We start from the raw sequence: 57,536 nt of genomic DNA on the forward strand, positions 1-57,536 counted from the left end.
GCCGCCACCGACCGCGCCGCCACCGACCGCGCCGCCACCGCCCGCGCTGCCATCCGGAGACGGGTGCCGGGCGCAGACGGCGTCCTCCGGATGGAAGGGGGGTCCTCCGGATGGGGGACCGGGGGGTCCAACTGCCGACGACCAGCTGACGCATGCCCCCCGAACCGCGTGCCCCCGAAGCTTGAGGCATCCCACGAGAGAGGGGGCCGACAGTGCCGGCGATCACCGCACGCGGACTCCGTAAGAGCTACTCCGGCCGAACCGTTGTCGACGGCATCGACCTCGACGTCGAAGAGGGCGAGATCTTCGCCGTCCTCGGCCACAACGGCGCCGGCAAGACCACCACCGTCGAGATGATCACCGGCGTGCGTCACCGTGACGCCGGATCGATCAGCGTCCTCGGCCTCGACCCCGACCGCGACGGCGAGAAGCTGTCGCACCTCGTCGGCGTGCAGCTGCAGGACTCGCAGCTGCCGGACAAGATGCGTGTCGCCGAGGCCATCGAGCTGTTCTCCTCCTTCTACCGCAACCCGGCCGACGGCAATGCGCTCCTCGAGCGCCTGCACCTCACCGAGGCCCGCAACCGCCCGTTCGCGAAGCTGTCCGGCGGCCAGAAGCAGCGCCTGGCGATCGCGCTCGCGCTGGTCGGACGCCCCCGCGTCGCGGTGCTCGACGAGCTGACGACGGGCCTGGACCCGAAGGCCCGCCGCGAGACCTGGGGCCTGATCTCGGGTCTGCGCGACGACGGCGTCACGGTCATCCTCGTCACGCACTTCATGGAGGAGGCCGAGTTCCTCGCCGACCGCCTCGCACTGTTCGAGAACGGGCGGATCGTCACCGTCGACACCCCGGCCGGCCTGATCAACGAGCGCACCGACGGCCGACAGGAGATCAAGTTCCGCCTCGACGAGGACCCGAAAACCGTCATGGACGATTTCCGCGCCCTCGCCGACGTCCGCACCGTCCAGGTGCAAGGGCAGAACGTCATCATCACCGGCACCGGCGACGTCATCCTCGCGGTCACCGCCCACATCGCCCGCAACGGCCTCACGGCCCGCGACCTGCGTGTCCACCAAGCCACCCTCGACGACGCCGTGCTGACCTCCGGGAGCAACTCGTGATCACGACCCTGATCAAGACCGAGACCCGCCTGATGCTGCGGGAACCGATCCTGCTGCTCTGGACCACCGCGCTGCCGATCATCGCGTTCACGATCCTGGCCGTGGTGCCCGGCACCAGCCGCCCCACCGACACCCTCGACGGACTCAGCTACGCCCAGCTCTACCTCGGCGTCATCGCGCTGATCGCGCTGTCCTTGCTGACGACGATGAGCCTGCCGGCGGTGCTCAGCAGCTACCGCGAACGCGGCATCCTCAAGCGCCTCTCGGTCACCCCGATGCGACCATGGCGGCTGCTGGCCACGCAGATCGGGATCAACCTCACGATCGTCCTCCTCACCGTGGCCATCATGCTCGTCGTCGCCACCGTGACGTTCGACGACGGGTTCCCCGGCAGCATTCCGGGCTGGATCGTCACGTTCCTGCTGGCGTCCGGCGCGATGCTCGGCCTGGCCGCGCTGGTCGCCGCGCTCGCACCGTCGTCGAAGGTCGCCAGCGCGATCACCACGATCCTGTTCTTTCCGCTGATGTTCTTCGCCGGCCTGTGGATCCCGCTGCAGTCGATGCCCGGCTGGCTGCGCACGATCTCCGAGCTCACGCCGCTGGGCGCCGCGAGCCAGGCCCTGGCCGACTCGATCGACGGTGACTTCCCGGCCGTGAAGTCGCTGCTCGTCCTCGCCGCGTACGCCGTGGTGTTGATCGGACTAGCGGTCCGTTCGTTCCGCTGGGAATGATTGACGACAACGCACAGAGGAGGCAGCCGTGAGTGCGCTCGGAATGGATTCGGTGAGCGAGCCCAGTCTTCGCCGCTGGATGCCGTTGGCGCTGCTCGCGGCTGCCACCGCGATCGCCGTCGCCGATACGCACCTCACCGAGAGCGGCCGGAGCAACCTGCCGCTCATGTTCGGTGTCGCTGCCCTCACCGCGGCGTGGAGCTGGTTGTGCCACCCGAGCGTGCGCAACGTCCCGATCCTGTATTTCGTGGTGCGGATCGCCCTCACCGCGGTGCTCGTCGGGATCAACCCCTGGTACGGCGTGTACGCCTGGTATGGGTACGTCGAAGCGCCGAACTACCTTCCCGACCGGCTGGTCTACCCGGCCACCGCGGTCGTCGCGATGATCGCGTCCGCCAGCTACATCGGCGGCTACCCCACCACGCCGGTGCTGGTCGTCGTGTGGCTGGTGCTGAGTGCCGGCTCGTTCGCCCTGGTGTGGTACCTGAGTCGAGCGGTCATCAAGTCCCGCGAGCAGGAGATCGAGCGGGCACGCATGCTCGAGGAGCTCACGGTCACCAACCAGCGCCTGGAAGAGACCCTCGCCGAGAACCGCGGCCTGCAGACACAGCTGGTCAGCCAGGCCCGCGAGGCAGGCGTCATGGACGAGCGGGCCCGCCTGGCCGGCGAGATCCACGACACGCTCGCGCAGGCGCTGACCGGCATCATCCGGCAGCTCGAGGCCGCCGACCGGGGCGGCGAACTGGCGGACGGCGCGCGCCCGCACCTCAAACTGGCCGACGAGCTCGCCCGGGAAGGGCTCGCGGAAGCCCGCCGGTCCCTCCGCGCGTTACGCCCCGGCCAGCTGGAAGGATCAACACTTCCCAAAGCCATTTCCGACGTCGCTGAGCGCGCCGGTCTGCCGGTGGAGGTCGACGTAGCGGGGGCAGTTCGGGTGCTCCCGCCGGACCAGGAGGTCGTTCTGCTGCGCACGGTGCAGGAAGCGCTGGTCAACGTGACCAAACACGCGAAGGCCACCCGCATCGGGGTGACGCTGACGTATTTCGAGGACGCCGTGACACTGGACGTCCGGGACGACGGCGTCGGGTTCGACCCGGACACGGTGGGCATGCGCGCCGACGGCACCGGCCTGGGCCTCACCGCCATGCGCGAGCGGCTGGCCCGGGTGGACGGGGCACTGGTCGTGGAGAGCGCCCCCGGCGACGGCACGGCACTGGTGGCCACGGTGCCGGTGGTCGCCTCGTGATCCGGCTCCTGCTCGCCGACGACCACCCCGTGGTGCGCGACGGCCTGCGCGGCATGTTCGACAGCGTCGAGGACATGGAGGTCGTCGGCGAGGCGTCCGATGGGGAACAGGCCGTGCTGCAGGCGATCGCCGTGCGGCCGGACGTCGTCGTGATGGACCTGCGGATGCCGGGCGGCGGCGGGGTCGACGCCATCCGCGAGCTGCGTCGCCGAGGCGTCGCCGCTCGCGTCCTGGTGCTGACGACGTTCGACGAGGACGCCGACGTGCTCGACGCCGTGGCCGCAGGCGCCACCGGTTACCTGCTCAAAGACGCTCCGGGCGACGAACTGCTCCGTGCCGTGCGCAGCGCCCACCGCGGTGAGGCCGTGCTGTCGCCGGCGGTGGCCAGCCGGTTGATGACCCGGGCCGCGTCACCGGCCCCGGCGACGCCCGGCCTGAGCAAGCGGGAACTCGAGGTGCTGCGGTTGGTGGCAGCGGGTGCGACCAACCGTGAGGCCGCCAAGACGCTGTTCATCTCCGAGACGACGGTGAAGACGCACCTGCTGCACCTGTTCGAGAAGCTCGGCGTGCGCGACCGCGCGTCCGCAGTGGACGCCGCCCACCGCGCCGGCCTGTTGAGCTAGGTCCGGCGGAGCGGACGGAATTCCCACGAAAACTGACCTTTTCGGTCGGTTGCCCTTGCCGGGGGTGCGCGAGGCAGCACGCTGACGGGTATGACGCTCGCCCTGGGGTCTCCGAAGACGCTGCTGCACCGCTGGCCGACGCTGCTCGCCATCGCGGTCGCGGCGGTCTCGCTCTCCGACGGTGCCGCGGAACCCGGGGTGGGCGTGGCGCTGGTGGTGGCCGCGGCAGGCTACGTCGTGATCGCCGCGTTCGACCGCCCGGCGCTGACCTGGCCGATGGTCGTGGTGCTGTTCGGGGGTGTGGTCGCGCTCCGGGCGTTCGAGGTGCCCGAGGTTCCGGTGCTGGTCGTGATCGCGGCGGTGGGGGCCGTGGTCGTGCTGGTGCGGCGGCAGTCGCGGATGCACGTGTTGCAGGTTCCGGTGGGGCTGCTGGGGCTGACGGTTTTCGCGGTCGCGCTGGAGGTACCGACGTCGGTCGGTGCGGTGGTGGCGGCGCTCGGCCTGCTCGGTCACGCGGCCTGGGACGCCGTGCTGTGGCGGCGCGGGACCGTGATCGCGCGGTCGTTCGCCGAGTGGTGCGGGGTGTTCGACGCGTTGGTCGCGGTGGGGTTGATCGTGCTCGTGGCCGCCGGCCCGTGGTGACGGGCCGGCGGCGTGGGGTCAGATCGGGGTGATCAGGGTGCCGGTGTCGACGAAGGAGCGGAGGTTGGCGAGGGTGAGGTCGGCCATTGCCGCCCGGGTCGCGACCGTCGCGCTGCCGACGTGCGGCAGCAGCACCACGTCGTCGCGATCGAGCAGTTCCACCGGCACGTGCGGCTCGTCGTCGAACACGTCCAGCCCCGCACCCCCGAGCCGCCCGGCCGAGAGCAGCGAAACCAGCGCCTCCTGGTCGACGACACTGCCCCGCGCGACGTTGACCAGCACCCCGTCCGGGCCGAGCGCCTCGAGCACCTCCCGGCTGACCAGCCCGCGAGTCCCCTCGCCGCCGGCCGTGGACACGATCAGCACGTCGACGTCGGCCGCCAGCCGCACCAGCGACGGTTCGTACCGGTACGAGGATCCCGACACCTCGTGCCGGTTGTGGTACGCGATCGGGCACCCGAACGCCTCCAACCGGGTGGCGATCGCGGTACCGATCCGGCCCAGCCCCACGATGCCGACCCGCGACCCGCTCGCTCGCCGCTGCAGCGGATAGGGTCCGTCAGCGGCCCACCGCCCCGCGCGCACGTACCTGTCGCTCGCGCTGAACCCTCGCAGGACGTCGATCATCAGACCGACAGCGGTGTCGGCGACGCAGTCGTTCAGCACGTCCGGTGTGTTGCTCATGACGATGCCGCGAGCCCGTGCGGTTTCCACGTCGGTGCCGTCGTACCCGGCCCCGAAGTGCACGATCGCGCGCAGCCCGGGCAACGCGTCGAGCAACGCGGTACCGACACCAGCATGCCCGCCGGTCACCACCACCCGCACCGACTCCGCATACGACGCCAGCCGCTCCGGATCGTGCACGACCGCCCCGTACTCCCGCGCCAGCGTCTCGGCGACAACCGCGTTCAAGGCCCCGACTTGCAGAACAGAAGTCACAGCCTCATCGTGTCATCGCCGGTCGTTTCGGATCGAACGCCCACCCGGGGATCACGTGCTGCATCGCCGCGGCGTCGTCCCGCCCGCCCAGACCGTGTGAAAGATACAGCTCGTGCGCGGCGGCCAGTCGCTCCCGATCGAGCTCCACACCGAGCCCCGGCGCTGTCGGCACCGCGATCCGGCCGCCCGTGATCGCGAACGGCTCCCGGGTGAGCCGCTGCCCGTCCTGCCAGATCCAGTGCGTGTCGATGGCGGTGATCGCACCGGGTGCGGCGGCCGCCACGTGCGTGAACATCGCCAGTGAGACGTCGAAATGGTTGTTGGAGTGCGAACCCCAGGTCAACCCCCAGGCGTCGCACAGCTGCGCGACCCGTACGCTCCCGGCCATCGTCCAGAAGTGCGGATCGGCGAGCGGAATGTCGACGGCGCCGAGCGCAACGGCGTGCGCGAGCTGACGCCAGTCGGTGGCGATCATGTTCGTGGCCACGGGCAACCCGGTGGCCCGCCGGAACTCCGCGAGCACCTCACGGCCGGAGTACCCGCCCTCGGCGCCGCACGGGTCCTCGGCATAGGCCAGAACATCGCGTAAACCGCGGCCCAGCCGGATCGCCGACGCCAACGACCAAGCCCCGTTCGGATCGAGTGTGATCCGCGCGTCGGGGAAGCGGCGCGCCAACGCGGTGACGGCCGCTGCTTCCTCGTCGCCGTCGAAGACGCCGCCTTTGAGCTTGAAATCGGTGAAGCCGTACCGCTCGTGGGCGGCCTCGGCGAGCCCCACGACGTCGTCGGGCGTGAGCACCGGCCGGTCGCGCGCGCCGAACCAGCCGGGCTCGTCGGACGCCCGGTACCCCAGCCCGGTCTTCGCGGCGTCGCCGACGTAGAACAGGTACCCGAGCACCGGCACCCAGTCGCGCTGACGCCCCTCACCGAGCAGGTCCGCGACCGGCACGTCCAGATGCTGGCCCAGCAGGTCGAGCAGCGCCGACTCGATCGCGGTGAGCACGTGCACCGTCGTGCGCAGGTCGAACGTCTGCGCACCCCGGCCGCCGGAGTCCCGGTCGGCGAACGTGCGCCGCACCGCGCCGAGCACCGCGTGGTGACGCCCGAGCGGCGCACCGACCACGAGTGGCGTCGCCTCGACCAGCGTCGCGCGGATCGCCTCACCGCCCGGCACTTCGCCGAGCCCCGTGTTCCCGGCGCTGTCGGTCAGCACGACGACCGTCCGCGTGAAGTACGGGGCGTGCGCACCGCTGAGGTTCAGCAGCATGCTGTCCTGCCCCGCAACCGGAACCACTTCCATGCCGACGACAACCGGAACGCCGCTCATCGCTCCACGCTAGACCGACAGCACCGCGTCCCACGCCAGTTCCGTCAGTGGGACGGAGTGCGGTTCCGCACCTCCCGGGACCCGCTCGGAAGCCGGCGGCGCCTCCACAGCACCGCCGGCTCCCGATCTGCGGTCTCCTCTCACGGCGTGATGAGTACGACGATCGGCGCTAGGCGTCGGGCGGGGAGCGAGGTGGGTGGGAGTTGGTGCCTCGCGGGCGGCGACCCGGGCGGAACCGGCCCCGGGGAAACCTCCGAGCCTGCGGCCGTGGCGGCATAGGCTCGGGATCCCCGGCCGGCGGCCCCCAGACGGCGTCCATCAGCTCGTCGAACTCGGCCCGAACCCACTCCGGATCGGACATGACCAGCTCGACGAACGCCGCCCGGTCGACGCTCGCGTCAGCGGGACGCGGGGCCACGGCCCCGGGTCAGGCGTCGATCTGCCGACGTTCCCGCTCCGCGTGCGCGATCGCGATCTTGCGCGGTTTCGCCTGCTCGCGGACCGGAATGCGCAGCGTCAGCACGCCGTCGGCGTAGGACGCGTGAATGCGCTCGGGATCCAGGGTGTCGCCGAGGAACAGCTGGCGGGTGAACACGCCCAGCGGACGCTCCCGGACCTCCATCTCCACGGGCTGTTCACCGCGTGGGCGACGCTCGGCGCGAACGGTCAGCACGTTGCGCTCGACGTCCAGCTCGACGGCCTCGGGGGAGACGCCCGGAAGGTCGAACTCGACGATGAACTCGTCGCCGACGCGGTAGGCGTCCATCGGAACCACCGAGGGCTTGGACCAGGTTCCGGTCGCGCCGCCGAAGAACTGGTCGAGCTGCCGGAACGGGTCAGTGCGCATCAACATGGCGTCCCTCCTCGAACTAGTAGTCCGTCAACGCGCACCTCAGTTATAGCTCGTCATCGAACCGATGACAAGTCAAATGTCATCGTGAAGATGACGAAATGAGTCGCACCCCTGACCGTTACCCCGTCTCCGCTGTCGGAGGGATGTCCGCACCGGAGCAGAGAACGGAAACGGCGTTTGGCACCGGACTACAGATCCTTCCGGTTGTGACGTGTGTCGCCGCGCACGACGTCGGTGCGGTCGATGACGTCGCCGATCGCCCGAGTCAGCTCCGGGTGGCTGTCGGCGAGGGCGTCCCGCGCGATCAGCAGCGGGCCGAGCAGCGCGGCGGAGTCGTCGTCGCCGAGCGTCCGCCGTACCTCCTCGACGCTGCGCTGGGCCGGCTCCGGCAGGTCACGCAGGTCGGCCACCCGGGCGGCGAGCTGCCGCAGCCCAGCCGCGTGCTGCCGCGCCCAGTCGGCGACCGCGCGGTTCTCGGCACGCCGATCGCGCTCGTTCTGCACCCGCCGGTCCCGGGTGTCCCCGGCCTCGTCGGGTCGCGCCGGGCGCAGCCGGAGGTACCGGCGCTCGGCGGCCTGCCGGCTCGCGACGCCCAGAGCCGGCGCCAGGTCGTTCCAGCTGACGCCCGACGCGCGAGCGGCGTCGATGAGCCGGGGTTCCCAGTCGGCCAGCTCCTCGCGCAGCGCACGCAGCATCCGAAGTGCGGAGAGGAGTGTCGCCGCGTCCGCCGTCGCGGTGCCGTCCGGCCGGGGCAGTACACCGTGGACGAGGCGCACCAGGTCGGCCGCCGCGGACTCGGGTATCGCCGTGCTCGAGTAGTACGCCCGGAGCGCGTCGTCATGCTGAGCCGCCATAGCCGTTCCCCTCATGACGTCATCATTTCGATGACACTCTAAAGGGAGGCGGGCGGCCGGGTGTCGGGCCCCAGCCGCCCGCACGAGCCGGCCGCGGCCGGTCGCCGATGGCAAACACGACGTACCCCGTCGAATTCGATTCATGCGTCCACACTGGATTCAATCTGCCCCCACCGGTCACAGGAGCGGCAGGCAGCGCCCGCCGGGCCACCGACGAGGCCCTGCGAACGACAGTCGGGCCGGCAGTCCCGCCGCCGAAGTCCGCCCGCAGCTCGACGGCCGGATCGAGCACCGCCACCAGCGCGTCGAAGTCCCCGGCCCGGGCCGCGCCGAAGAACGCGTCGACGGCCGCCCGCTGACCGGCCGGGTCGGCGTCCGGCCGCGGTCCCGCCTCCCAACCCGCCGACGGGCCCGCGACGCCAGCTGCTTGGTGGCCACGGCGTGGTCTGTCATCACAGCACTCTGACGTGAATGAAGGTGGAGAGGTAACGGAGTCGCTAGCGGAACCCCAGTATGTGGAGTAACAAAACACTCTGTCTCGACCGTTACTACTCATAGTTGAGGGGGCGCGGCATGACGGAGACGTTCTCCATGCACAAAAGCCAGTTCGACCAGCATCGGGAGGAGATTTACACCCGGTCGGGTCCGGCGAGCTACGTCGACAGCGGAGGCGTCGGCACACCCGCGCTGTTCCTGCACGGCGTCGGCACCAGCAGTTACCTGTGGCGGAACGTGTTCGCCGAGCTCGACGGCGACCGTCGGTGCATCGCGATCGACCTGCCGCTGCACGGGCGGACACCCGCCGAGGACAACCAGGACTTCTCGCTGCCGGCGCTCGCCGAGTTCGTCGCGGACTGCTGCGACGCGCTGCGCCTGAAGCGTGTGGACCTGGTCGCGAACGACACCGGTGGCGCGGTGGCCCAGATCTTCGCGGTGCGCCATCCCGAGCGGTTGAACTCGCTCACGTTGACGAACTGCGAAGCGCACGACAACGTCCCACCGACGGCGTTCCTGCCGACGGTGCTGCTGGCCCGGGCCGGAATGCTCGCCCGTACCGGGCCGCGGCTGCTGCGCGACGTGCCACGCGCCCGGTCGATGGTCTACGGCGTGGGCTACCAGGATGTGGAGGTGTTACCGGAGGAGATCGTGCACGCCAACCTGGCGCCGCTGATCGGCACGCTCGACGCCGCGCGCCAGTTCCAGCGGTTCCTCACGTCCCTGCGGGCCCGCGACCTGCTCGCGGTCGAGTCCGACCTCGCCAGGCTGTACGTGCCCACCCAGATCGTCTGGGGCACCGGTGACATCTTCTTCCGGCGCAAGTGGGCCTACTGGCTGCGGGACACGATTGCGGGGGCCTCCCGGGTCGTCGAGATCCCGGGAGGCAAGCTGTTCTTCCCCGATGAGCGCGCCCGCGAGCTCGCCGCGGCGTTACGGCGGCACTGGGCGCGGCCCTAGTTCCGTCGAAGAACGAAAAACAGAACAATTGCGGTGACGACGAGCAGCGCGGCGATGACGGCGAGGGCGATCTTCAGCTTGCTGTACGGGCGCTGACCGGCGACCTCGGCGGTACGGCCGTTGATCAGCACCTGGTACGACTTCCCGGCGTACAGGTACATGCACACCCACACCGGCAGCAGCATCAGCTTGAACATCACGCGTGAATAGCTGGTGTTCACCGAGTGCACGCGCTGCTCGTCGCCGCCGATGTCCCGGCGGCAGTCCTGCTCGATCACCGACGCCATCCGGTTCTGAGCGACGCCCATGCCCTCCTCGGGCTCGACGTCGTAGCGCAGCGTCTGGTGTCCGGCCAAATAGTCGGGCTCGTACGGCTTGGCCTCCGGCAACGGCCACGGCTCCAGCGAATCGAGGTGATCCGGCGGAACCTTCGAGGTGCCGCGCACCAGGACGTCGTCGAAATCGCGGGAGACGTGACCGCTCGCGGGCCACCAGGCGGTCTTGCGGACCTGGCGGGTCTCGGTGCGCTCCCGGCCTTCGCTGTCGGTGACCGTGTAGGTCTCGGTCTCGTAGTAGTACTCGCCGCGCTCACCGGTGTAGTGCGACGACGTGCTGGCGTCGTACGTCCAGTGCGGCAGGTAGGTGCTGCGCACCGTTTCGGCGGTGGTGACCTTCTTCAGCGCGTTGGGCGCGAACCAGCGGCTCGTGACCCAGGCCTGCAGTGCCTCGCGCACGCCGGGCCGGTCGACGGTGAACGGCAGCACCGCCTCCGGCACGACCATGTCGCCGCCGTCCACGGTGGCCACCACTGGCGCACCGCAGAACTGGCACCGGTCGGAGATCGCGTCGGACTCGGTGATCGCCCCGCACCCCGGGCACGTGAATACGTGAGCGGCCAGCGTCGCGATCGGCTTGCGCGGGAGCCGTACGAACTCGTCCCAGGAGTGCTCCTGGACGGCACGGTCCGCAGCGATCTGGATGTGCTGCTCGGCGCCGCAGTACGGGCAGCGCAGCGAGTCGCGACCCGGCGCGAACTCCAACGTCGCCCCGCACGACGTGCAGGGGAACACCCGCTGCGTCGACACGCGCGGGCTGCCCCCGGCCGCGGGCGCCCCGCCCGCGGGCGCGCCGGAGTCGGGCACGCCGGAGTGCGGCGCGCCATCGTTCGGGACGCTCATTGCGGCGGGAGCGGCGGCGGAACGGAGCCCAGCACGGCGGCCAGCTCGGGCACCTGCTCGGCCGGCACCCACTGCGCCATGCCGGTCTTCCACACCAGCGTGCTGCGGGTGAGCGAACCGGACCGCACCTGGGCCGCGAGCGCCGCCTCGTCGTACGGACCGGCCTGCTGGCCGCCGACGCCGAGGTACCACTGTGCCTGGGCAGGAAGGGGAGGAGGGCCGGCGGCCGGGGCCTGTGCGGGCGGGTTCAGTGACTGCGCCATCCGCTGCCCGGCGGCCATTCCGAGGCCGAGACCGAAGCCCTCACCCGCGCCGCCGCCCGGGTTGTTCGCGGCGTCCTCGATCGCGTTCGCGGTCTGGAACTTCGTGTACTGGTCGAGGTCGCCGAGCACGCCCATCTGGGTGCGCTTGTCGAGCGCCTGCTCGACCTCCGGCGGCACCGAGATGTTCTCGATGATGAACTTCGGGATCGTGATGCCGATGCCGGCGAGCTCTTCGCTCAGCACCCCGGCGAGCTTCTGGCCGATCTGCTGCTGGTGCGCGGCCAGGTCGATCATCGGCACCTGGGCGGTCGCGAGCGCGCTGCCCAGGTGGCTGACCGTCAGCTGACGCAGGTACTCGGCCACCTCTTCGGTGCGGAACTGCGGGTCGGTGCCGACCAGTTCGGTGAGCAGCTTCTTCGGGTCGGAGACCCGGACCGCGTACGAGCCGAACGCACGCAGGCGCACGACGCCGAACTCCGGGTCGCGAACCGTGACCGGGTTCTGGGTGCCCCACTTCATGTCCGTGAAGACGCGGGTGTTGACGAAGTACACCTCAGCCTTCCACGGCGAGTTGAACCCGTACTTCCACCCCTTGATCGTGGACAGGATCGGCAGGTTCTGGGTCTCGAGCGTGTACGTGCCCGGGCCGAACGCGTCCGCGATCTGGCCCTCGTTGACGAACACCGCGACCTGCGATTCGCGGACGATGAGCTTCGCGCCCATCTTGATCTCGTTCTGGTACCTCGGGAACCGCCAGACGATCGTGTCGCGGCTGTCGTCCAGCCACTCGATGATGTCGATGAACTCGCCACGGATCTTGTCCATCAGGCCCATCGGAATTCTCCCCACCTTCGGCTTCGCAAGCCCTGTGTAGCAGGCGGGGCCGACAGACCGATAAGCGCTGGGGCCGAAAAGCCCGATTTGGGAGCCGCGAGAGTCAACTATCCATCAGCTCGGCATCGGCGCCTTCGCGAGCCAGCTTCAGCGCGCGGCGCGCAACGAACACGGCGCCTGGTGTTCTGCTTGGCAACTCTTCTGTGTGGCAGAATAGTTCCATGACTGACTACGGGCACGAGTTGGTGTTCGGCACGTTCCTCACGCCGAGCGCGGAGGACCCCGAGCGCGTCGTCGCGCTGGCTCAACTGACCGAGCAGGTCGGGTTCGACTTCGCCACCGTGCAAGACCACCCCTACCAGGCCCGGTTCCTCGACACGTGGACGCTGCTGTCGGTGATCGCCGCGCGCACGACGACGCTGCGGGTCACCGCGAACGTCCTCAACCTGCCGCTGCGGCCGCCGGCGGTCCTGGCCAAGAGTGTCGCGTCGCTCGACCTGCTCACCGGCGGCCGGGTGGAACTGGGGCTCGGCGCGGGTGGGTTCGCCGACGCGATCGCCGCGTACGGCGGCCGCCGGCTCACCCCGGCGCAGAGCGTCGATGCGCTCGAGGAGGCGATCCGGGTGATCCGCGCGGTCTGGGCGCCCAGCGGGTCGATCAAGCTCGACGGCGAGTACTACCCGATCCGCGGTGCGCACGCGGGGCCGGCGCCGGCCCACGACGTCGGGATCTGGCTCGGCGCGTACAAGAAGCGGATGCTGGCGCTGACCGGCCGGGCCGCGGACGGGTGGCTCCCCAGCAGCCCGTACGCCGGGCCGGAGAAGCTGCCGGAGATGAACGCGGTGATCGACGCGGCGGCCGAGGAAGCGGGGCGCGATCCGCGGGCGGTCCGGCGCCTCTACAACATCACGCCGGACTTCACCGCCGACCAGCTGGTCGAGCTCACGCTCGAACACGGCATGAGCGGGTACGTCGTGATGGGCGACGACCCCGAGGTGGTGCGTCGGTTCGCCGCCGAGGTGCTTCCCGCCGTCACAGCGTCAGTCGACGCCGAACGCGCGCGCCGAGCGGCCGGGTCGCCGCCCCCCGATCGCACCACCGCCCGGGGCGCCACGACCGCCCCCGCCGCGGGCAACCCCGCCCACCGCGTGGCCCCCACCGGTCTGGGGATCACGCCCACCCGCGACGACGGCGTGCGCTTGTCCGACGTCCAGATGTGGAACGAAGCGGATCGCCCCACCGGGCCGGCACCCGACCCGGACCGCACCTACACGGCGGCGGAGCGCGCCTCCGGCCAGCACCTGATCGACGTGCACGACCACCTGCGCTCGGAACTGGCGACGGTCCGCGACCTGATCGAACAGGTCGCCGAAGGCCTCACCGCCCCGGGTGCGGCGCGCTCGGCGATCAACGCGATGACGATGCGCCAGAACAACTGGACGCTCGGCACGTACTGCGAGTCCTACTGCCGGGTGGTCACCACGCACCACACGCTCGAGGACACCGCGCTGTTCCCGCGGCTGCGCCGGGCGGACGCCGGGCTCGTGCCGGTCGTCGACCGGCTGGCCGAGGAGCACCTGGTGATCCACGAGGTGCTCGAGCGGGTCGACCGGGCGCTGGTGGGCCTGGTCACCGACGAGAAGGACATCGACCAGGTACGGGCCGAGGTCGACCTGCTCTCGGACACGCTGCTCTCGCACCTGGCGTACGAGGAGCGCGAACTGGTCGAACCGCTCTCGCGACTAAAGATTCTCTGACCACTGCTCGTCGGTGAGCAGGTCCGCCATCCCGGTCGCCTCGAGGACGCGCCGGACGAACTGGTTCGGGCGGCAGAGCACCAGCTGCGCGCCGGAACGCCCGGCCGCCCGCGACGCCGCCTCGAAACACCGCGCGCCGGGTCCACCGATCCAGGACACCTGCAACAGGTCGACGATTACCAGGTCGACGGCGTCGATCCGGGCGGCCGCGACGAGGTGCTCCAGCAGCGGGGGTGCGGTGCCCTCATCGATCGTGCCGGCGAGGTGGAAGAGGCCCCACCGCTTGTCCTCGTCCACCACGCGGGTGACCTCGAGGATGCCGTCCGCCGAGGCCAGCGGCACGAGGACGTCAGTTGAGGGCGGGGCGGGCAGGAGGATGCACTGTTGGTGCTCGACCACTACGTCTCCCTGAGATCGGACACGCGCGTAGAGGGCACTACCAGGACGTCACTATGCGGCGTCTTTAACCCTTTCGCGATCCGCTAGGGACGTAACCACCCAAATCATATCCTCTTGACCCAAGGCCTTGCTGCCCGTGGGTCATCGCGCCAGCTGGTCGACGAGCGCTCCGAACGCGCGCGGCAGGCGGGTCGCGGTAGGGACGATCGCGCGGGAGAGCGCGGGGCGGTTGCGGGCCCAGAGCAGGCCGCCGGTGAGCACGCGGTAACGCCGGGACGCCCGGCGCCAGCGTCGTTCGTAGGCCGCGGGCCGGTCGGCGGTGACGCAGGTGACGAGCTCGGCGGCGCCGGCCCAGGCCACCGCGAGGCCCTCGCCGGTGAGCGCATCGACGTACCCGGCTGCGTCGCCGACCAGCAGGACGCGGCCGTGGACACGGGCGGAGACCCGCTGGCGGAGGGGGCCGGCGCCGCGGACGGAGCCGGCGGGGGTGTGCAGCTTGGCCGCGAGGGCGGGGAAGCGGGCGAGCTGGTCGGCGTACGGACCCCGTGCGGTGGTCAGGACGGCTACGCCCACCAGCCCCGGCGCCACCGGGGTCACGTAAGCCTCGGCACCGGGCGTCCAGTGCACCTCGACGAGGTCCGTCCACGGGGCGATCGCATAGTGCTGCCGGAGTCCGTGCCGGGCCGGTCCGCGTGCCTCGCGCTGGAGGCCGAGCGCGCGCCGGATCGGGGAGTGCAGGCCGTCGGCCGCGGCGAGGTACCGCGCCCGGAACCCCGCGGTGGCCACGCCGTGGGCGTCCTGGGTGACGTCGGCGGCGGCGCGGGGCACGACCTCGATATCCGCTTTCGCCACCGCGTCGGTCAGGCTCTCGTGCAGCGCGGTCCGGCGCACGCCGCGGCCTGCGCCGGTGCGGAAGAGCGCGTCGACGCCGCGGGTGGCGTCGGCATAGTGGATGCCGCGGAAGGGCAGGCCGGGAACCTCGACACCGAGCTCCGACAGGAGCGCGACGGCGCTCGGCATGAGGCCCTCGCCGCACGCCTTGTCGATCGGGAACGCCCGCGGCTCCAGCACGGTGACGCTCAGCCCGCGCCGCGCGGCCAGCAAAGCGGTGACGAGCCCTGCTGGCCCACCCCCCGCGACCAGCAGATCGATCACACCGAGGCCAGGGCTCTGTTCTCGGCGCGGATTCGCACGGTGAGCAGACCCGCGTTGAGCACGGTGAAGATCAGAGCGGTGAGCCACGCCGTGTGCACGAGCGGCAGCGCGAACCCCTCCACCACCACCGCGACGTAGTTCGGGTGCGAGAAGTACCGGTACGGACCACCGGTGACCAGTGGCATCCCCGGCACCACGATGATCTTGGTGTTCCACTGGTGCCCGAGCGTGCGGATGCACCACCAGCGCAGCGCCTGCGCGGCCACCACGAGCACCAGCATCGGCCAGCCCAACCACGGCAGGAACGGCCGGTGGAACGCCTCGGCGAGGCAACCGGCCAGCAGCGCGGTGTGCAGCACCACCATGAACGGGTAGTGGCCCGCCCCGTACTCCTGCCCACCGCGCTCCAGTGCCCAGCGCTTGTTGCGCACGGCGACGACCAGCTCGGCGATGCGTTCGGCACCGACCAGCAGCACCACAATGACGTAAAAAGTCACCACCGCAGCAGCACCATTTCCGCGGAGAATCCCGGTCCCATCGCGATCAGCATGCCGGGTGTGCCGGGCTCCGGTGGGCGATCGACGAGAGTGTCCCGGAGGATGTGCAGCACCGACACCGACGACACGTTGCCGATCCGGCGGAGCGAGTTCCAGCTGGCGCCGAGCGCGCCCTCCGGAAGCTCCAATCCGGACTCGATCGCCTGGAGCACCTTCGGCCCGCCGGGGTGGCAGACCCACGTCGTGATGTCGCTCCGGGTCAGCTCGTGCTCGGCGAGGAACTCGTCCACGCCGAGCCGCAGGTGCTTCTCGGCGAGCGTCGGCACCTCGGTGCCGAGCACGACCTTCAGGCCGCTCGCGCCGATGTCGAAGCCCATCGTGCGCAACGTGTCGGGGTAGAGCGCGCTGCGGGTGGCGAGCACGGTGGGGCCGTTGGTCCGCCGGTTCTCGCCCACGGCGACCACCGCTGCGGCACCGTCGCCGAACAGACCGCTGGCGACGAGGTTGGTCGCTGACCGGTCGTCGTACTGCACGGTCAGCGAGCAGAGTTCGACGTTGACCAGCACGGCGACCTGGTCCGGCCAGGCGCGCACGTAGTCGTGCAGTCGGGAGATGCCGACCGCGCCGGCCGCACAGCCGAGCCCGACGATCGGCGTGCGCTTGACGTCGGGGCGCAGTCCGAGGCGCCCCACGAGGTGCGCGTCGAGCGACGGGATCGCGAGGCCGGTGGAGGTCACCGCGAGCAGCGCGTCGACGTCGTCCACTGTGAGCCCGGCGTCGTCGAGCGCGGCCAGGATCGCGCGTTCGCCGAGGTCGATCGCCCCGGCGAGGAACGCGTCGTTGGCGGCACCGAAGTCCGGTAACGGGTACTGGTCGAGGGGGAGGGCGAGGTGCCTGGTCGCGACGCCGGCGGACTGGTGGACACGCTCGAGGAACCGGCGTTGGTTGTCATCGAGCCCGCACGCCTTCGCGACCGCCTCGGTCAGCTCGGCTTGCGGATATCGGTAGTCGGGCAGGACGCCGTGGACCGCGGCGAGCTGTGTCATTACTCGACCGTAAGCGGTCGACGTCGATACCGCCCGTCAGCAAGGCCCACAGCGTCGACGCACTACTCGACGACGAGTTCCACGGGGATGTTGCCGCGGGTGGCGTTGGAGTAGGGGCACACCTGGTGAGCAGCCTCGACGAGCTCGTGACCGGCGTCGCCCTGCAGTGCCTCGGGCAGCTCCACCCGCAGCGTGACGGCCAGGCCGAAGCCACCGCCGTCGGTCGGGTTGAGGCTCACCTCGGCGGTGACGGCCGCGTCCTTGGCGTCGAGCTTGCGCTGCTGGGCGAGCATGCCGAGCGCGCTGGAGAAGCAGGCCGCGTAGCCGGCGGCGAAGAGCTGCTCCGGGTTGGTGCCGGCGCCGCTGCCGCCCATCTCCTTCGGGAACGCGAGCTGGACGTCGATCTGCCCGTCGTTCGTACGGGTGCGCCCGGCCCGGCCGTTGCCGTCAGCGGTGGCGATTGCGGTGTAGAGCGCTGACATGTCGTCGTCCCTTCGATTGGCTGACAGACAGACCTGTCTGTGCGATCTCTAGACTAGACAGATCTGTCTGGTAACTTCAAGGGGTGCCCTCGATCCCCCTCGAATTGCCCGGCGCGTTCGCGCCTGTTTCCGGCGGGCGCCCGCGTGACCGCATCCTGGCGACGGCGAGCGCGCTGTTCTACACGGTGGGCATCCGGGCGGTCGGCATCGACCGGATCATCGCCGAGGCGGGCGTCGCGAAGGCCACCTTCTACCACCATTTCCCCACCAAGGACGCGCTGGTCTGCGCCTACCTCACCGACCTGCACGACCTGCAGGCGGCGGCGTTCGCCACGCTGACGTCGTCGGTCGATCCGGTGGACACGGTGCTGGTGATGTTCGACGCGCTGGGTGAGTTCACCTGCGGTCCCGGCTTCCGGGGGTGCGCGTTCGTCAACGCCGCGGTGGAGTACCCGGACCCGGTCAGTCCGGTGCGCCAGGTCGTCGCCGAGCACCGCCGGTGGTACGCGGACGCGGTGCGGGACGTGCTGGTGGCGGCGGAGCATCCGACCCCGGACGAGACGGCACGGATGCTGGTGATGCTGCGGGACGGCGTGGTGATCAGTGGCCAGGTGGACGACCCGGCCGAGGTGAAGGCGACGCTGCGGGCGGCGGTCACCGCCCTGGTCTGAGGGTTGCACGGTCCGGGGGCGTATGGCCCTCCGAACCGTGCAACCCCGGGAACTAGCTGGCCGGGGTGGCCGGCTGGGGCGAGACCACCGACGGGTCGGTCGCGGTCTGCGTCGTCGTGGTGGTGGTCGTCGTGGTCGTGGTGGCCGGAGCGTCTGTGGCCGGTGCGTCTGTGGCCGGAGCCTCCGGGACCTCGGCGGTCGCGGCGTCGGTGTCCGGCACCTGCGCCGGGTCCGGGGCACCGGTGACCGTGGTGGCGGTGTCCACGGTGCCGTCCGCGTCGGTGTCGGAGTAGACCGTGTCGAACACACCGTCGTCGTTGGTGTCCACGACCACCGCGTCGACGTCGCCGTCGTAGTCGCTGTCGACCTCGACCGCGTCGAAGTCACCGTCGTCGTCGGTGTCCGCGGCCGTCGCGTCGATCACGCCGTCGCCGTTCTGGTCGACGACCGCGTAGTCGAAGTCGCCGTCGCCGTCACGGTCGTAGAGCGCGGTGTCCGCGACGTGGTCGCCGTCGGTGTCGACGATCGCGTAGTCCACGTTGCCGTCGCCGTTGGTGTCGCTCACGACGACGTCGACGTACCCGTCACCGTCCGTGTCGGCCGCGATCGTCTCGGACGTGCCGTCGTGGTCGAGGTCGAGCACCGCGTAGGCCGTGCCGTCCTCGTTCTGGTGCAGGTAGCCGTCGACCGTTCCGTCGCCGTCGTAGTCCAGCGGCACGTCGTTGTCGGCGATCGTGCTGGTGGGGGCGTCTGCGCCGCTGTCGATCGTGTCGCCGCTGTCGCTCATTGTGCTTCCTGTTCTTGACGAGGGGTGTGAGGCGTTCACTTGCTTGTCGACGACACTAGGGGCGCCACCGGGCGTGGGGATCCCTAGTTCGTGCCAGTGACCGGCACCCGACAGTGCACGGGAAACCGGTGCGGGGCCCACGTGGCGATCGGACTAGCATCGATGCCGACATCCGCACGAACTCGAGGAGTTACCAGTGTCCGCAGCACAAGCCGTCCACGCGCCCGCCCCCGTCGTGGTGCCGGCCGGGACGACGGCCGCGGACGCGCTGGTAGCGGCCGGGATACCGGTGGAGGGCGGGGCGGCCGCCGTCGTCGTCCGCGACGCCGAGGGTCAGCTGCGTGACCTCGAGTGGACCCCCGACGCCGAGGCATCGGTCGAGCCGGTGTTCATGGATTCACCGGACGGCTTGAACGTGCTGCGCCACTCCACCGCGCACGTGCTCGCCCAGGCCGTGCAGGACGTCTTCCCCGGCACCCTGCTGGGCATCGGTCCGCCGATCGAGAACGGCTTCTACTACGACTTCCTGCCGGAGAAGCCGTTCACCCCCGACGACCTGAAGCGCCTCGAAAAGCGCATGCAGGAGATCATCAAGGCGAACCAGCGCTTCCACCGCCGTGCCATCACCGACGACGAGGCGCGCAAGGAGCTCTCGCACGAGCGCTTCAAGCTCGAGCTCATCTCGCTGAAGGGAAACGCCGACGCTGAGGGCGCCGACGTCGAGGTGGGCGCCGGCGCTCTGACCATGTACGACAACCTCGACCGCAAGACCGGTGACCGGGTCTGGACGGACCTGTGCCGCGGCCCGCACCTGCCCACCACCCGCAACATCCCGGCGTTCAGCCTGATGCGCTCGGCGGCGGCCTACTGGCGCGGCAGCGAGAAGAACCCCCAGCTGCAGCGCATCTACGGCACCGCGTGGCCCAGCCGCGACGCGCTCAAGGACTACCTGAACCTGCTCGCCGAGGCCGCCAAGCGCGATCACCGCAAGCTCGGCACCGAGCTGGACCTGTTCAGCTTCCCCGACGAGCTGGGCTCGGGCCTGCCGGTGTTCCACCCCAAGGGTGGCGTCATCCGGCGGGAGATGGAGAACTACTCGCGGCAGCGGCACGAGGAGGCGGGGTACGCGTTCGTCAACACCCCGCACATCACCAAGGGTCACCTGTACGAGATCTCCGGCCACCTCGACTGGTACGCCGACGGCATGTTCCCGCCCATGGAGGTCGAGGGCGCGAACTACTACCTCAAGCCGATGAACTGCCCGATGCACGACCTGATCTTCGCCTCGCGCGGGCGGTCGTACCGCGAGCTGCCGCTGCGCATGTTCGAGTTCGGCACCGTGTACCGGTACGAGAAGTCCGGCGTCATTCACGGCCTCACCCGCGTGCGGGGCATGACCCAGGACGACGCGCACATCTTCTGCACCGAGGAGCAGATCGAGGAGGAGCTGACCTCGCTGCTCCAGTTCGTCCTCGACCTGCTGAAGGACTACGGGCTCGACGACTTCTACCTGGAGCTCTCGACCAAGAACCCGGAGAAGTACATCGGGGCCGACGACGTCTGGGAGCGGGCCACCGAGACCCTGCGCCGGGTCGCGACCGACTCCGGGCTCGAGCTGGTGCCCGACCCGGGTGGTGCGGCGTTCTACGGGCCGAAGATCTCCGTGCAGGCGCGGGACGCAATCGGCCGCACCTGGCAGATGTCGACGATCCAGCTCGACTTCATGCTGCCGGAGAAGTTCGAACTCGAGTACCAGGCCGCGGACGGCACCCGGCAGCGGCCGGTCATGATCCACCGAGCGCTGTTCGGGTCGATCGAGCGGTTCTTCGGTGTGCTGACCGAGCACTACGCCGGGGCGTTCCCCGCATGGCTCGCGCCGGTGCAGGTCGTGGGCATTCCGATCGGTGACAACCACGTGGAGTACCTGGAGCAGTTCACCGCCGGGCTCCGCACGAGCGGCGTCCGGGTCGAGGTCGACTCCTCGTCCGACCGGATGCAGAAGAAGATCCGGAACGCGCAGAAGCAGAAGATTCCGTTCATGGTGATCGCCGGTGACGACGACGTGGCCGCCGGCACCGTCTCGTTCCGCTACCGCGACGGTTCGCAGCGCAACGGCGTCCCGCTCGACGCGGCCGCCGAGCACGTCCTCGACGTCGTGCGCTCCCGCACGAACATCGGCCCGTCGGCGCCCGCCGAGACCGCGATCGCCGAAGGCGTCATCGCGGAGGCCTAGGGCCAGGCGTCGGCTAGTAGGGCGCGGGTCTCCCCGAGGAGTTCGGGGAGCACCTTCGTCTGGCCGACGACCGGCATGAAGTTGGTATCGCCGCCCCACCGGGGCACCACGTGCTGGTGCAGGTGGTCGGCGATGCCGGCGCCCGCCACGGAGCCCTGGTTCATGCCGATGTTGAACCCGTGCGCACCGGACACCTTGCGCACCGCGCGCATGGCGTCCTGGGTGAACGATCCGAGTTCGGCCACCTCGGCCTCGGAGAGGTCGGTGTAGTCCGGCACGTGCCGGTACGGCACGACCATCAGGTGACCGGAGTTGTACGGGTACAGGTTCAACAGGGCGTAAACCGTCGTCCCCCGGACGATGATCAGCCCGTCTTCGTCGGTCAGCGTCGGCATCACGCAGAACGGGCACCCGTCGTCCGGCTGAGTGTCGTTCTTGATGTACGCCATCCGGTGCGGCGTCCACAGCCGCTGGAAGTGATCGGGGTCGCCGGCCCCCTGCTGGTGTTCGATCTGGGGCCCCGTCATACCGTCAGATCCTAAGGCTGCTCGGAGAGCGCCTTCGTGACCAGGTTCGGCGGCATCGGCTCGTACCGGGCGAACGTGCGGGTGAACGTCGCCGTGCCGGACGTCAGCGAACGCAGCTCGGGGGAGTAGCGGGTGAGCTCCGCCGCGGGCACTTCTGCGCGCACGACGGTCCGCTCGTGTTCGTCGGGCTCGGTGCCCAGCACCCGCCCGCGCCGCCCGGACAGATCGCTCATCACCGGCCCGACGTAGGAGTCCGGCACCGTGATGTCGACCTCGTCCACCGGTTCGAGCAGGCTGATCGACCCGGCCGACGCCGCTTCCCGCAGCGCGATCGACCCGGCCATCTGGAACGCCGCGTCCGAGGAGTCGACGCTGTGCGCCTTGCCGTCGACGAGCGTCACCCGGATGTCGACGACGGGGAACCCGGCGACCAGGCCGCGCTCCATCTGCTGGCGGACGCCCTTCTGCACCGACGGGATGTACTGGTGCGGCACCGCACCGCCGACCACCCGGTCGACGAACTCGAACCCGCCGCCGGTGGGCAGCGGCTCGATCTCGATGTCGCAGATCGCGTACTGGCCGTGGCCGCCGGATTGTTTGACGTGCCGTCCGTGGCCCTTCGCCGGTCCGCCGAACGTCTCGCGGAGCGGCACCCGCACCGGTTCGGTGTCCAGTTCGACGCCCCCGGCACGCAGCCGGTCGAGGACGACGTCGGCGTGGGCCTCGCCCATCGTCCAGAGCACGAGCTGACCGGTCTCGGGGTTGCGCTCCATGCGCAGGGTGGCGTCGCCGGCGACGAGCCGGGACAGGTTCTTGGCCAGGGCGTCCTCGTCGCTGCGGGTCTTCGCCACGACGGCGACCGGCAGCAGCGGTTCCGGCAGCTCCCAGGGGGCGACGAGCAGCGGCTGCTCCTTCGCCGAGATCGTGTCACCGGTCTCCGCGCTGCCGACCTTGGTCAGCGCGCACAGGTCGCCGGCTACCGCGTACGGGACCTCGCGGAGGCTCGTGCCGAGGGGGGAGTAGAGATGGGCGGCCCGCTCGTCGGCGTCGTGGTCGGCCCACGCCTCGTCGGCCGCGTGGGCGTCGTCGTGAGCGCGGACGCCGTGGCCGGAGACGTGCACCGTGTCCTCGGCGCGCAGCGTCCCGGAGAAGACGCGGACCAGCGAGACACGTCCGACGTACGGGTCGACGGTCGTCTTCACGACCTCGGCGACCAGCGGCCCCGCCGGGTCGGCGGTGATCATCTCGTACGGCTCGCCGTCGACGGTGGTGACGACCGGCGCGGGCCGCTCGTCCGGCGGCGGGCACGCGCGGACGATGCCGTCGAGCAGTTCCACAAGACCGACGCCGGTGCTCGGGTCGGCGGGCAGCACCGGGTAGAACGAACCCCGGGACACCGCGGTCTCCAGGTCGGCGATCAGGACGTCGGGGTCGATCTCCTCGCCGGCGAGGTAGCGGTCCATGAGGGTCTCGTCCTCGCTCTCGGCGATGATCCCCTCGATGAGGTTGTTGCGGGACTCCTCGATCAGCTCGAGGTGCTCGGGGTCGGCGGGCCGGATCACCGGCTCCGGAGAATCGCCGCTGTAGTCGTAGATCTGCTGCGTGATGAGGCCGAAGAGCCCGGCGGTGCGGGTCTGCTCGGTGGCGCCGTCGATGCCGCCGAGGAAGTCCGCCAGCGACTGCTTGCCCGAGGTGGGCGGGGCACCCTCGACGGCCTCGTGGACCGGCACGTACAGCGGCAGCACGCCGTCACCGAAGACGCGCTGGCAGATCGCGACCGACTCGTCGAAGTCCGCGCGGGGGTGGTCGAGCCGGGTGACGACGACCGCGCGGGGCATCCCCACCCGGGCGCACTCCTCCCAGAGCGCGATCGTGCTGGCGTCGATGCCGTCGACGGCCGAGATGACGAACAGCGCGGCGTCGGCCGCACGCAGCCCCGCGCGCAGTTCACCGACGAAGTCGGCGTAACCGGGGGTGTCCAGGAGGTTGATCTTGACGCCCCGGTGGATCACCGGCGCGAGGTTCAGCGTCACCGACCGCTGCTGGCGCACCGCGGCGGGATCGCAGTCGCAGACCGTGGTGCCGTCGACCACCGACCCGGCCCGGCTGATCGTTCCGGTCGCCACCAGCAACGCCTCGACCAGCGTGGTCTTTCCGGCTCCGGAATGACCGACCAGGACGACGTTGCGCAGCGACCGTGGATCGTCGACGACCGGGCCGCTGGTACTAGCGCGGTCGGGACTGCCCGCCACCTTCTGTGCCATCGGAGCCTCCTCGCGGTCCGGCAGGTCCGTGTGACCGATCCCACACCGGTGCCCCGGTGCGGGGCAAGACCTGTGCGGTCCCGGCAATTCTTCCGGGCGCCACAGCCGCCCCACGAGTAAGGCAGGCCTCACTTCGTGTCGTCCCGGTGGCGGGACGGTGTTGGCCATGGCGCTCCCGGGTCGGCCAGGGGGGTCCCGGCGCCGCGGAGAGGGCGAGGCTGGTCGCGGGCTATCGTGGGCTGGCCCCCGCTGACCCCCACAGCCTTCGAGAACGGATCCGCATGCTCAGTTCGGCGCGTGACCGGATTCAACGTGTCACCGGCCCGATCGGGTCCGCGCTGGTGCGTACCGGCCTGACCCCGGACGCCATGACGCTGATCGGCACGACCGGTGTCGTGCTGTCGTCGATCTTCCTGGTCGTTCCCGGGCACGTGCTCGCCGGTGGGATCGCGATCACGTTCTTCGCGCTCACCGACATGCTCGACGGGGCGATGGCCAGAGCCCGCGGCTGGTCGAGCCGCTGGGGTGCGTTCCTCGACTCGACGTGCGACCGGCTCGCCGACGCGTCGATCTTCGCGGCGGCCGCGTACTGGCTGTTCCGCTCCGACCGCGACTCGGCCGGGATCGCGGCGTTGCTCTGCCTGATCACCGGCGTGCTCGTCTCGTACGCGAAGGCGCGTGCCGAGGGGTTGGGGCTCACCGCGAACGTCGGGATCGCCGAGCGCACCGAACGGCTGGTGCTGGTCGGCGTCGGCGGCGTCGTCGAGGTGCTCGGGGTGCCCGGCGGCATCGAGTGGATCCTGTGGCTGCTCGTCGCGCTCGCCTCGTTCACTGTCGGGCAGCGGGTGAAGGTGGTCTGGGACCAGACCAAGGACGACCGGGTCAGCCCGGACCGCCGCCTCGACACCGGCCCCGTCCCACCCCCGGCCGGCTATCCCGAGCCGGCTCCGGAAGGGCCCGCGGCTGAGCCCGGCGCGGCCACGCCGCCCGCCGGACCGACGGCCGAGGCGGGACGGGAGAAGGCGTGAACACGCGGGTCACGGTGGCGGCGTACGCCGCCGGGTGGAAGTTGGTCCGGGTACTCCCGGAGCGCCCGGTGAAGGCGCTGTTCGAATTCGGCGCCGCCCGGTTCGCCCGGCGCGGTGGCCCGGCCCCGACGCGCCTGGCCGCGAACCTGCGCCGGGTCGTGGGGCCGGATGCCGACCTCGACGCGCTGACCGAGCAGGGCCTCCGGTCCTACGCGCGCTACTGGCACGAGGCGTTCCGGCTGCCGGACTGGTCCGAGGAGGAGATCAACCGGCGGTTCGTACTGGAGAACGTCGAGGTGCTCGACAAGGCGGTCGCCGCGGGCAACGGCGCGATCGTCGCGTTGCCGCACGCTGCGAACTGGGACCTCGCCGGTGCGTGGGCGACGCTGCACGGGATCCCGGTCACCACGGTCGCCGAGCGGCTCAAGCCCGAGGACCTGTACCAGCGCTTCCTCGACTTCCGTCGCCGGCTCGGGATGGAGATCCTGCCGCTCACCGGCGGCACGCGTCACCCCCTGGACGTGCTGACCGAGCGCGCCCGCGAGGGCCGCGTCGTCGTGCTGCTCGCCGACCGGGACCTGTCCTCGCGCGGCATCGAGGTCGAGTTCTTCGGCGAGACGACGAAGATGCCCGCCGGACCGGCGATCCTGGCGCTGCGCACCGGCGCACCACTGTTCGGGCTCAAAGCCTGGAACGACGGCCCGATGACGCGCGCCAGGGTGATCGGCCCGCTCGAGGTCCTCGACGACCCCGACGCGGCGCGCGACCCCGTCCAGATCGCGGCCGTCACGCAGCGGATCGCGGACGCGCTCGCGGAAGGCATCGCCGAGCATCCCGTCGACTGGCACATGCTGCAGCCGCTCTGGCTGGCCGACCTGCCGGCGCGCAAGAAGCGCACGAGCTGACCGATGCGCGTCGGAATCGTCTGCCCCTACTCGTTCGACGTGCCCGGCGGTGTCCAGGCGCACGTCCGTGACCTGGCCGAGGCCCTGATCGGCCTCGGCCACGAGGTGTCGGTGCTGGCGCCCGCGGAGGAGCCTGCCGACGGCGGGCAGGAGCTCCCGCCGTACGTGCACCCGGCCGGACGCGCGGTGCCGGTGCCCTACAACGGGTCGGTGGCCCGGCTGGCGTTCGGGCCGCTGTCGCTGGCCCGCGTGCGGCGCTGGCTGCGCGACGGCCGGTTCGACGTGCTGCACGTCCACGAACCGATCGCGCCGTCGCTGTCGCTGCTGGCCTGCGTCGCGGCGACCGGCCCCATCGTGGCGACGTTCCACACCGCGACGCAGCGCTCCCGGACGCTGGCCGCGGTGCACAGCGCCCTGCAGCCGGTGCTGGAGAAGATCACCGCCCGGATCGCGGTATCGGCGCTGGCCCGGCGCGTGCAGGTCGAGCACCTCGACGGCGGCGCGGTGGAGATCCCGAACGGCGTGGCGGTCGGGAAGTTCGCGGACGCCACACCGCTGCCGGGGTGGCCCGGTGAAGGCGGTGCGCTGGGGTTCCTGGGCCGGTTCGGCGAACCCCGCAAGGGCTTTCCGATCCTGGCGGACGCGTTCACCCGACTAGCGCCGGAACGGCCGGGCTTGAGGCTGCTGGTCGCGGGCCCCGGTGACGCCGACGACGCGCTCGACGCGTTCCCTCGCGCGCTGCGGTCCCGCGTCACCCTGCTCGGCATGGTCTCGGAGACCGACAAAGCCCGGATGCTGAGCAGCGTCGACGTCTACGTGGCACCGAACACCGGCGGGGAGTCGTTCGGGATCATCCTCACCGAGGCGATGGCCGCCGGCGCGACGATCGCGGCCAGCGACCTCGACGCGTTCCGCCGGGTGCTCGACGACGGGCGCGCGGGCGCGCTGTTCCCGAACGGGCAGCCGGCCGCGCTCGCCGCGTGCCTGGGTGCGCTGCTCGACAACCCGGCGCGGCGTCGCTCGCTGGCGGCGGTGGGACAAGCCACGGTGGCCGCGTTCGACTGGCCGGTCGTGGCCGCGCGCGTGGTCGACGTCTACCAGAGCGCGATCGCCGCCTATCCGAGCGAACCGACAGTCACCGACGCAGACGAAAGTTCCACCCTTCGTTTGCCTTCTTATCTTCGCGAACGGCTGCGGTAACACTCCGGATTTACCGAGGCGATACAGTCGCTTCGTGGACTGGCCGGTCGTCGTCGTAGTGACGCTCGTCCTCGTCCTGCTGTACGTCTGGTGGCTCTCCCGCCGCATCGTCCGGCTCACCGCCCGCACGGCCGCCGCCCTCGATGCGCTCGAGGAACAGCTCAGCCGCCGTGCGAAGGCCGCTGCCACGCTTCCGGGCGCGCACGACGTCGCCTCGGTGGCTTTGACCAGCGGTCCACCGGATGCGGACTCCCGCCAGGGAGCGGAGAACGACCTGGTCCGCGAGCTGCGGCACCTCGGAACCGCAGCGCTCGACGCCCCCGATCTGCTGGTCCAGAACCGGCGGCTGGTCGTCGCGCGGCAGGTCTACAACGACGCGGTTCGCGACACCCGTTCCCTGCGTACGGCCCGGATCCCGCGGATCTTCTGGCTTGCGCGCCGGCAACCGCTCCCGCAGTATTTCGACGTCGACGAGCTGGACCTGGACGCGTTGGAGCACGGCCGCCGCGAGCGCGAAGCCATCCGCCGGGCCGCCGCGGAGGATGTCGGCAGGGCCACAAGCGGCCAGTCGTAGCCAACTGGCTCGCAGAGCTAGCATGGATTGATTTCTCCGAACTCCCACGTAGTGAAAGGCCGGATAACCGTGTCCGCCCAGCCCCAGAACCCCGCAGGTACGACCGGTACCGCCCGAGTGAAGCGCGGCATGGCCGAGATGCTCAAGGGCGGCGTGATCATGGACGTCGTCACGCCGGACCAGGCGAAGATCGCCGAGGACGCCGGTGCGGTCGCGGTCATGGCGCTGGAGCGCGTGCCGGCCGACATCCGCGCCCAGGGCGGTCTGGCCCGGATGAGCGACCCGGACATGATCGAGGGCATCGTCTCCGCGGTGTCGATCCCGGTGATGGCCAAGGCGCGGATCGGGCACTTCGTCGAGGCGCAGGTGCTGCAGGCGCTGGGCGTCGACTACGTGGACGAGTCGGAGGTGCTCACGCCCGCCGACGAAGAGCACCACATCGACAAGTGGGCGTTCACGGTTCCGTTCGTGTGCGGTGCGACGAACCTGGGCGAGGCGCTGCGCCGCATCGCCGAGGGCGCGGCGATGATCCGCTCCAAGGGCGAGGCCGGTACCGGCAACGTCGTCGAGGCCACCCGGCACATGCGCTCGATCCGTACGGAGATCCGCCGCCTGACGACGCTCGACGAGACCGAGCTGTTCGTCGCGGCGAAGAACCTGCAGGCGCCGTACGAGTTGGTCAAGGAAGTCGCTTCGCTGGGCAAGCTGCCGGTCGTGCTGTTCACCGCCGGTGGCATCGCCACCCCGGCCGACGCCGCCATGATGATGCAGCTGGGTGCCGAGGGTGTGTTCGTCGGCTCGGGCATCTTCAAGTCCGGTGACCCGGCCAAGCGCGCCGAGGCCATCGTCAAGGCCACGACGTTCCACGACGACCCCGACGTCATCGCGAAGGTCTCGCGTGGCCTCGGCGAGGCGATGGTGGGCCTGAACGTCGACACGCTGCCGGTCGATCAGAAGTACGCGAACCGCGGCTGGTGATCGGGGTCTTCGCCCTTCAGGGCGACGTTCGTGAGCATGTGCACGCATTGACGGCGTCCGGCGCTTCCGCGATCGCGGTGCGCCGGCCGTCGGAACTGGCGCAGGTCGACGGCCTGGTGATCCCGGGCGGCGAGTCCACCGTGATGAGCCGGCTGTCGAAGGTGTTCGGGCTGCTCGAGCCGATCCGGGAACGGATCGCTTCCGGGATGCCGGTCTACGGGTCGTGCGCGGGAATGATCATGCTCGCCTCCACCGTGCTGGACGGCCGCGCCGACCAGGAGAGCTTCGGCGGCATCGACATGACCGTGCGCCGGAACGCGTTCGGTCGCCAGGTCGATTCGTTCGAGACCGACCTGGAGTTCTCCGGCGTCGAGGGCGACCCGGTGCACGCCGTTTTCATTCGTGCACCGTGGGTCGAAGGGGTCGCCCCGGACGTCGAAGTTCTCGCCCGGGTAAGCGGCGGTCCAGCGGACGGTAGGATCGTCGCGGTCCGGCAGGGGAACCTGCTGGCAACTTCCTTCCACCCGGAGTTGACGGGTGACCTCCGCGTGCACGATCTGTTCGTGCGGATGGTCCAGGAGGCGGACAACCAAGCGACCGAGGAGGCAGTACGGTGAGCGGCCACTCCAAATGGGCTACTACGAAGCACAAAAAGGCCGTCATCGACGCCAAGCGCGGCAAGATGTTCGCCAAGCTGATCAAGAACGTCGAGGTCGCGGCCCGCACGGGCGGCGGCGACCCGGCCGGTAACCCCACCCTCTACGACGCCATCCAGAAGGCGAAGAAGAGCTCGGTCCCGAACGACAACATCGACCGTGCGGTCAAGCGCGGATCCGGTGCCGAGGGCGGCGGAGCCGACTACCAGAACATCACGTACGAGGGGTACGGCCCGAACGGCGTCGCGGTGCTGATCGAGTGCCTCACCGACAACCGCAACCGGGCGGCGTCCGAGGTGCGCATCGCGATGACGCGCAACGGTGGCCAGATGGCCGACCCGGGGTCCGTCTCGTACCTGTTCCACCGCAAGGGCGTCATCATCGTCCCCAAGGGTGAGCTCTCGGAAGACGACGTGCTGCTGGCGGTGCTGGAGGCCGGCGCCGAGGAGGTCAACGACCTCGGCGAGGAGTTCGAGGTCGTCAGCGAGTCGACGGACCTGGTCGCCGTGCGTACCGCGCTGCAGGACGCCGGCATCGACTACGACTCGGCCGACTCGTCTTTCGTGCCGAGCATGCAGATCCCGCTCGACGTCGAGGGCGCGCGCAAGGTGTTCAAGCTGATCGACGCGCTCGAGGACAGCGACGACGTGCAGAACGTCTATGCGAACTTCGACGTCTCCGACGAGGTCATGGCCGAGGTCGACTAGCCGCTGTGGTTTGATCCACTACGTACCGAACAACTGTACGGAGGTGGACGGGCTTGCGTGTGCTCGGAGTCGATCCGGGGCTCACCCGCTGCGGGGTCGGTGTGGTGGATGGTGCGCCCGGCCGGCGGTGCGGTCTGGTCCACGTGGACGTGATCCGCACTCCGGCCGACGCCGAGCTGGGGTCGCGGCTGATGGCGATCGCGGATGCGCTGGCCGTCGCGGTCGAGCAGTTCCGTCCTGACTTCGTCGCGGTGGAGCGGGTGTTCGCGCAGCACAACGTGCGGACGGTGATGGGGACCGCGCAGGTGGCCGGGTTGGCGTTGGTGGCCGCTACGCGTGCCGGGGTTCCGGTGGCGATGCACACGCCGTCGGAGGTGAAGGCCGCGGTGACGGGTTCCGGCTCCGCCGACAAGGCCCAGGTCGGCACGATGGTCGCCCGAATCCTCGGCCTCGGCGCCGTCCCCAAACCCGCCGACGCCGCCGACGCCCTGGCCCTGGCCATCTGCCACGTGTGGCGGGCCCCCACTCAGGCGAGGCTGGCCGCTGCCCTCGACCGTGGCCGGGGTGGCGCCCCGCGAAGCGGTCCCGATCCGGCGTCCTCCAGCGCGCTCGACGGGGACCGCTTCCGGACGTCGGCCGCGGGTCGCGAGGCGCTTCCTGCGGCCGCCGGAAGTGGTCCCGATGCGGCGGGTTCCGGCGCGCCGGAACGGGACCGCTCGAAGGCGGTGGGGGAGTGATCGCCTCGGTGCGGGGGGAAGTGGCGGCCGTGGGGCCGGATGGGGCCGTGGTGGAGGTCGGGGGTGTCGGGATGGCGGTGCACTGCACGCCGGCGACGCTCTCCGGCCTGCGGATCGGCTCGTCGACGCGGCTGGCGACGAGCCTCGTCGTGCGTGAGGACTCGCTCACGCTCTACGGGTTCGCCACCGACGACGAGCGCATGCTCTTCGAACTGCTCCAGACCGCGAGCGGCGTCGGGCCCCGCCTGGCCCTCGCGGTGCTCGCCGTCCACTCTCCCGACGCCGTCCGCGTGGCCATCGCGGGCGCGGACACCGCGGCACTGACGCGCGTTCCCGGCATCGGCAAGAAGGGCGCCGAACGCCTCGTGCTCGAACTGCGCGACCGCATCGGATCGGTCGACCCCGTAGCCGTGCCCGGCCTGGCCCCCGCCGGCGGCTGGCAGGTCGCGGTGCGTGAGGGCCTCACCGGGCTGGGCTGGTCGGCGAAGGAAGCCGAGGACGCGGTGGGCATCGTGGCCGCCGACTTCGAGGGCAAACCCGTCGAGGTCGCGACCGCGCTCCGCCGCGCCATCCAGGTGCTGGGCAAGAACCGATGACCGCGAACGGCTTCGGTCCGGGCCCGAGCGGATCACCGGACGACGTGGTGTCGGCCTACGCGGCGCCGGACGAGCGGGACGTCGAGACCAGTTTGCGGCCGCGGCAGCTGGACGAGTTCATCGGGCAGCATCGCGTCCGCGAACAGCTCGAGGTGCTGCTGCGCAGCGCGCAGCGACGGAACCGCCCCCCGGACCACATCCTGCTCTCCGGCCCCCCGGGTCTCGGCAAGACGAGCCTCGCGATGATCGTCGCGGCCGAACTCGGCAGCGCGATCCGCGTCACGAGCGGCCCGGCGATCGAACGCTCCGGCGACCTCGCCGCGGTCCTCACCACGCTCGCCCACGGCGACGTGCTGTTCATCGACGAGATCCACCGCATCGCCCGCCCGGCCGAGGAACTCCTGTACTCGGCCATGGAGGACTTCCGCGTCGACGTCGTCGTCGGCAAAGGACCGGGCGCGACCGCGATCCCCCTCGACGTGGAGCCGTTCACGCTGGTCGGCGCCACCACACGCTCGGGCCTGCTGACCGGCCCCCTGCGCGACCGGTTCGGCTTCGTCGCGCACCTCGACTTCTACGGTGCCGCCGACCTCGAACGCGTCCTCGACCGCTCGGCGAACATCCTCAGCGTCCGCATCGACACGGCCGGAAGAGCCGAGATCGCCAGCCGATCCCGGGGCACCCCCCGAATCGCGAACCGCCTGCTGCGACGGGTGCGCGACTACGCGGAGGTCCGCGCCGACGGCATCGTCACCGAGGACATCGCGCGCGCCGCCCTCGCGGTGTACGAGGTGGACCGCGTCGGACTCGACCGGCTCGACCGCGCCGTCCTGGACGCCCTGGTGTCGTCGTTCGGCGGCGGCCCGGTGGGGCTCTCGACGCTCGCCGTGGCGGTGGGGGAGGAGCCCGGCACCGTCGAGGAGGTCGCCGAACCGTTCCTCGTCCGGGCGGGCCTGCTCGCCCGCACCCCGCGCGGCCGGATCGCGACACCAGCCGCCTGGGCCCACCTCGGCAAGACACCACCCCCCGGCTCGCCCGCCGCGCTGGCCGCCGGAACCGCGCCGGCCGACCCGGACGATCTGTTCGGCGGCGGTTTCCGCGCCGCGCCCTGACGAACTCCCGGTGAAACGCGAGGAATCGGCGGTCGTGCGCCGTCTCGAGACTCGATTCGACGACAATTCGCGCGGGTCCGCGTTCAACCGGAACGATGGCTCGGAGCGGGGCGTTGACGATCAGTCGTCGAGGAAGCCGGCGACGCGATCGGTCGTGTCGGGTTACCGCGTGACGGCCGCCCGAGCGTCTGCTACTAGACTTCCGCAGTCGCACCCCCGCTAACGAATTTCCTGAGAGGGCCTTCCGTGCTAGAAGCCGCAGAACAGTCCCAGGGCGGTGGGAGCATTTTGCCGCTGCTGCTCCTGGTCGGTGTGTTCGCGCTGATGTACTTCCTGGTCATCCGACCGCAGTCGCAGCGCCGCAAGCAGATGACCCAGATGCAGAGCACGGTCGAAGAGGGCGCGCCGGTCATGACCCTCGGCGGTCTGTACGGCACGGTGGTGACCGCGGACAGCGAGTCGGTGGTCCTGGAGGTCTCGCCCGGCGTGACCAACCGGTACGCGCGCCAGGCGATCGCCAAGGTGCTGTCCGACGAGGAAGCCGTCAAGGCGGGCCTGGCGCCCAACGAAGACGCAATCGACGAGGACGACATCCCGGTCACCGACGCCGCGGTGGTCGACACCACGCCGGTCGTCGTCGAGCCGGTCGAGACCACGGCCACCGAGACCAAGGCGCCCGAGGCCCCGATCGCTCCGGCGGCTCCGGTCACCCCGGCGGCTCCGGTGGACCCCACCGCCGACCCGCGTCCGGCCTCCGAGGCCGACAGCAGCACCGACCGTCGTTGAGCACCGGCCGGTGGCGCGCACGGAGTAGCGTCGCGTCACCGGCCGCGCCCGGCAAGGGCCTGCACGTCGCGGGCCGACCGGATAGCGTCACCAATCGGACGTACCGCCGCTGCTCCCGAGCCGACCACGAGGCCGGGCCGGGCCACGCACTCGCGCGGCGGTAACGGAGAACTCACCCGGGGCAGCAAGCAATGCCGCCCGGAGCACTGAAGGAGACCTTTCAGCGTGGCACCACCTCGCGGACAGCTGCGTGCCGGGCGGTATCTCGCCGTCCTCGCGGTCATCGTGATCGCGCTCTACGCGCTCGTGTTCCTTCAGGGCAAGGGGTCGGTCACCGACAAGCTCACGCCCCGGCTCGGTCTCGACCTGCAGGGCGGCACCACGGTGACGCTCCGCGCGGCGCAGGAGAACGGCAAGGCGCCCGACGCCGAGCAGCTCGAACAGGCGCGGCAGATCATCGAGAACCGGGTCAACGGAACCGGTGTCGCCGAGGCCGAGGTCGTCACCGAGGGCGACAGCAACATCGTCATCAACGCCCCGGGCGAGAACAACGACGCGATCAAGCAGGTCGGCGAGCCGGCCCAGCTGCGGTTCCGCGCGGTTCTCGAGTCCGCCCAGGACATCGACGCGATCAAGGCGACCGCGTCGCTCGCGGCCACGCCGACCCCGTCGACGTCCGGCACGGCGAGCCCCAACCCGTCCGGCAGCGCGACCCCGTCCGGCAGCGCGTCGCCCAGCACGTCGACGTCCGCCCAGACCAACGCCAGCCCGTCCGCCTCGGGCAACGGCGGCGGCGGTAGCGACGCCGCCGGTGGCGGCGGGTCCGCCCCGCAGGCGGCGCCCGCGGCCGCTCCGGCCGCGTTCTCCGCCGCTGAGGACACGCCGACCCCGTCGGCGCCCGCGTCGCCGTCCGCTGCGGCGAGCCCGTCCGCGTCCGCCGGTGCCACCCCGTCGGGGAGCCCGAGTCCGACCCCGGCCGCGACACCGACGTCGGCGAGCCAGGCCGCGCTGCAGAAGTCCGCGCTGGCCAAGTTCCCGGCGGAAGCCGCGACCTACGTCCAGCAGGGCACCGCCGAGGACTTCGCCGGTGCGGCCACCAACCCGCAGCTCGCCGCGATCTTCGAGCCGGGCGCCAAGAAGCTGACCGAGGCCGAGGTCGCCGCGCTGCCGATCGACTGGCAGTTCAAGGTCCCGTGGATCACCTGCAAGATGCTCAACGAGCGTCCGGCCGGTTCGGTCGACCCGGTCAACCAGCAGGTCGTCGCCTGCCAGGACACCACGAAGTACAAGCTGGAGAAGGCCGGTGTCGTCGGCACCGACATCAACACCGCGAGCTTCACCTTCGACCAGCGGCAGGGTGGCTGGATCGTCAACCTGAAGTTCAACAGCAAGGGCCAGGACAAGTGGACCGACCTCACCAAGGCCACGCTGAACAAGCAGGTCGCGGTCGTCCTGGACAACGACGTGGTCTCGGCGCCCACCACCAACCAGGTGATCACCGGTGACACCCAGATCAGCGGTCAGTTCACCAAGGCCGAGGCGCAGGACCTCGCGGCGAAGCTGAAGTTCGGCGCGCTGCCGCTCTCGTTCACGGTCGAGACCGCGGAGACGATCAGCCCGACGCTCGGCATCGAGCAGCTCGAAGCCGGCCTGCTCGCCGGTGGCATCGGCCTGGGCCTCGTCGTCATCTACTCGCTGCTCTACTACCGGGCCCTGGGCCTGGTGACGATCGCCAGCCTGGTCGCGTCCGGCGCGATCATCTACGCGTCGATCATCCTGCTCGGACGCCAGATCGGCCTCACGCTGACGCTCGCCGGTGTCGCCGGCTTCATCGTCGCGGTCGGTATCACCGCCGACTCGTTCGTCGTCTTCTTCGAACGATTGAAGGACGAGGTGCGCGACGGCCGCAGCGTCCGCTCGGCGGTTCCCCGGGCCTGGGTCCGCGCCCGGCGCACGATCCTGTCGGCCGACGCGGTGTCGTTCCTCGCCGCCGCGGTGCTCTACATCCTGGCCGTCGGCGCCGTGAAGGGCTTCGCGTTCACGCTGGGCCTGTCCACGCTGGTCGACATCATCATCGTTTTCCTCTTCACCCACCCGCTGGTCGCCCTGCTCTCCCGGTCGAAGCGGTTCACGTCACCGCGCTTCTCCGGGCTGGGTACGCTGCGTAAGGCCTCCGACGCGCCTGCCGCCGGAGCTGCCGGACGGCGCGCGACCGCCCGTCGTGTCAGCCCGAAGGAGTCCTGAGATGGGACTGGCCGGACGCCTCTACCGGGGCGAAACGAACTGGGACTTCATCGGTTCCCGGAAGCGCTGGTACATCGCGTCCCTGGTGATCGGTGTTCTCCTGATCGCCACGATCGCGTTCCGGGGCTTCAACTGGGGCATCGAGTTCTCCGGTGGTACGTCGTTCGTGTTCCAGCAGCCGAAGGGCGTCACGCTGGAGCAGGTCGCCGAGACCGTCGACGACGCCGGCGTCGAGGTGCAGACGCAGCAGGAGGCCGGCCGCGGCGACGACGCGAAGTTCGTTCTCAAGACCGCGTCGCTGAGCCCGGCGCAGACCACCGAGATCAAGCAGACGCTCGCCGAGAAGTACGACATCAGCGCCAACGACATCACCGACAACGCGGTGAGCTCGTCCTGGGGCGGGCAGGTCACCGACAAGGCGCTGATCGCGCTGGTCGTCTTCCTCGTCCTGGTCGCCGCGTACCTGGCGATCCGGTTCGAGGCGAAGATGGCGATCGCCGCGCTCCTGGCGCTGCTGCACGACCTGCTGTTGACGGCCGGTGTCTACTCGATCGTCGGCTTCGAGGTGACGCCGTCGACGATCGTCGGTCTTTTGACGATCCTCGGTTTCTCGCTGTACGACACGGTCGTCGTGTTCGACAAGGTCTCCGAGGACACCCGCGGCATCGTCGGCGGTTCGCGCATCGACTACGCCGAGGCCGCGAACAACGCGGTGAACGAGACGCTGATGCGCTCGATCAACACCTCGCTGATCTCGCTGCTGCCCGTCGGTGGTCTGCTGTTCGTCGGTGCGGGCCTGCTCGGCGTCGGCACGCTCAAGGACCTCGCGCTGGTGCTGTTCGTCGGTCTGGCGGCCGGTGCTTACTCGTCGCTGTTCCTGGCGACGCCGTGGCTGGTCGACATGAAGGAGCGCGAGCCGCGCTACAAGGCGCTCAAGGAGCGCGTGAGGAACAAGCGCGCGAACGCTCCCAAGGTCGCCGAGACGGTCGCTGACGACGACGACCAGGTGGACGAGATCACCGACGTCGACGACGACACGGACGACGTCGACCGCGAGCCGGCCACCGCCGCGGCGAGCGCCCGTACCCGGAGCACCACCCGGCCGGCGCAGCAGCAGAACCGCCGGCGTTCCGGTGGCAGCCGTCCGGGTCGCCCGAGCGGGAGCCGCAAGAAGCGATGACGGCTGAACATGTGTCACACGGTCCGGTCGGTGGCCGGATCGGCAGCGGTCCGGTCACGCCGGCGGCCGTGCGCGACTTGATCGCCGCGCACGTCGTCGACGTCCCGGACTTCCCGAAGCCCGGCGTCGGGTTCAAGGACCTCACCCCGCTGTTCGCCGACGGACCCGCGTTCGCGCAGGTGATCGACGCGATCGCGACGGAGTACGGGGGCGCGTTCGACGTCGTCGCCGGGATCGAGGCGCGCGGATTCGTGCTGGCGGCCGCCGTGGCGTACGCCAGCGGTGCGGGCCTGGTGCCGATCCGGAAGGCCGGAAAGCTGCCGCGCACGACGGTGTCGGCGGCTTATGCCCTCGAGTACGGCGAGGCCGTGCTCGAAGTTCACGCGGACGCGTTCGACCCCGGTGCCCGGGTGCTGCTCCTCGACGACGTGCTGGCCACCGGCGGCACGGCCGCGGCCGCGATCTCGTTGGTCGAGCAGGCCGGTGGGAACGTCGTGGGGTTCTCGGTGCTGATGGAACTGGCGTTCCTCGATGGGCGCTCGCGCCTCGGCGAACGGGAAGTGCACGCCTTGCTAACGGTGTAAGGGCATCAACCGGACGGCCTAGGTGTTGTGACCAGAAGGGCAGCAGTCGCTGTCCTGGGCTCCTGTGGAAGGCGGCGCGGTCGACGAGTGCCGCCCGCGTAGCATGGAGAGAGCTCGATGCGTCCAGCAGAGGGAGCGGCCTGTGTCAGACGTCGCGCCGACGGTCGCCGGTGGCCAGCGGGATCCTGTCCCTGTCCCCGGTGCAGACGCGGCTGCGCCGGTGGTCACCGACGGCGCCCTGCCGAGCGGTGCGCTGCCGCACGCTGATTCGGCGGTCGCCACCAACAACGGCGCGGAGCCGGCCGGCATCGGGGCGCCCACCGGCCGCCGCGTCCGTGCCGCGCTCGCGCGTTTCAGCGCCCCGTCCTGGCAGGGTGCGGTGAACGTCGTTCTCGAGCCGTTGGTCGCCACCCACCGGGGTGCGCACCCCAAGGCCGACGTGCGGCTGCTGCAGAAGGCGTACGACGTCGCCGAGCAGTTCCACCGCGGGCAGCTGCGCAAGTCCGGCGACCCGTACATCACCCACCCGCTCGCGGTCGCGACGATCCTCGCCGAGCTGGGTATGGACACCACCACGCTGGTGGCCGCGCTCCTGCACGACACCGTGGAGGACACCGGGTACACGCTCGAGCAGCTGCACGCCGATTTCGGTGGCGAGGTCGCGCACCTCGTCGACGGCGTCACCAAGCTCGACAAGGTGCAGTTCGGCGACGCCGCCGAGGCCGAGACGATCCGCAAGATGGTCGTCGCGATGGCGCGCGACCCCCGCGTCCTGGTCATCAAGCTCGCCGACCGGCTGCACAACATGCGCACGCTGCGCTTCCTGCCCCGCCCCAAGCAGGAGAAGAAGGCGCGCGAGACGCTCGACGTGCTGGCCCCGCTGGCCCACCGGCTGGGCATGAACACGGTCAAGTGGGAGCTGGAAGACCTCGCGTTCATGACCCTGTACCCGAAGCGGTACGAGGAGATCGCGCGGCTGGTGCAGGAGCACTCGCCGGCGCGTGACCGGGGGCTGGCCGACGTCACGTCGCAGGTGCAGAACGACCTGAAGAACGCGAAGATCCGCGCCACCGTGGTCGGGCGGCCGAAGCACTACTACTCGATCTACCAGAAGATGATCGTCCGGGGCCGCGACTTCGCCGACATCTACGACCTGGTCGGCATCCGTGTGCTGGTCGACTCGGTGCGCGACTGTTACGCCGCGCTCGGCGTCATCCACGCGTCCTGGCAGCCGGTTCCCGGCCGCTTCAAGGACTACATCGCGATGCCGAAGTTCAACATGTACCAGTCGCTGCACACGACGGTCATCGGCCCCGAGGGCAAGCCGATCGAGCTGCAGATCCGCACGCTGGCGATGCACCGCACCGCCGAATACGGCATCGCCGCGCACTGGAAGTACAAGGAGACGAAGGGCGCCGAGATCGCCGGTCCGCCGGCCACCGTCGACGACATGGCCTGGCTGCGTCAGCTGCTCGACTGGCAGCGCGAGGCGAGCGACCCGGGGGAGTTCCTCGAGGCGCTCCGCTTCGACCTGGGTGGCCAGGAGGTCTACGTCTTCACGCCCAAGGGCGACGTGGTGGCGCTGCCGAAGGACTCGACGTCGGTCGACTTCGCGTACGCCGTGCACACCGAGGTCGGGCACCGCTGCATCGGTGCCCGGGTCAACGGCAAGCTGGTGCCGCTGGAGAGCACGCTCAACAACGGCGACACCGTCGACATCTTCACGTCGAAGTCCGAGAACGCCGGTCCCAGCCAGGACTGGTTGAGCTTCGTCAAGAGCCCCCGGGCGCGCACGAAGATCCGCCAGTACTTCGCCAAGGAGCGGCGCGAGGACGCGATCGAGTCCGGCAAGGACGCGTTGCAGCGGGTCATGCGCAAGCAGGGCCTGCCGCTGCAGCGGCTGCTCGGCGGCGACGCGTTGCTCACGATCGCGCGTGACCTGCACCTGTCCGACATCAGCGCGCTCTACGCCGCGGTCGGGGAGAACCAGGTGTCCGCGCAGGCGGTCGTGCAGCGGGTGGTCGCGTCGCTGGGCGGGGCCGAGGGCGCCACCGAGGACCTCGCCGAGACCGCGCGTCCGGCGCGGCACCGGTCGCGGCCGGCCGGCCCCGGTGATCCGGGTGTCATCGTCAGCAACGCCGGCGACGACGTGTGGGTGAAGCTCGCGAAGTGCTGTACGCCGGTGCCGGGTGACTCGATCCTCGGGTTCGTCACGCGCAGCGGCATGATCAGCGTGCACCGCGAGGACTGCACGAACGCCACCGACCTCAAGCGGCAGGACGAGCGGCTGGTCGAGGTGTCGTGGGCGCCGACCGCCGGGTCCACGTTCCTGGTCGCGATCCAGGTGGAGGCGCTCGACCGGCACCGCCTGCTGTCCGACGTCACGAAGGTGCTCTCGGACGAGAAGGTCAACATCCTGTCGGCGACGGTCAGCACGACCCGGGACCGGGTGGCGGTCTCGAAGTTCACGTTCGAGATGGCCGATCCGAAGCACCTCGGGCACCTGTTGCGGGTGGTCCGCCGGGTCGAGGGCGTCTACGACGCGTACCGTGTGACGTCAGGCTAAGGAGGCGCTTCCATGAGCATCGAGCGCAGATTGCCCAGCAAGGTGGCGGGGGAGCCGCTGGAGCCCGGCAAGGTTCGAGCCAAGATCGTCGGCCTCGAGTCGTTCCGCGAAACGGGCTCCCTCCAGGAGACCACGGCCCCCACCCCGGACCCGACACCCGATGTAGCCCAGCAGGGCTAGTGGGCGGCCCGCCGCCCTCGGCGGGCTCCAGGTCAGAACAGTAAGAAGCGGCCGCGCCCGGAGGGCGCGGCCGCTTCTTCGTGCGCGGACTAGCTCGCGGCAGGCGAGACGGTGAGCGTGTTGATGGTGACGGCCTGCTTGGGCTTGCCGTCGCCCGGGTTGCTCGCGTCGGCGGGCGTGACACCCTTCTCGGCGGCCTTCACGATCAGATCGAGACCCTTCGTGACCTTCCCGACCACCGTGTAGTCGGCACCCAGCGAACCCTCGGGGATGTCCTTGTACACGATGAAGAACTGCGAACCGACCGAGATCTCCTCGGACGACTTCGCCATCGCGATCGTGCCGGCCGGATACGGCGGGTGCTGGTTCGTCGGCAGGTTCTCGGTGCCGTAGCGGTACGCCGGACCACCGGTTCCGTCCGCGAACGGGTCACCGCACTGCAGCACGAAGATGCCGGCCGTCGTCAGCCGGTGGCAGCTCGTCTTGTCGTAGAACTTCTTGCCCGCGAGGAACGCGAAGCTGTTGCTCGTGCACGGCGCGGCCGCCTGGTCGAGCGTGAAATCGACAGCGCCGAGGTTCGTCGTCATCGTCACCGTGCGGGTGCCGGTCTCGGGCACGTTCGTGGTCGGCGGCGTTCCGACGTCCTTCACCTTGCCGGTGCTGGCGTCGGCCTTCTGGTAGTCGCACTGCGGACCGGCGGCCTCGGTGGTGGTGGCGGCCTTCTTGTCGTCGTCACCACCCAGGTTCGCGACCAGGAAACCGACTCCGACGACCACCAGCAGGAGCGCGATACCCGCACCCACGGCGGCCTGCGTCTGACGGCGTCGCTTGGCCGCCGCGGCCCGCCGGGCCATCTGCCGTTCGAGTTTGGCGCGGGCCAGCTGCCGCTGGCGATCCTTCGTCGGCACTCCGTGCTCTCCGTTCGGGTCCTGGTCTCGCAAAGGCGGGCCGAGGAGACCCGCACGAGGGCGGGCCTGGGCCCGCGCGTGCGGCCGAGTGTACGGCGCGCCCCTAGGGAAGGGGCTAATACCCCGCTGTGACGCCAGGAGAAAGGCGGTCGGCTTCCACCAACCCCGATCGGTAGGCTTACGGAAACGTTGAAAGAAGGGACTCTCGTGCTCATCGCCGGATTTCCGGCCCCCGCGCTCGGCACCAACTGTTGGGTCGTCGCCCCCGCGGCAGGCGAACAGTGCGTGATCATCGATCCGGGGATCGGCGTGGTCGACCAGCTCGAGGACGTCCTGACCGAGCATCGGCTGCATCCGGCGGCGGTGATCCTCACCCACGGGCACATCGACCACACGTTCTCGGTGGCCCCGGTCTGCGGCGCGAAGGACATCCCCGCGTACATCCACCCGGCCGACGCCGATCAGCTGGCCGACCCGTGGAGCTACATCGGGGCACCGAAGGGCACCCCGATGTTCGGGCTGGAGTACACCGAGCCGAGCGACGTGACGATGCTGGCCGACGGGCAACCGCTCGAACTGGCCGGCGTCACCCTGAGCGTGCGGCTCGCCCCCGGCCACACCCCGGGCTCACTCGTGTTCGGCGTCGAGACCCCGGATGCCCCGGTCCTGTTCTCCGGTGACCTGCTGTTCGCCGGCTCGATCGGCCGCGTCGACCTGCCCGGCGGCAGTGCCCAGGACATGCTGGCGTCCCTCGCGGACATCGTGCTCCCGATGGACGACGCCACGGTGGTGAAGCCCGGCCACGGGCCCGACACCACGATCGCGCGTGAGCTCGCCACGAACCCCTATCTGCTGCAAGTAGCCTCTGATCTTCCAAGGACCGGCCTGTGACCAGCTTTTCCGCTCCGAAGGGGACCTTCGACACCCTTCCCCCCGACTCCGCGACGTTCCTCGCGGTCCGGGACGCCCTCACCGCGCCGCTGCGGCGGTCGGGGTACGGCTACATCGAGACGCCGGTCTTCGAGGACACCGCGCTGTTCGCCCGTGGCGTCGGCGAGTCGACGGACGTCGTCAGCAAAGAGATGTACACGTTCGACGACCGGGGAGGCCGGTCGCTGACGCTGCGGCCGGAGCTGACGGCGGGCCTGATGCGGGCCTTCATCGAGCACAAGCTCTACGCGGGGCAGCTGCCGGTGAAGCTGTACGCGGTCGGGTCGAACTTCCGGTACGAGCGGCCGCAGGCCGGGCGCTACCGGCACTTCACCCAGGTCGACATGGAGGCGCTCGGCGTCGACGACCCGGCGCTGGACGCCGAAGTGGTCGCGCTCGGGGTCGCCGGGTTCGCCGAACTGGGCCTGACGAACTACGAACTGCAGCTCACGTCGCTCGGTGACGCCAACTGCCGTCCGCAGTACCGCGAGAAGCTGCAGGAGTTCCTGGCCGGGCTCGACCTCGACGAGGAGACCCGCCGGCGGGCCGCGATCAACCCGCTCCGCGTGCTCGACGACAAGCGCCCCGAGGTGGCCGCGCAGCTCACCGCCGCGCCGCTGATGGTCGACCACCTCTGCGACGACTGCCAGAAGCACTACGACGAGGTCCGCGAGCACCTGACGAACCTCGGCATCACCTGGAAAGAGGCGCCCCGCCTCGTCCGCGGCCTCGACTACTACACGAAGACGACGTACGAGTTCGTCCACAACGGGCTCGGCGCGCAGTCGGCGATCGGCGGCGGCGGACGCTACGACGGGCTCTCCAAGGAGCTCGGCGGTCCGGACGTGTCCGGCATCGGCTACGCGGTCGGCGTCGATCGGACGCTGCTCGCGATGCGCGCGGAAGGCCTCGTGGGTGAGCCCGCGCCCCGGGTGAGCGCGTTCGTCGTGCCGCTCGGCGACGAAGCCCGCCGCCGTGGCCTGCAGATCCTCACCGAGCTGCGCGCCGAGGGCGTGAGCTCCGACTTCGCGTTCGGCGGCAAGGGTCTCAAGGGCGCCATGAAGGCCGCTGACCGCTCCGGCGCGCGTTACGCGATCGTCCTGGGCGAGCGCGATCTCGCCGAGGGCGCCGCGCAGCTGAAAGACCTGACCACCGCCGAGCAGCGGGCCGTACCGCTGACCGACCTCGCCCGCACCGTCAAGGAGCTCCTGTCGTGACCACCTACCGCACCCATAAGGCCGGTGCCCTGCGCGCCGAGCACGCGGGGCAGACCGTCACCCTCTCCGGGTGGGTGGCCCGCCGCCGTGACCACGGTGGGGTCATCTTCGTCGACCTCCGGGACGCCTCCGGGTACGTCCAGGTCGTGCTGCGCGAGGAGGAGGGGCACGCGCTCCGGTCGGAGTACTGCATCCGCATCACCGGTGACGTGCGCCCGCGTCCGGAGGGCAACGAGAACCCCGACCTGCCGACCGGCGCGATCGAGGTCGTCGCCAGTGAACTCACCGTGCTCAGCGAGGCCGCTCCGCTGCCGTTCCCGATCGACGGCCAGGCCGCCGGTGAGGTCGGCGAAGAGGCCCGACTCAAGTACCGCTACCTCGACCTGCGCCGTTCGCAGCAGGCCGCGGCCCTGCGGCTGCGCAGCCAGGTCAGCGCGATCGCCCGCCGCGAGCTCGGTGAGCGGGAGTTCGTCGAGATCGAGACGCCGACGCTGACCCGCTCGACGCCCGAGGGCGCCCGCGACTTCCTGGTGCCGGCGCGTCTGCAGCCGGGCTCGTGGTACGCGCTGCCCCAGTCGCCGCAGTTGTTCAAGCAGCTGCTGATGGTGGCCGGGATGGAGCGGTACTACCAGATCGCCCGCTGCTACCGGGACGAGGACTTCCGCGCCGACCGGCAGCCGGAGTTCACCCAGCTCGACATCGAGATGTCGTTCGTGACGCAGGACGACGTCATCGAGGTCGGCGAGGCTGTCGTGTCCGCGATCTGGCGTGAGGTGGCCGGGTACGAGATTCCGCTGCCCCTGCCGCGCCTCACCTACGCCGACGCGATGACCCGCTACGGCTCGGACAAGCCCGACGTCCGGTTCGGCAACGAGCTCGTCGACCTCACGTCGTACTTCGCGGGCACGAGCTTCCGGGTGTTCCAGGCCGCGCACGTCGGTGCGGTAGTGATGCCGGGTGGCGCGTCGCAGACGCGCAAGGAGCTCGACGGCTGGCAGGAGTGGGCCCGCTCGCGCGGCGCGAAGGGACTCGCCTACGTGCTGTTCGACGCCGAGACCGGCGAGACCCGCGGCCCGGTGGCCAAGAACCTCTCCGAGGAGCACCTGGCCGGCCTGGCCGACGCGGTCGGCGCGAAGCCCGGCGACGCGGTGTTCTTCGGCGCGGGGGAGCGGCACGGAACGCTGGAGCTGCTCGGCGCGGCCCGGCTGGAGATCGGCCGCCGCTGCGGGCTGATCGACGAGTCCCGCTGGGAGTTCCTCTGGGTGGTCGACGCGCCGATGTTCGAGCCGGTCGGCGGCGGAGAGATCGGCGTCGAGGGCGCCAAGGGTGCCTGGACGGCTGTGCACCACCCGTTCACCTCGCCGAACTCGGACTGGATCGGCACGTTCGAGTCGTCGCCGGGCGAGGCACTGGCCTGGGCTTACGACATCGTGCTCAACGGCAACGAGATCGGCGGCGGCTCGATCCGTATCCACGACCGGTCCGTGCAGGAACGCGTGTTCCAGGTTCTCGGACTGTCCGAGGAGGACCAGCAGGCCAAGTTCGGCTTCCTGCTCGAGGCGTTCAAGTACGGCGCGCCGCCGCACGGCGGTATCGCGCTCGGCTGGGACCGGCTGTGCGCGCTGCTGGCGGGCATGGAGTCGATCCGTGACGTCATCGCGTTCCCGAAGCTCGGTTCGGGCGGCGACCCGCTGACCGGCGCCCCCGCGCCGATCTCGGAGCGTCAGCGCAAGGAGGCCGGCGTCGACGGGAAGCCGAAGGAGAAGTCCTAAGCGGGTACGTCGCGCCGCCGGGTCGCCGGCGGCGCGTCGTACATGCGCTCGTTCGCGCCGGGAAGGACCCGCGGCGTTTCGTGGAGCCCGAACGCCCCTACGGGGCTGACTCGACATCGTTCGGGGGCTCGGGCGGCGGATAGGGTCGGGCCGTGGAGACCGAAAGTTTGTTCGACGGGCTCGCGGAGGATCCCGCCGCACCGGCACCGGCACGGATCGCCGGCACCGGCGCACCGGTGCACTCGGCCGCGTCGGGCGCGGGCGGGCGTGACTGGGTGGATCCGTACGCGCCGCTGGCTGTGCGGATGCGGCCGCGGACGCTCGACGAACTGGTGGGGCAGCGGCACCTGTTGGCGCCGGGGTCGCCGTTGCGGCGGTTGGTCGAAGGGGACGCCCCGCTGTCGGTGATCCTGTGGGGCCCGCCGGGCGCCGGCAAGACCACGATCGCGCATCTGGTCTCCCGCGCCACGTCCCGGCGGTTCGTGGCGCTGTCCGCCCTGTCCGCGGGGGTCAAGGACGTACGCGCGGTGATCGAGCAGGCGAAGCTCGAGCGCCGCCGGGGCGTCTACACGGTGCTGTTCGTCGACGAGGTGCACCGGTTCTCCAAGACCCAGCAGGACTCGCTGCTGGCCGCGGTCGAGGACCGGACGGTCACGCTCGTGGCCGCGACCACCGAGAACCCGTCGTTCTCGGTCGTGGCCCCGCTGCTCTCCCGGTCGCTGCTCCTCACGCTGGTGCCGCTGGAAGAGGACGACATCCGCGAACTCCTCCGCCGAGCAGTGTCGGACCCCCGCGGCCTGAACGGCGCAGTAGCCCTCGCCGCAGAGGCCGAAGACCACCTCGTCCGCCTGGCCGCCGGCGACGCCCGCCGCTCCCTGACGGCCTTGGAAGCAGCCGCAGACGCCGCCCTGGCAGCAGTGCGCGCCGCCGATACCCGCGCGGCCGATGCGCCGGCGGAGGGCGCTACCGAGGCCGGCGACGCTGCGGCGGGCTTGGTGGCGTCGGGGAAAGGTAGGAACGGAGCGGTGGAGATCGACCTGGCTACCGCTGAGGCGGCGGTGGACCGGGCAGCGGTGCGGTACGACCGCGACGGAGACGCGCACTACGACGTGGTGAGTGCGTTCATCAAGAGCATGCGCGGCTCCGACGTAGACGCGTCCCTGCACTGGCTCGCACGGATGCTGACCGCCGGGGAGGACCCGCGCTTCATCGCCCGGCGGCTGATGATCTTCGCCAGCGAGGACATCGGCATGGCCGATCCCACCGCGCTCCAGACCGCGGTCGCCGCCGCCCAGACCGTGCAGCTGATCGGCCTCCCCGAGGGCCAGCTCACGCTCGCGCACGCGGTGGTCCACTGCGCCACCGCTCCGAAGTCGAATGCTGTCACCACCGCGATCAGCGCCGCGCTGGCCGACGTCGCCGCCGGAAAAACCGGCACCGTCCCACCCGCGCTCCGCGACGCGCACTACCCCGGCGCGAAGACACTCGGCCACGGCAAAGGCTACAAGTACCCGCACGACGATCCGGCCGGCGTCGTCGCGCAACAGTACGTCCCGGACGAACTCGTCGGCCGGGACTACTACCGCCCCACCGGACGCGGCACCGAACGCCCCATCGCCGAACGCCTCGACCGAATCCGCGCCGCCGTCCGCGGAAACTCCAAGCCCGCACGCTAGCCGGGGGCGAAGAGTTCCCCGCGGGGGAGCGTTTACTCCTGCCCGAGGCGTCTCGTGCGCCACACCGGGTCCTGCGCTGAGCGTGATCGCCGCAGGCGGTAGGGTCTGTTCACCCCGAGCCCACTCATCCAAGGAGACTCGCCGGTGTCTCTCGGCGGAATCGCGGCCATCATTGCCGCCGTTGCGTTCGTTCTTCTGGTCGGTGCGCTCGCCGTGCCGCTGATCAAGCTCGGCCGTACGGTCGATGCAGCCACCAAGGCCATCACCGACATCACCGAGCAGGCGGTGCCGATCCTGGCCAGCGCCCACGTCACGGTCGAGGGTGTCAACCAGACGCTGGGCGGTGTGAACCACCAGCTCGACAAGGTCGACACGCTCACCGATCACGTTGGTGCCGTGACCGGCAGCATCGCCCAGGTCACCACCCTGTTCGGCGCCACGGTGTCGGGCCCGCTCGTGAAGGCCGCGGCGTTCAGCTACGGCGTGCGGTCCGCGCTGCGGGCGCGCAAGGCCAACGAGGTCGAGCGGGAGATCCGCGACGAGCTCAAGAAGCGGCGGAGGGCCTGATGCGTCGGCTGTTCTGGATCGGCGTCGGCGCCGCGGTCGGCATCCTCGTCGTCCGGAAGATCAGCCGGACCGCGGAGGCCTACAGCCCGAAGGGCCTGGCGAACTCCGCGCGCGGCTCGGCGGTGGGCCTGCTCGACTCGGTGCGTGAGTTCCTCGAGGACGCCCGTGTCGCGATGGCCGAGCACGAGGTCGAGCTGACCCGCGCCCTGGCCGAAGGGCAGACCGGTACCCCCGAAGGCGGCGCACACCGGGCACCCTGAGGCCGTGCGGTCCGGCTCCGCCCAGGCGGAACTACGCCGGCCGCCGCCCTGGGTCGCAGCTGCCGTCCGCGTTTCGTCCGGACGCCCGCGCGCGAGCGCGGGCGTCGTATATGGGCAGCGCTGGCCCGCGCGGGCGAGAGATAGTGTCGAGAACGATCCCATTCGAACCGACGGACCTGGCGATGAAGACCTCTGAGATCCGGCAACGCTTCCTCGATCACTTCGCGAACCGTGGCCACACCGTGGTCCCGAGCGCGGGACTGATCGCCGACGACCCCAACCTGCTGTTCGTCAACGCAGGAATGGTGCCGTTCAAGCCGTACTTCCTCGGTCAGGTCACGCCGCCGTACCCGCGCGCGACGAGCGTCCAGAAGTGCGTTCGGACACTCGACATCGACGAGGTCGGCAAGACGACCCGGCACGGGTCGTTCTTCCAGATGAACGGCAACTTCAGCTTCGGCGACTACTTCAAGGACGGAGCGATCCGCTACGCGTGGGAGTTGTGCACCAACTCCATCGCCGACGGCGGTTACGGCTTCGACGAGTCGAAGCTGTGGGTCTCGGTCTACGAAGAGGACGACGAGGCGTTCCGGCTGTGGCGTGACACGGTCGGTGTGCCCGAGTCGCGCATCATCCGGCTCGGCAAGGGCCCGAACTTCTGGTCGATGGGCGTGCCCGGTCCGTGCGGTCCGTGCTCGGAGATCCTGATCGACCGCGGCCCCGAGTACGGCCCCGAGTACGTGAACACCCCCGGCGTGGAGCCGGACGGCGACCGGTACCTGGAGTTCTGGAACCTCGTCTTCATGCAGTTCGAGCGCGGCGCGGGCCAGGGCAAGACCGACTACCCCATCCTCGGCGACCTGCCGGCGCAGAACATCGACACCGGCATGGGCATGGAGCGCGTCGCGTTCCTGCTGCAGGGCGTCGACAACTTCTACGAGGTCGACGAGGTCCGCCCGATCCTGGACCGCGCGGCGGCCCTGTCCGGCAAGAAGTACCCCGCGCACCAGCAGCACGACGGTCACCCCAACCCGGACGACGTCCGGTTGCGTGTCGTCGCGGACCACGTCCGCACGGCGCTGATGCTGATCGGCGACGGTGTCACGCCGAGCAACGAGGGCCGCGGCTACGTGCTGCGCCGCATCCTGCGCCGCGCGGTGCGCTCGATGCGTCTGCTCGGCTACGAGGACCCGTCGTTCCCCGAGCTGTTCCCGGTCGCGCGCGACGCGATGAAGGCGTCCTATCCGGAGGTCGAGACCGACTACACCCGGATCGCCGGTTACGCGTACGCCGAGGAGGACGCGTTCCGCACGACGCTGCGCTCCGGAACGACCATCCTGGACACCGCGGTGGCTTCGACCAAGGCCGAGGGTGGCTCGCAGCTTTCGGGTTCGAGCGCGTTCCAGCTGCACGACACCTACGGGTTCCCGATCGATCTGACCCTCGAGATGGCGGCCGAGCAGGGCCTCACCGTCGACGAAGAGGGTTTCCGCCGGCTGATGTCCGAGCAGCGGAAGCGGGCCAAGGCCGACGCGCAGGCGCGCAAGACCGGCCACGCGGACACCTCGGTGCTGCGCTCGATCCTCGACCGCACCGGCCCGACGAACTTCACCGGCTACCTCGAGGTGGAGCGTGAGGGGCGGATCGGCGGCATCGTCGGCACTGACGGCGGGATCCGCAGCGGCGCCGGCCAGGGCGAGGAGGTCGAGGTCGTCCTCGACTCGACCCCGTTCTACGCCGAGGGCGGTGGCCAGCAGCCCGACCAGGGTGTGATCGTCACGCCGAACGGCAAGCTCGAGGTGTTCGACGTCCAGCAGCCGCTGCCGGGCCTCTACGTCCACCGCGGCAAGGTCGTCGACGGCGAGATCCGGCAGGACGACCCGGTGCTGGCGACGATCGACGTCGACCGCCGCCGGGCGATCTCCCGCGCGCACACCGCGACGCACCTGATCCACACCGCGATCCGCGGTGCGCTCGGTGAGTCCGCCACGCAGGCCGGTTCGCTGAACGCGCCCGGGCGGCTGCGGTTCGACTTCAACACGCCGGGCGCGGTGCCGCAGTCGGTGCTCTCCGACGTCGAGGACGAGGTCAACGCGGTTCTGCTCGACGACCTCGAGGTGCGCGCGTTCATCACCTCGCAGGCCGAGGCGCGGCGGATCGGCGCGATGGCGCTGTTCGGCGAGAAGTACGGCGACGAGGTGCGCGTCGTCGAGGTCGGCGAGTACGCCCGCGAGCTCTGCGGTGGTACGCATGCGGCCCGTTCGGGTCAGCTGGGCGTCGTCAAGCTGCTCTCGGAGGCGTCGATCGGTTCCGGTGTGCGCCGGGTCGAGGCGCTCGTGGGTCTGGACGCGTTCCGGTTCCTCGCGAAGGAGCACCTGCTGGTCTCGAAGCTGGCCGAGCAGTTCAAGGCCAAGCCCGACGAGCTGCCCGACCGGGTCGCGTCGGTCGTCGCGCAGCTGCGCGACGCCGAGCGGGAGCTGGAGAAGCTGCGCGCGGCGGCGGTGCTGAGCGGGGCCGGTGACATCGCGTCCCGGGCTCAGGATGTGCAGGGTGTCGCGGTGGTCGCGGTCGAAGCGCCGGAGGGCACGGCCGGGAACGACGTGCGGTCGCTGACGCAGGAGATCCGGGGTCGGCTGGCGGCGGATCGGCCGGGCGTGGTGGCCGTTGCCGCGCGCGCGAACGGCAAGGCGTCGCTCGTCGTCGCGGTGAACCAGGCCGCGCGCGACCGGGGCATCTCGGCGTCCGCGCTGGTCAAGGGTGCACTGTCGGGCCGCGGCGGTGGCAGCGACGACCTGGCGCAGGGCGGTGGCGTGCCGGCGGACGCGGCGCCGAGCGTGTTGGCGTCGATTTCCGGCCTGGTGGCGTCTGCGTGAGTCGTTCTTCGGGCCTGGTTCGCCTCTGCGGACCAGGCTCGGATGGCGGATAGGGCACAATCTGACATGTGGCTTTGTCTATCTCACCTGGGCTTCCGGGGTTCACCGGCGTGAAACGCGGAGTCAGGCTCGGCGTCGATGTCGGATCGGTACGGGTGGGTGTCGCGGCGAGCGACCCGTCCGGATTCCTGGCGTCCCCGGTGGAGACGGTGCGCCGTGACATGCGTCACGGCACCGATCTGGACCGCATCGCCGACCTGGTCGCCGAGTACGAGGCGATCGTCGTCGTGGTCGGGCTCCCACGCTCGCTGTCCGGCGCGGAGGGCGCTGCCGCGATCGCGGCGCGCGAGTACGCGTCTCTCTTGGCCGAACGGCTAGTTGGCTCCGCGCACCCGGTGCCGGTCGAGTTGTCCGATGAACGGCTGACGACGGTCATCGCGGGACGTACTCTCTCTGAGAGGGGCGTACGCGGGAAGAAGCACCGAGCCGTGGTCGACCAGGCCGCCGCGGTTCTCATCCTCCAAGCCTGGTTGGACGCGGAGCGGAGTGCGGAGCAACCGTGAACGACCTCGATCTCGTGCCGTTCACGGATGAGTCGGGTGGCTACGGCCCCGGCAATCCCGGCCGGCACCGCCGCAAGAAAGAGAAGAGCAGCGGCAAGACGTTAGTGGCTCTTCTCGTCGTGGTCGCGGTGCTCGGCGGGCTCGCGTTCGGTGGCTGGTACGGCATCACCAAGGTGCGTGACTTCTTCACGGCCGACGACTACCCGGGTCCGGGTAGCGGTGAGGTGACGGTCGTCATCAACCAGGGCGACAACGTCACCGACATCGCCAACACGCTCTTCGAGAACGACGTCGTGGCCAGCGCGAAGGCGTTCGTCAACGCGGCGGCCGACAACCCCGACTCCACCTCGAAGCTGCAGCCGGGCAACTTCAAGCTCAAGAAGCAAATGACGGCCGAGGACGCGCTGCTGGTGCTGATGGACCCCAGCAACCGCGAGAGCGGCCCGAAGGTGACGATCCCCGAGGGCAAGGCCGTCGTGGAGATCATCAACCTGCTCGCGAAGGCCACCGACATCCCCCTGAAGGACTTCCAGGAGGCGGTGAAGGACCCCGCAGCCCTCGGTGTGCCCGAGTGGGGTGGTCCGAGCCCCGACAAGCTGGTGCTCGAGGGCTTCCTGTTCCCGTCGACGTACGAGCTCACCGGCAAGGAGACCGCGCAGAGCCTGCTGCAGGAGATGGTCAAGCTGGCCGTGCAGGCCGCGACCAAGGACGAGCTCGCCGAGAAGGCGAAGGAGCTCGGCGTCACCGAGTGGCAGATGCTGACGATCGCGTCGCTGATCGAGCAGGAAGGCATCTCGGACGACTTCGGGAAGGTCTCCCGGGTCATCTACAACCGGTTGAGCGAGAAGACCGGGGCACTCACGTACCTGCAGTTCGACTCCACGACGCAGTACTGGCTGATCATCACCGGCAAGGGACGCAAGAAGATCGTCACCGACGCCGAGCTGAAGGATCCGGACAACAACTACAGCACGCACGTCGACCGGATCCAGGGCCTGCCGCCGACCCCGATCGGCAACCCGGGTGACGCCGCGCTGAAGGCCGCCGCGAACCCCGAGCCGGGCGACTGGACGTACTTCGTGGTGACGTCCGAGGACGGGCACTCGTCGTTCACGAGTGACTACAACCAGCACCTGGCGAACATCGAGAAGTGCCGGGCGGTCGGCCGCTGCTGACGGCGCGCTGTAAGCCTGTGGACGACGTCCGCGGGGGTGCGGTGCGGAAGCCTAGGGTGGGGCGCGTGTCCACGTTCTCGACTGAGTCTTTCGCGCCCCACGAGGCGGCGGTAGCCGTGCGGCGGGCGGCTGTTCTGGGGTCGCCGATCGCGCATTCGTTGTCGCCGGTGTTGCATGCGGCGGCGTACGCGGCGCTCGGGCTCACCGGGTGGTCGTACACGCGGGTCGAGTGCGGCGAGGACGGCCTGGCGGGCTTCGTCGGGGGCCTCGGGGCCGAATGGGCCGGGTTGTCGCTCACGATGCCGTTGAAGCGGGTCGCGCTCGAGGTCGCCACCGAGGTCAGCCCGGAAGCGGCGGCGATCGGGGCGGCGAACACACTGCTGCTCGCGCCGGGCCGGCGCAGGGCGGAGAACACCGACGCTCCGGGGATGGCCGACGCGCTCCGCGAGGCCGGCCTGCGGACGGCGTCGGCGCCGCTGGTACTCGGCGCCGGCGGCACGGCCCAGGCCGCCCTCGCGGCCCTGGGCGGGGTGGCGCCGTTGGCTGGGGGACCGGTGACCGTGTTGGTGCGTTCGCCGCACCGGGCGGGGGAGTTGCGCACCACGGCTGAGCGGCTCGGGCTGACGATCGACGTCCGGTCGCTCGACGAGGCACCGGCCCGGCTGGCGGCCGCCGACCTGGTGATCTCGACGCTCCCGAAGGGCGCGGCCGACCCGCTGGCGCACGCGGTGTTGCGTCCCGGGGCCGTGGTGTTCGACGTGGTGTACGACCCGTGGCCCACCGCGCTGGCCACCGCTGCTGCCGCGGCCGGGTGCCGGGTGGTGTCCGGGCTCGACCTGCTGCTGCACCAGGCCGGGCACCAGGTCCGGCTGATGACCGGCCGGTCTGCCCCGATCGACGCGATGCGAACCGCGCTGACGCTGGCCCGCTGAGCCCGTGGAGCCGCTGCTCGGCGTCGTGATCGTCGCGGTGGCGGCGCTGGCGTCCGGGCCCTGGCTGGCCGACCTCCTCGAACGCACGGCCATCGTCGCCACGGGCCCCGTAGCCGGCGAGCCCACCCTCGCCTGGCCCGCTGCCGCGTCCTTACCGCTCGCCCTCCCGCCGCGAGCCACGGGTACGAGCGTGCGGCCGCTGAGCCGATGGGCGGCGCGGGCCCGCGGCCCGCTCATCCCCGCCGCGGGGCCGTTGGCGGTCGGGGTGGCTGCGGCGGTGGTGGGTGGGGTGGCGGCGGGGGCGGCGGGGGCCTCCGAGGCGGTCGGGATCGTGTTCGTCGCGGGGCTGGGGGTGGTGCTGGCCGCAGTCGACGTGCGCGCGCACCGACTGCCCGACGCGCTGGTACTCCCCGCGTATCCCGTCCTCGCGGTGCTGCTCGGCGCCGGCGCGCTGCTCGGCGGCACCGGCCCGGCGCCGCTCGTGCGGGCGGCCGAGTGCGGCGCGGTCGCGTTCGGCGTCCTGTACGTGCTGGCAGTGGCAGTACCCGCCGGCTTCGGCTACGGCGACGTGAAGCTCACCGGCCTGCTCGGCGCCGCTCTCGGCTGGTACGGCTGGCCGACCCTGCTCGCCGGCCTCACCTACGGCTTCGTCTACGGCGGCCTCTGCGCCGCAGTCCTCCTGGCCACCGGCCGCCTCTCCCGCACCGACCGCCTGGCCTTCGGCCCCTTCTTACTCGCCGGAGCTCTCACCGCTCTGTGCACGGCCCGCTGAGAGCGGGCACCAGGTCGGAGCGCTCGGGAGGTGCGGTCACTCTGCGGGACGGGCGCTCGGGGCGCGGCGGTGCGCGGTGAGGTCGTGGAACACTGCACGTATGTTGCGCTGGATGACCGCCGGCGAGTCCCACGGACCCGCCCTCGTCGCGATGCTGGAGGGCCTCCCCGCCGGTATCGCGGTGACCACGACCGAGATCTCCGAACAGCTCGCCCGCCGTCGCCTGGGCTACGGCCGCGGCGCCCGGATGAAGTTCGAGCAGGACCAGGTGGACATCCTCGGCGGCGTCCGCCACGGCTCCACCCTCGGCAGCCCGGTCGCCATCCGCATCGGCAATACCGAGTGGCCCAAGTGGGAGGAAGTGATGGCGGCCGACCCGGTCGACGAGGAGATCCTCGCCGGCCTGGCCCGCAACGCACCGCTCACGCGTCCCCGCCCCGGCCACGCCGACCTCGCCGGCATGCAGAAGTACGGCTTCACCGACGCCCGCCCGATCCTGGAGCGCGCCAGCGCCCGGGAGACCGCGGCGCGGGTGGCCCTCGGCACCGTGGCCCAGTCGCTCCTGCGCCAGGCGCTCGGCGTCGAAATCGTGTCGCACGTCGTCGAACTGGGGTCCGTCGCGGTCAAGGACGGCACCGAGCCACCCACCCCCGCCGACCGCGAACGCATCGACGCCGATCCGCTGCGCTGCGCCGACCCCGACGCGTCCGCGCGGATGGTCGCCGAGGTCGACGCCGCGAAGGCCGACGCCGACACGCTCGGCGGCATCATCGAGGTGCTCGCGTATGGCCTGCCGCCGGGCCTGGGCAGCCACGTCCAGTGGGACCGCAAGCTCGACTCGCGCCTGGCCGCCGCGCTGGTGAGCATCCAGGCGTTCAAGGGTGTCGAGATCGGTGACGCGTTCACCCAGGCGCGGTCCCGGGGCTCGAAGGCGCACGACGAGATCGTGAACACTCCCGACGGCGTCCGGCGGCTCTCCGGCCACGCCGGTGGCCTCGAGGGTGGCATCACCACCGGCGAGGTGCTGCGCATCAAGGGTGCGATGAAGCCGATCGCGACGATTTCCCGCGCGCTGCAGACCGTCGACGTCCAGACGGGTGAGCCGGCGAAGGCGATCGCGCAGCGCAGCGACGTCTGCGCGGTGCCGGCGGCGGCGATCGTCGCCGAGGCGATGGTCGCGCTCGTGCTCGCGGACGCCGCGATGGAGAAGTTCGGTGGGGACTCGGTCGAGGAGATCCGCCGTAACCTCGCCGGTTACCGGGCCGCGCTGGTGATCGAATGAGTCCGACCGTGGTGTTGGTCGGGGCGCCCGGCGCCGGCAAGACGACGATCGGCGTGCTGCTCGCCGAGCACCTCGGCGTCGCGTTCCGCGACGTCGACCACGACATCGAGGCGAGCGCGGGCAAGCCGATCAGCGAGATCTTCGTCGACGACGGGGAGCCCGCGTTCCGCGCGCTGGAGGTGGCCGCGGTCGCGGCGGCCCTGGCATCGCACGACGGTGTGCTGGCGCTCGGCGGGGGCGCGGTGCTGGCGGACGCCACGCGCGCCGCGCTGCGCGGCCACCGTGTCGTCCACTTGAACGTGGGGTTGTCCGACGCGGCCGAGCGGGTCGGGCTGAACACCGCCCGCCCGCTGCTCGCGCTCAACCCGCGGGCGACGCTGCGCACGCTGCTGGCCGAGCGCGCCCCGATCTACGCGGAGGTCGCGACGATCGCGGTGGAGACCGACGGGCGGGAGCCCGCGGACATCGTCGCCGACATCGTCGCGCGCCTCGAGGAGGTCCCCGCGTGAGTGACGTGACGACGATTCGGGTGGGGGGCGAGCAGCCCTATGACGTGCTCGTCGGGCACGGGTTGTTGGGGGAGTTGGCGCCGCTGCTGCAGGGGGCGCAGCGCGTCGCGGTGATCCACCCGGGTGCGCTGCGTACGACCGGCGAGGCCGTCCGCGACGACCTGCGCGCGGTCGGATTCGAAGCGCACTCGCTGGAGATCCCGGACGCCGAGGACGGCAAGACGCTCGAGGTCGCGGGCTTCTGCTGGGACGTGCTCGGCCAGGCCGGCTTCACCCGCACCGACGCGATCGTCGGCCTCGGCGGCGGCGCGGTCACCGACCTCGCGGGGTTCGTCGCGGCCTGCTGGCTGCGTGGCGTCCGCGTGGTGCAGGTGCCGACGACGCTGCTCGGCATGGTCGACGCCGCGGTCGGCGGCAAGACCGGCATCAACACCGGGGCCGGCAAGAACCTGGTCGGCGCGTTCCACCCACCGGCCGGTGTGATCGTCGACCTGGCCACGCTGGAGACGCTCCCCAAGCACGAGCTGGTCGCCGGCATGGCCGAGGTCGTGAAGACCGGCTTCATCGCCGACCCGCGGATCCTCGAACTGATCGAGGCCGACCCCGCGGCGGCCACCGACCCGGCGTCGCCGGTGCTGCGGGAGCTGGTCGAGCGGTCGATCCAGGTCAAGGCCGACGTCGTCTCGGCCGACCTGCGTGAGTCGGGGCTGCGCGAGACGCTGAACTACGGGCACACGCTCGGGCACGCGATCGAGAAGAACGAGCGGTACCGGTGGCGGCACGGCGCCGCGGTGAGCGTCGGGCTCGTGTTCGCGGCCGAGCTGGGCCGGATCGCGGGGCGTCTCGACGACGCCACTGCGGATCGTCACGCGGCCGTGTTGAAGCTGCTCGGGTTGCCGCTGACGTACTCGGCCGCGGCGTGGCCGAAGCTGCTCGACTCGATGCGCGTGGACAAGAAGTCGCGCGGGAACCGGCTGCGGTTCATCGTGCTGGACGGGCTCGGGAAGCCGACCGTGCTGGAGGATCCGGATCCCGGGTTGCTCGTGGCGGCGTACTCGGCGGTGGGTACCGAGAGTTCGCCGGGTGCGGCGGTGCAGCTGTGACGCGCGTGTACGTGCTGAACGGGCCGAACATCGGCCGGTTGGGGACGCGGGAGCCGGACATCTACGGTGCCGACACGTACGACGACCTTGCCGCGCTCTGTGTGAAGACCGGGACCGAGCTGGGGCTCGACGTGGTCGTGCGGCAGACCGACGCCGAGCACGAGATGCTCGGGTGGTTGCACGCGGCAGCGGACGAGCGCGCGCCGGTGGTGCTCAATCCTGGGGCGTGGACGCACTACAACATCGCCGTGCGGGACGCGTGCGCGATGCTCACGGCGCCGCTGATCGAGGTGCACATCAGCAACGTCCACAAGCGCGAAGAGTTCCGCCACACGTCGGTGATTTCCGCGGTGGCCACCGGCGCCATCATCGGACTGGGCCTCACGGGCTACACCCTGGCGCTCCGCCACATCGCGTGGGCCTGAGGCGTGCACGGCTTGGTGGGTCATAGCCCACCAAACCGTGCACGGCTCACAGGCGGGACTGGAGGGCTACTGCTATGAGGGCGGTGGCGGTGAAGTCGATTGCGGGTTCGACGCTCGAGTAGGCGTGGGGCTGGTCGACGAAGCGCGAATCCTGCCGATCGAACCGGCTCACGTCCACGCCGGTGCAGTCCTTCGCGGTCGACGACTTCGTCAGCGAGTTGAACGCACTCGACGCATTCGGCCCGTTCAGCGTCGCCCCGACCGCGATCTTCCCCTTTCCGTTCAGATCACCGGACAGGTTCGCGATCTGGTGGTGAATGCACTTCGGGTACGTGTTCCCGACCCCCACCACCAGCGACAACCCCCACCCGTTCGTGCCGAGCGCGATGTTGCGCTGCGCCGTGCCGAACGCGTCGTACGAGTCGTCCTCCGCCGCGCGGTGGTACAGCGACGCGACCGCGCTCCAGCCGAACGTCTTCGTCGTGAAGTCGGACTGGGTCATCGGCGCGGCCGCACCGATCGGGTTCTTCTCCCCGGCCGCCACCCCGGCGTCCAGCCGCTTCTTCAGATCGGCCACCAGCGCGTCCGGCGTCACCCCGGACGGACGGTTGCCGGTCTCGTCGAGCAGTCCGTACAGCTCGGCGTCGGCCAGCGG

At 70.7% G+C, this 57,536-nt stretch carries 55 protein-coding genes and 1 pseudogene (1 of these 56 running past the window's edge); 40 read left to right on the top strand and 16 right to left on the bottom strand.

The features are described from left to right. The first annotated feature begins 212 nt into the window (after positions 1-212). The 5 genes from ACGFY5_RS29735 (at position 213) to ACGFY5_RS29755 (ending at position 4,363) form a co-directional block, all read left to right on the top strand. A complete protein-coding gene (locus ACGFY5_RS29735) occupies positions 213-1,121 on the top strand; it encodes an ABC transporter ATP-binding protein (RefSeq protein WP_392724878.1) in 909 nt (302 codons plus the stop codon). Beyond that, complete coding sequence (locus tag ACGFY5_RS29740) at positions 1,118-1,852, top strand: ABC transporter permease (RefSeq protein WP_392724880.1); 735 nt, start codon at positions 1,118-1,120, stop codon at positions 1,850-1,852. The genes ACGFY5_RS29735 and ACGFY5_RS29740 overlap by 4 nt, the downstream gene beginning before the upstream one ends. A 28-nt stretch (positions 1,853-1,880) precedes the next feature. After that, a complete protein-coding gene (locus tag ACGFY5_RS29745) occupies positions 1,881-3,098 on the top strand; it encodes a sensor histidine kinase (protein WP_392724881.1) in 1,218 nt (405 codons plus the stop codon). Continuing rightward, positions 3,095-3,721, top strand: a complete 627-nt coding sequence (locus ACGFY5_RS29750; RefSeq protein ID WP_392724882.1) for a response regulator — start codon at positions 3,095-3,097, stop codon at positions 3,719-3,721. Before ACGFY5_RS29745 ends, ACGFY5_RS29750 begins: the two co-directional genes overlap by 4 nt. Positions 3,722-3,811: 90 nt before the next feature. Further along, entirely contained in the window at positions 3,812-4,363 is a 552-nt protein-coding gene (locus tag ACGFY5_RS29755) for a hypothetical protein (protein WP_392724883.1), read from the top strand. A gap of 18 nt (positions 4,364-4,381) precedes the next feature. Here the strand turns inward: ACGFY5_RS29755 and ACGFY5_RS29760 are convergent, their stop codons facing one another. The 4 genes from ACGFY5_RS29760 to ACGFY5_RS29775 all read right to left on the bottom strand — a co-directional run bounded on the left by ACGFY5_RS29760 (position 4,382) and on the right by ACGFY5_RS29775 (position 8,336). Then, on the bottom strand, positions 4,382-5,302 hold the full coding sequence (locus ACGFY5_RS29760) for a 2-hydroxyacid dehydrogenase (protein WP_392724885.1): 921 nt from the start codon (positions 5,300-5,302) through the stop codon (positions 4,382-4,384). 4 nt (positions 5,303-5,306) lie between these two features. Continuing rightward, the gene (locus tag ACGFY5_RS29765; RefSeq protein ID WP_392724886.1) at positions 5,307-6,629 is read right to left on the bottom strand and encodes an enolase C-terminal domain-like protein; all 1,323 of its coding nucleotides are present in this window, start codon (positions 6,627-6,629) and stop codon (positions 5,307-5,309) included. A gap of 427 nt (positions 6,630-7,056) precedes the next feature. Continuing rightward, positions 7,057-7,482, bottom strand: a complete 426-nt coding sequence (locus ACGFY5_RS29770; RefSeq protein WP_392724888.1) for an Hsp20/alpha crystallin family protein — start codon at positions 7,480-7,482, stop codon at positions 7,057-7,059. Positions 7,483-7,670: 188 nt separating this feature from the next. Further along, positions 7,671-8,336 (bottom strand): hypothetical protein, encoded by a 666-nt coding sequence (locus tag ACGFY5_RS29775; protein WP_392724889.1) that lies wholly within the window; start codon positions 8,334-8,336, stop codon positions 7,671-7,673. 591 nt (positions 8,337-8,927) lie between these two features. On the opposite strand from ACGFY5_RS29775, the gene ACGFY5_RS29780 reads away from it, so the two are divergent. After that, complete coding sequence (locus tag ACGFY5_RS29780) at positions 8,928-9,791, top strand: alpha/beta fold hydrolase (protein WP_392725065.1); 864 nt, start codon at positions 8,928-8,930, stop codon at positions 9,789-9,791. Here ACGFY5_RS29780 and ACGFY5_RS29785 read toward each other — a convergent pair. Together ACGFY5_RS29785 and ACGFY5_RS29790 are read right to left on the bottom strand one after the other, a co-directional pair. Continuing rightward, complete coding sequence (locus tag ACGFY5_RS29785; protein WP_392724890.1) at positions 9,788-10,969, bottom strand: hypothetical protein; 1,182 nt, start codon at positions 10,967-10,969, stop codon at positions 9,788-9,790. The two genes, ACGFY5_RS29780 and ACGFY5_RS29785, sit on opposite strands and share 4 nt — an antisense overlap. Next, on the bottom strand, positions 10,966-12,066 hold the full coding sequence (locus ACGFY5_RS29790) for an SPFH domain-containing protein (RefSeq protein WP_392724891.1): 1,101 nt from the start codon (positions 12,064-12,066) through the stop codon (positions 10,966-10,968). Before ACGFY5_RS29790 ends, ACGFY5_RS29785 begins: the two co-directional genes overlap by 4 nt. A 221-nt stretch (positions 12,067-12,287) precedes the next feature. Between ACGFY5_RS29790 and ACGFY5_RS29795 the strand changes: the two genes are divergently transcribed. Then, positions 12,288-13,823, top strand: coding sequence for an LLM class flavin-dependent oxidoreductase (locus tag ACGFY5_RS29795; RefSeq protein ID WP_392724892.1), 1,536 nt, complete (start codon positions 12,288-12,290; stop codon positions 13,821-13,823). On the opposite strand, the gene ACGFY5_RS29800 is transcribed toward ACGFY5_RS29795, so the two are convergent. From ACGFY5_RS29800 to ACGFY5_RS29820, 5 genes are all read right to left on the bottom strand, one after another. After that, on the bottom strand, positions 13,809-14,222 hold the full coding sequence (locus tag ACGFY5_RS29800; RefSeq protein ID WP_392724893.1) for an STAS domain-containing protein: 414 nt from the start codon (positions 14,220-14,222) through the stop codon (positions 13,809-13,811). The two genes, ACGFY5_RS29795 and ACGFY5_RS29800, sit on opposite strands and share 15 nt — an antisense overlap. 141 nt (positions 14,223-14,363) lie before the next feature. Beyond that, positions 14,364-15,377 carry an NAD(P)/FAD-dependent oxidoreductase gene (locus ACGFY5_RS29805; RefSeq protein ID WP_392724895.1) on the bottom strand — a complete coding sequence of 338 codons (1,014 nt, stop codon included), beginning with the start codon at positions 15,375-15,377 and terminating at the stop codon, positions 14,364-14,366. Beyond that, positions 15,374-15,874 carry an isoprenylcysteine carboxyl methyltransferase family protein gene (locus ACGFY5_RS29810; protein WP_392725066.1) on the bottom strand — a complete coding sequence of 167 codons (501 nt, stop codon included), beginning with the start codon at positions 15,872-15,874 and terminating at the stop codon, positions 15,374-15,376. Before ACGFY5_RS29810 ends, ACGFY5_RS29805 begins: the two co-directional genes overlap by 4 nt. Then, complete coding sequence (locus ACGFY5_RS29815) at positions 15,871-16,920, bottom strand: type III polyketide synthase (protein WP_392724897.1); 1,050 nt, start codon at positions 16,918-16,920, stop codon at positions 15,871-15,873. The genes ACGFY5_RS29810 and ACGFY5_RS29815 overlap by 4 nt, the downstream gene beginning before the upstream one ends. Before the next feature lie 62 nt (positions 16,921-16,982). Continuing rightward, positions 16,983-17,402 carry an organic hydroperoxide resistance protein gene (locus tag ACGFY5_RS29820; protein WP_392724898.1) on the bottom strand — a complete coding sequence of 140 codons (420 nt, stop codon included), beginning with the start codon at positions 17,400-17,402 and terminating at the stop codon, positions 16,983-16,985. An 83-nt stretch (positions 17,403-17,485) separates the two neighbouring features. Here ACGFY5_RS29820 and ACGFY5_RS29825 point away from each other — a divergent pair, with 83 nt between their 5' ends. Then, on the top strand, positions 17,486-18,073 hold the full coding sequence (locus ACGFY5_RS29825) for a TetR/AcrR family transcriptional regulator (RefSeq protein WP_392724900.1): 588 nt from the start codon (positions 17,486-17,488) through the stop codon (positions 18,071-18,073). Between the two features lie 52 nt (positions 18,074-18,125). On the opposite strand, the gene ACGFY5_RS29830 is transcribed toward ACGFY5_RS29825, so the two are convergent. Beyond that, a complete protein-coding gene (locus ACGFY5_RS29830) occupies positions 18,126-18,860 on the bottom strand; it encodes a hypothetical protein (RefSeq protein ID WP_392724901.1) in 735 nt (244 codons plus the stop codon). A gap of 196 nt (positions 18,861-19,056) precedes the next feature. Here ACGFY5_RS29830 and thrS point away from each other — a divergent pair, with 196 nt between their 5' ends. After that, positions 19,057-21,093, top strand: coding sequence for a threonine--tRNA ligase (gene thrS, locus ACGFY5_RS29835; protein WP_392724903.1), 2,037 nt, complete (start codon positions 19,057-19,059; stop codon positions 21,091-21,093). Here thrS and ACGFY5_RS29840 read toward each other — a convergent pair. Continuing rightward, positions 21,090-21,620, bottom strand: coding sequence for an HIT family protein (locus ACGFY5_RS29840; RefSeq protein WP_392724904.1), 531 nt, complete (start codon positions 21,618-21,620; stop codon positions 21,090-21,092). The two genes, thrS and ACGFY5_RS29840, sit on opposite strands and share 4 nt — an antisense overlap. An 11-nt stretch (positions 21,621-21,631) precedes the next feature. Further along, positions 21,632-23,884 carry an elongation factor G-like protein EF-G2 gene (locus tag ACGFY5_RS29845; RefSeq protein ID WP_392724906.1) on the bottom strand — a complete coding sequence of 751 codons (2,253 nt, stop codon included), beginning with the start codon at positions 23,882-23,884 and terminating at the stop codon, positions 21,632-21,634. Between the two features lie 281 nt (positions 23,885-24,165). Between ACGFY5_RS29845 and pgsA the strand changes: the two are divergent. The 16 genes and pseudogenes from pgsA to ACGFY5_RS29925 form a co-directional block, all read left to right on the top strand. Beyond that, positions 24,166-24,756 (top strand): annotated as a pseudogene (pgsA, locus tag ACGFY5_RS29850) (phosphatidylinositol phosphate synthase); the annotation flags it as partial. Between the two features lie 152 nt (positions 24,757-24,908). Next, complete coding sequence (locus ACGFY5_RS29855) at positions 24,909-25,817, top strand: phosphatidylinositol mannoside acyltransferase (protein ID WP_392724908.1); 909 nt, start codon at positions 24,909-24,911, stop codon at positions 25,815-25,817. A gap of 3 nt (positions 25,818-25,820) precedes the next feature. After that, complete coding sequence (locus ACGFY5_RS29860) at positions 25,821-27,017, top strand: glycosyltransferase family 4 protein (RefSeq protein WP_392724910.1); 1,197 nt, start codon at positions 25,821-25,823, stop codon at positions 27,015-27,017. A 34-nt stretch (positions 27,018-27,051) separates the two neighbouring features. Continuing rightward, positions 27,052-27,591 carry a hypothetical protein gene (locus tag ACGFY5_RS29865; RefSeq protein WP_392724912.1) on the top strand — a complete coding sequence of 180 codons (540 nt, stop codon included), beginning with the start codon at positions 27,052-27,054 and terminating at the stop codon, positions 27,589-27,591. A 63-nt stretch (positions 27,592-27,654) separates the two neighbouring features. Then, entirely contained in the window at positions 27,655-28,569 is a 915-nt protein-coding gene (gene pdxS, locus ACGFY5_RS29870; protein WP_392725068.1) for a pyridoxal 5'-phosphate synthase lyase subunit PdxS, read from the top strand. Then, on the top strand, positions 28,563-29,186 hold the full coding sequence (gene pdxT, locus ACGFY5_RS29875) for a pyridoxal 5'-phosphate synthase glutaminase subunit PdxT (RefSeq protein WP_392725070.1): 624 nt from the start codon (positions 28,563-28,565) through the stop codon (positions 29,184-29,186). Before pdxS ends, pdxT begins: the two co-directional genes overlap by 7 nt. Then, complete coding sequence (locus tag ACGFY5_RS29880) at positions 29,183-29,932, top strand: YebC/PmpR family DNA-binding transcriptional regulator (RefSeq protein ID WP_392724913.1); 750 nt, start codon at positions 29,183-29,185, stop codon at positions 29,930-29,932. Before pdxT ends, ACGFY5_RS29880 begins: the two co-directional genes overlap by 4 nt. 53 nt (positions 29,933-29,985) lie before the next feature. Beyond that, on the top strand, positions 29,986-30,669 hold the full coding sequence (ruvC, locus tag ACGFY5_RS29885) for a crossover junction endodeoxyribonuclease RuvC (protein WP_392724914.1): 684 nt from the start codon (positions 29,986-29,988) through the stop codon (positions 30,667-30,669). Further along, positions 30,666-31,265, top strand: a complete 600-nt coding sequence (gene ruvA, locus ACGFY5_RS29890) for a Holliday junction branch migration protein RuvA (protein WP_392724916.1) — start codon at positions 30,666-30,668, stop codon at positions 31,263-31,265. Before ruvC ends, ruvA begins: the two co-directional genes overlap by 4 nt. Next, on the top strand, positions 31,262-32,377 hold the full coding sequence (gene ruvB, locus ACGFY5_RS29895; RefSeq protein WP_392724918.1) for a Holliday junction branch migration DNA helicase RuvB: 1,116 nt from the start codon (positions 31,262-31,264) through the stop codon (positions 32,375-32,377). The genes ruvA and ruvB overlap by 4 nt, the downstream gene beginning before the upstream one ends. A 246-nt stretch (positions 32,378-32,623) precedes the next feature. Next, entirely contained in the window at positions 32,624-33,163 is a 540-nt protein-coding gene (gene yajC, locus ACGFY5_RS29900; protein WP_392724919.1) for a preprotein translocase subunit YajC, read from the top strand. Positions 33,164-33,388: 225 nt separating this feature from the next. After that, the gene (secD, locus tag ACGFY5_RS29905) at positions 33,389-35,407 is read left to right on the top strand and encodes a protein translocase subunit SecD (protein WP_392724921.1); all 2,019 of its coding nucleotides are present in this window, start codon (positions 33,389-33,391) and stop codon (positions 35,405-35,407) included. Position 35,408: 1 nt separating this feature from the next. Beyond that, positions 35,409-36,587: a protein translocase subunit SecF gene (secF, locus tag ACGFY5_RS29910; protein WP_392724922.1), complete on the top strand. Its 1,179-nt coding sequence runs from the start codon at positions 35,409-35,411 to the stop codon at positions 36,585-36,587. Further along, entirely contained in the window at positions 36,584-37,171 is a 588-nt protein-coding gene (locus ACGFY5_RS29915) for an adenine phosphoribosyltransferase (RefSeq protein WP_392724923.1), read from the top strand. The genes secF and ACGFY5_RS29915 overlap by 4 nt, the downstream gene beginning before the upstream one ends. Positions 37,172-37,274: 103 nt before the next feature. Beyond that, the gene (locus ACGFY5_RS29920; protein WP_392724924.1) at positions 37,275-39,737 is read left to right on the top strand and encodes a RelA/SpoT family protein; all 2,463 of its coding nucleotides are present in this window, start codon (positions 37,275-37,277) and stop codon (positions 39,735-39,737) included. A gap of 12 nt (positions 39,738-39,749) precedes the next feature. Further along, a complete protein-coding gene (locus ACGFY5_RS29925) occupies positions 39,750-39,917 on the top strand; it encodes a hypothetical protein (RefSeq protein WP_392724925.1) in 168 nt (55 codons plus the stop codon). A gap of 89 nt (positions 39,918-40,006) precedes the next feature. Here the strand turns inward: ACGFY5_RS29925 and ACGFY5_RS29930 are convergent, their stop codons facing one another. Then, complete coding sequence (locus ACGFY5_RS29930) at positions 40,007-40,771, bottom strand: peptidylprolyl isomerase (RefSeq protein ID WP_392725071.1); 765 nt, start codon at positions 40,769-40,771, stop codon at positions 40,007-40,009. A gap of 261 nt (positions 40,772-41,032) precedes the next feature. On the opposite strand from ACGFY5_RS29930, the gene ACGFY5_RS29935 reads away from it, so the two are divergent. From ACGFY5_RS29935 to aroQ, 15 genes are all read left to right on the top strand, one after another. Next, positions 41,033-41,716: an MBL fold metallo-hydrolase gene (locus ACGFY5_RS29935; RefSeq protein ID WP_392724927.1), complete on the top strand. Its 684-nt coding sequence runs from the start codon at positions 41,033-41,035 to the stop codon at positions 41,714-41,716. Further along, the gene (gene hisS, locus ACGFY5_RS29940; protein ID WP_392724929.1) at positions 41,713-42,972 is read left to right on the top strand and encodes a histidine--tRNA ligase; all 1,260 of its coding nucleotides are present in this window, start codon (positions 41,713-41,715) and stop codon (positions 42,970-42,972) included. The genes ACGFY5_RS29935 and hisS overlap by 4 nt, the downstream gene beginning before the upstream one ends. After that, the gene (gene aspS / locus ACGFY5_RS29945) at positions 42,969-44,744 is read left to right on the top strand and encodes an aspartate--tRNA ligase (protein ID WP_392724931.1); all 1,776 of its coding nucleotides are present in this window, start codon (positions 42,969-42,971) and stop codon (positions 44,742-44,744) included. The genes hisS and aspS overlap by 4 nt, the downstream gene beginning before the upstream one ends. A gap of 305 nt (positions 44,745-45,049) precedes the next feature. Next, entirely contained in the window at positions 45,050-46,420 is a 1,371-nt protein-coding gene (locus ACGFY5_RS29950; protein ID WP_392725073.1) for a replication-associated recombination protein A, read from the top strand. Between the two features lie 144 nt (positions 46,421-46,564). Continuing rightward, on the top strand, positions 46,565-46,987 hold the full coding sequence (locus ACGFY5_RS29955) for a DUF948 domain-containing protein (protein WP_392724932.1): 423 nt from the start codon (positions 46,565-46,567) through the stop codon (positions 46,985-46,987). Further along, entirely contained in the window at positions 46,987-47,247 is a 261-nt protein-coding gene (locus ACGFY5_RS29960; protein ID WP_392724934.1) for a DUF6167 family protein, read from the top strand. Before ACGFY5_RS29955 ends, ACGFY5_RS29960 begins: the two co-directional genes overlap by 1 nt. A gap of 182 nt (positions 47,248-47,429) precedes the next feature. Further along, positions 47,430-50,120: an alanine--tRNA ligase gene (gene alaS / locus ACGFY5_RS29965; RefSeq protein ID WP_392724936.1), complete on the top strand. Its 2,691-nt coding sequence runs from the start codon at positions 47,430-47,432 to the stop codon at positions 50,118-50,120. A 110-nt stretch (positions 50,121-50,230) separates the two neighbouring features. After that, positions 50,231-50,683, top strand: a complete 453-nt coding sequence (gene ruvX / locus ACGFY5_RS29970; RefSeq protein WP_392724938.1) for a Holliday junction resolvase RuvX — start codon at positions 50,231-50,233, stop codon at positions 50,681-50,683. After that, on the top strand, positions 50,680-51,858 hold the full coding sequence (gene mltG / locus ACGFY5_RS29975; protein ID WP_392724940.1) for an endolytic transglycosylase MltG: 1,179 nt from the start codon (positions 50,680-50,682) through the stop codon (positions 51,856-51,858). Before ruvX ends, mltG begins: the two co-directional genes overlap by 4 nt. A gap of 65 nt (positions 51,859-51,923) precedes the next feature. Continuing rightward, positions 51,924-52,790 (top strand): shikimate dehydrogenase, encoded by an 867-nt coding sequence (locus ACGFY5_RS29980; protein ID WP_392724942.1) that lies wholly within the window; start codon positions 51,924-51,926, stop codon positions 52,788-52,790. A 4-nt stretch (positions 52,791-52,794) separates the two neighbouring features. After that, positions 52,795-53,562: a prepilin peptidase gene (locus ACGFY5_RS29985; RefSeq protein WP_392724943.1), complete on the top strand. Its 768-nt coding sequence runs from the start codon at positions 52,795-52,797 to the stop codon at positions 53,560-53,562. 100 nt (positions 53,563-53,662) lie between these two features. After that, on the top strand, positions 53,663-54,844 hold the full coding sequence (gene aroC, locus ACGFY5_RS29990; protein ID WP_392724945.1) for a chorismate synthase: 1,182 nt from the start codon (positions 53,663-53,665) through the stop codon (positions 54,842-54,844). Beyond that, the gene (locus tag ACGFY5_RS29995) at positions 54,841-55,353 is read left to right on the top strand and encodes a shikimate kinase (RefSeq protein ID WP_392724947.1); all 513 of its coding nucleotides are present in this window, start codon (positions 54,841-54,843) and stop codon (positions 55,351-55,353) included. The genes aroC and ACGFY5_RS29995 overlap by 4 nt, the downstream gene beginning before the upstream one ends. Next, a complete protein-coding gene (gene aroB / locus ACGFY5_RS30000; RefSeq protein ID WP_392724949.1) occupies positions 55,350-56,456 on the top strand; it encodes a 3-dehydroquinate synthase in 1,107 nt (368 codons plus the stop codon). The genes ACGFY5_RS29995 and aroB overlap by 4 nt, the downstream gene beginning before the upstream one ends. After that, complete coding sequence (gene aroQ / locus ACGFY5_RS30005) at positions 56,453-56,881, top strand: type II 3-dehydroquinate dehydratase (protein ID WP_392724950.1); 429 nt, start codon at positions 56,453-56,455, stop codon at positions 56,879-56,881. The genes aroB and aroQ overlap by 4 nt, the downstream gene beginning before the upstream one ends. A 46-nt stretch (positions 56,882-56,927) precedes the next feature. Here the strand turns inward: aroQ and ACGFY5_RS30010 are convergent, their stop codons facing one another. Further along, on the bottom strand, positions 56,928-57,536 hold the end of the coding sequence (locus ACGFY5_RS30010; RefSeq protein ID WP_392724952.1) for a glycoside hydrolase family 9 protein. 1,320 nt of this gene lie beyond the right edge of the window; 609 of the gene's 1,929 nt are visible here — the last part of the coding sequence; its start codon lies beyond the right edge, outside the window; its stop codon occupies positions 56,928-56,930.

It is taken from the genome of Cryptosporangium sp. NPDC048952 (assembly GCF_043197895.1).
Taxonomy (GTDB): Bacteria; Actinomycetota; Actinomycetes; order Mycobacteriales; family Cryptosporangiaceae; genus Cryptosporangium.

Bases quoted from the DNA above. Each gene is read 5' to 3' on its own strand.
- ACGFY5_RS29780 (WP_392725065.1), top strand. From the start codon at position 8,928: ATGCACAAAAGCCAGTTCGACCAGCATCGGGAGGAGATTTACACCCGG.
- ACGFY5_RS29960 (WP_392724934.1), top strand. From the start codon at position 46,987: ATGCGTCGGCTGTTCTGGATCGGCGTCGGCGCCGCGGTCGGCATCCTC.
- ACGFY5_RS29820 (WP_392724898.1), bottom strand. From the start codon at position 17,402: ATGTCAGCGCTCTACACCGCAATCGCCACCGCTGACGGCAACGGCCGG.
- ACGFY5_RS29950 (WP_392725073.1), top strand. From the start codon at position 45,050: ATGCGGCCGCGGACGCTCGACGAACTGGTGGGGCAGCGGCACCTGTTG.
- ACGFY5_RS29840 (WP_392724904.1), bottom strand. From the start codon at position 21,620: ATGACGGGGCCCCAGATCGAACACCAGCAGGGGGCCGGCGACCCCGAT.
- secF (WP_392724922.1), top strand. From the start codon at position 35,409: ATGGGACTGGCCGGACGCCTCTACCGGGGCGAAACGAACTGGGACTTC.
- ACGFY5_RS29830 (WP_392724901.1), bottom strand. From the start codon at position 18,860: ATGAGCGACAGCGGCGACACGATCGACAGCGGCGCAGACGCCCCCACC.
- ACGFY5_RS29790 (WP_392724891.1), bottom strand. From the start codon at position 12,066: ATGGGCCTGATGGACAAGATCCGTGGCGAGTTCATCGACATCATCGAG.
- ACGFY5_RS29755 (WP_392724883.1), top strand. From the start codon at position 3,812: ATGACGCTCGCCCTGGGGTCTCCGAAGACGCTGCTGCACCGCTGGCCG.
- ACGFY5_RS29995 (WP_392724947.1), top strand. From the start codon at position 54,841: ATGAGTCCGACCGTGGTGTTGGTCGGGGCGCCCGGCGCCGGCAAGACG.
- ACGFY5_RS29915 (WP_392724923.1), top strand. From the start codon at position 36,584: ATGACGGCTGAACATGTGTCACACGGTCCGGTCGGTGGCCGGATCGGC.
- alaS (WP_392724936.1), top strand. From the start codon at position 47,430: ATGAAGACCTCTGAGATCCGGCAACGCTTCCTCGATCACTTCGCGAAC.
- ACGFY5_RS29765 (WP_392724886.1), bottom strand. From the start codon at position 6,629: ATGAGCGGCGTTCCGGTTGTCGTCGGCATGGAAGTGGTTCCGGTTGCG.
- ACGFY5_RS29815 (WP_392724897.1), bottom strand. From the start codon at position 16,920: ATGACACAGCTCGCCGCGGTCCACGGCGTCCTGCCCGACTACCGATAT.
- ACGFY5_RS29930 (WP_392725071.1), bottom strand. From the start codon at position 40,771: ATGGCCCGGCGGGCCGCGGCGGCCAAGCGACGCCGTCAGACGCAGGCC.
- ACGFY5_RS29920 (WP_392724924.1), top strand. From the start codon at position 37,275: ATGGAGAGAGCTCGATGCGTCCAGCAGAGGGAGCGGCCTGTGTCAGAC.
- ACGFY5_RS29785 (WP_392724890.1), bottom strand. From the start codon at position 10,969: ATGAGCGTCCCGAACGATGGCGCGCCGCACTCCGGCGTGCCCGACTCC.
- ACGFY5_RS29775 (WP_392724889.1), bottom strand. From the start codon at position 8,336: ATGGCGGCTCAGCATGACGACGCGCTCCGGGCGTACTACTCGAGCACG.
- aroC (WP_392724945.1), top strand. From the start codon at position 53,663: ATGTTGCGCTGGATGACCGCCGGCGAGTCCCACGGACCCGCCCTCGTC.
- ACGFY5_RS29770 (WP_392724888.1), bottom strand. From the start codon at position 7,482: ATGTTGATGCGCACTGACCCGTTCCGGCAGCTCGACCAGTTCTTCGGC.
- ACGFY5_RS29795 (WP_392724892.1), top strand. From the start codon at position 12,288: ATGACTGACTACGGGCACGAGTTGGTGTTCGGCACGTTCCTCACGCCG.
- ACGFY5_RS29925 (WP_392724925.1), top strand. From the start codon at position 39,750: ATGAGCATCGAGCGCAGATTGCCCAGCAAGGTGGCGGGGGAGCCGCTG.
- ACGFY5_RS29845 (WP_392724906.1), bottom strand. From the start codon at position 23,884: ATGGCACAGAAGGTGGCGGGCAGTCCCGACCGCGCTAGTACCAGCGGC.
- ACGFY5_RS29860 (WP_392724910.1), top strand. From the start codon at position 25,821: ATGCGCGTCGGAATCGTCTGCCCCTACTCGTTCGACGTGCCCGGCGGT.
- ruvB (WP_392724918.1), top strand. From the start codon at position 31,262: ATGACCGCGAACGGCTTCGGTCCGGGCCCGAGCGGATCACCGGACGAC.